General features: G+C 70.2%; 48 protein-coding genes (1 of these 48 only partly in view). 23 read left to right on the top strand and 25 right to left on the bottom strand.

Annotated features, from left to right (window positions below; genetic code table 11):
* A protein-coding gene (locus LR394_RS25430; protein WP_231446616.1) for an ABC transporter substrate-binding protein crosses the window boundary here: on the bottom strand, positions 1-1,145 show its 5' portion. Its footprint begins 163 nt before the window's first position; 1,145 of the gene's 1,308 nt are visible here — the first part of the coding sequence; it begins with the start codon at positions 1,143-1,145; its stop codon lies off the left edge, out of view.
* A 263-nt stretch (positions 1,146-1,408) separates the two neighbouring features.
* Between LR394_RS25430 and LR394_RS43200 the strand changes: the two genes are divergently transcribed.
* Entirely contained in the window at positions 1,409-2,290 is an 882-nt protein-coding gene (locus LR394_RS43200) for a D-Ala-D-Ala carboxypeptidase family metallohydrolase (RefSeq protein WP_231446614.1), read from the top strand.
* A gap of 129 nt (positions 2,291-2,419) precedes the next feature.
* The gene (locus tag LR394_RS42015; RefSeq protein ID WP_269329737.1) at positions 2,420-2,545 is read left to right on the top strand and encodes a hypothetical protein; all 126 of its coding nucleotides are present in this window, start codon (positions 2,420-2,422) and stop codon (positions 2,543-2,545) included.
* Between the two features lie 217 nt (positions 2,546-2,762).
* Here LR394_RS42015 and LR394_RS25420 read toward each other — a convergent pair whose 3' ends face one another.
* The 8 genes from LR394_RS25420 to LR394_RS25385 all read right to left on the bottom strand — a co-directional run bounded on the left by LR394_RS25420 (position 2,763) and on the right by LR394_RS25385 (position 11,457).
* Complete coding sequence (locus tag LR394_RS25420; RefSeq protein WP_231446612.1) at positions 2,763-3,989, bottom strand: M4 family metallopeptidase; 1,227 nt, start codon at positions 3,987-3,989, stop codon at positions 2,763-2,765.
* 16 nt (positions 3,990-4,005) lie between these two features.
* A complete protein-coding gene (locus tag LR394_RS25415) occupies positions 4,006-4,323 on the bottom strand; it encodes a protealysin inhibitor emfourin (protein WP_231446609.1) in 318 nt (105 codons plus the stop codon).
* A 140-nt stretch (positions 4,324-4,463) separates the two neighbouring features.
* On the bottom strand, positions 4,464-4,643 hold the full coding sequence (locus tag LR394_RS25410) for a hypothetical protein (RefSeq protein WP_231446607.1): 180 nt from the start codon (positions 4,641-4,643) through the stop codon (positions 4,464-4,466).
* Between the two features lie 265 nt (positions 4,644-4,908).
* Positions 4,909-6,249: a YihY/virulence factor BrkB family protein gene (locus LR394_RS25405; protein WP_231446605.1), complete on the bottom strand. Its 1,341-nt coding sequence runs from the start codon at positions 6,247-6,249 to the stop codon at positions 4,909-4,911.
* A gap of 109 nt (positions 6,250-6,358) precedes the next feature.
* Entirely contained in the window at positions 6,359-7,204 is an 846-nt protein-coding gene (locus LR394_RS25400) for a tetratricopeptide repeat protein (RefSeq protein ID WP_231446603.1), read from the bottom strand.
* A 443-nt stretch (positions 7,205-7,647) separates the two neighbouring features.
* The gene (locus LR394_RS25395) at positions 7,648-8,145 is read right to left on the bottom strand and encodes an excalibur calcium-binding domain-containing protein (protein WP_231446600.1); all 498 of its coding nucleotides are present in this window, start codon (positions 8,143-8,145) and stop codon (positions 7,648-7,650) included.
* Between the two features lie 700 nt (positions 8,146-8,845).
* The gene (gene rsgA, locus LR394_RS25390) at positions 8,846-9,880 is read right to left on the bottom strand and encodes a ribosome small subunit-dependent GTPase A (RefSeq protein WP_231446598.1); all 1,035 of its coding nucleotides are present in this window, start codon (positions 9,878-9,880) and stop codon (positions 8,846-8,848) included.
* 323 nt (positions 9,881-10,203) lie between these two features.
* Entirely contained in the window at positions 10,204-11,457 is a 1,254-nt protein-coding gene (locus tag LR394_RS25385; RefSeq protein ID WP_231446596.1) for a YihY/virulence factor BrkB family protein, read from the bottom strand.
* A 165-nt stretch (positions 11,458-11,622) separates the two neighbouring features.
* Between LR394_RS25385 and LR394_RS25380 the strand changes: the two genes are divergently transcribed.
* The 3 genes from LR394_RS25380 (at position 11,623) to treY (ending at position 18,229) form a co-directional block, all read left to right on the top strand.
* On the top strand, positions 11,623-13,296 hold the full coding sequence (locus LR394_RS25380; RefSeq protein ID WP_231446594.1) for an acyl-CoA dehydrogenase family protein: 1,674 nt from the start codon (positions 11,623-11,625) through the stop codon (positions 13,294-13,296).
* Positions 13,297-13,504: 208 nt separating this feature from the next.
* Complete coding sequence (gene glgX / locus LR394_RS25375) at positions 13,505-15,796, top strand: glycogen debranching protein GlgX (RefSeq protein WP_231446592.1); 2,292 nt, start codon at positions 13,505-13,507, stop codon at positions 15,794-15,796.
* Between the two features lie 6 nt (positions 15,797-15,802).
* Entirely contained in the window at positions 15,803-18,229 is a 2,427-nt protein-coding gene (gene treY, locus LR394_RS25370; RefSeq protein ID WP_231446590.1) for a malto-oligosyltrehalose synthase, read from the top strand.
* On the opposite strand, the gene LR394_RS25365 is transcribed toward treY, so the two are convergent.
* Together LR394_RS25365 and LR394_RS25360 are read right to left on the bottom strand one after the other, a co-directional pair.
* Complete coding sequence (locus LR394_RS25365; RefSeq protein ID WP_231446587.1) at positions 18,206-19,114, bottom strand: PPK2 family polyphosphate kinase; 909 nt, start codon at positions 19,112-19,114, stop codon at positions 18,206-18,208. The genes treY and LR394_RS25365 overlap by 24 nt on opposite strands.
* A gap of 26 nt (positions 19,115-19,140) precedes the next feature.
* Positions 19,141-19,902 carry an SDR family NAD(P)-dependent oxidoreductase gene (locus LR394_RS25360; RefSeq protein WP_231446585.1) on the bottom strand — a complete coding sequence of 254 codons (762 nt, stop codon included), beginning with the start codon at positions 19,900-19,902 and terminating at the stop codon, positions 19,141-19,143.
* 63 nt (positions 19,903-19,965) lie between these two features.
* Between LR394_RS25360 and treZ the strand changes: the two genes are divergently transcribed.
* Positions 19,966-21,738 carry a malto-oligosyltrehalose trehalohydrolase gene (gene treZ, locus LR394_RS25355; protein ID WP_231446583.1) on the top strand — a complete coding sequence of 591 codons (1,773 nt, stop codon included), beginning with the start codon at positions 19,966-19,968 and terminating at the stop codon, positions 21,736-21,738.
* Positions 21,739-21,744: 6 nt separating this feature from the next.
* Here treZ and LR394_RS25350 read toward each other — a convergent pair whose 3' ends face one another.
* The 5 genes from LR394_RS25350 to LR394_RS25330 are packed head-to-tail and all read right to left on the bottom strand — an operon-like array spanning position 21,745 to position 26,405.
* A complete protein-coding gene (locus tag LR394_RS25350) occupies positions 21,745-22,563 on the bottom strand; it encodes a class II fructose-bisphosphate aldolase (protein WP_231446581.1) in 819 nt (272 codons plus the stop codon).
* The gene (locus LR394_RS25345) at positions 22,560-23,513 is read right to left on the bottom strand and encodes a 1-phosphofructokinase family hexose kinase (protein ID WP_231446579.1); all 954 of its coding nucleotides are present in this window, start codon (positions 23,511-23,513) and stop codon (positions 22,560-22,562) included. The genes LR394_RS25350 and LR394_RS25345 overlap by 4 nt, the downstream gene beginning before the upstream one ends.
* Positions 23,501-24,622, bottom strand: a complete 1,122-nt coding sequence (locus LR394_RS25340; RefSeq protein ID WP_231446576.1) for an N-acetylglucosamine-6-phosphate deacetylase — start codon at positions 24,620-24,622, stop codon at positions 23,501-23,503. Before LR394_RS25340 ends, LR394_RS25345 begins: the two co-directional genes overlap by 13 nt.
* Positions 24,619-25,506, bottom strand: a complete 888-nt coding sequence (locus LR394_RS25335) for an ROK family protein (RefSeq protein ID WP_231446574.1) — start codon at positions 25,504-25,506, stop codon at positions 24,619-24,621. Before LR394_RS25335 ends, LR394_RS25340 begins: the two co-directional genes overlap by 4 nt.
* A gap of 20 nt (positions 25,507-25,526) precedes the next feature.
* Entirely contained in the window at positions 25,527-26,405 is an 879-nt protein-coding gene (locus LR394_RS25330; protein WP_231446572.1) for an SIS domain-containing protein, read from the bottom strand.
* A gap of 140 nt (positions 26,406-26,545) precedes the next feature.
* On the opposite strand from LR394_RS25330, the gene LR394_RS25325 reads away from it, so the two are divergent.
* From LR394_RS25325 to LR394_RS25305, 5 genes are all read left to right on the top strand, one after another.
* Positions 26,546-27,334 carry a DeoR/GlpR family DNA-binding transcription regulator gene (locus tag LR394_RS25325; RefSeq protein WP_231446570.1) on the top strand — a complete coding sequence of 263 codons (789 nt, stop codon included), beginning with the start codon at positions 26,546-26,548 and terminating at the stop codon, positions 27,332-27,334.
* Positions 27,335-27,757: 423 nt separating this feature from the next.
* The gene (locus tag LR394_RS25320; protein ID WP_231446569.1) at positions 27,758-28,966 is read left to right on the top strand and encodes a Gfo/Idh/MocA family protein; all 1,209 of its coding nucleotides are present in this window, start codon (positions 27,758-27,760) and stop codon (positions 28,964-28,966) included.
* A 44-nt stretch (positions 28,967-29,010) separates the two neighbouring features.
* Positions 29,011-30,252 (top strand): ABC transporter substrate-binding protein, encoded by a 1,242-nt coding sequence (locus LR394_RS25315; protein ID WP_231446567.1) that lies wholly within the window; start codon positions 29,011-29,013, stop codon positions 30,250-30,252.
* Between the two features lie 8 nt (positions 30,253-30,260).
* Positions 30,261-31,193 carry a carbohydrate ABC transporter permease gene (locus LR394_RS43195; protein ID WP_231446565.1) on the top strand — a complete coding sequence of 311 codons (933 nt, stop codon included), beginning with the start codon at positions 30,261-30,263 and terminating at the stop codon, positions 31,191-31,193.
* Positions 31,186-32,016, top strand: a complete 831-nt coding sequence (locus tag LR394_RS25305) for a carbohydrate ABC transporter permease (RefSeq protein ID WP_231446563.1) — start codon at positions 31,186-31,188, stop codon at positions 32,014-32,016. Before LR394_RS43195 ends, LR394_RS25305 begins: the two co-directional genes overlap by 8 nt.
* Here the strand turns inward: LR394_RS25305 and LR394_RS25300 are convergent.
* Together LR394_RS25300 and LR394_RS25295 are read right to left on the bottom strand one after the other, a co-directional pair.
* Complete coding sequence (locus tag LR394_RS25300) at positions 31,905-34,091, bottom strand: TerD family protein (RefSeq protein ID WP_231446561.1); 2,187 nt, start codon at positions 34,089-34,091, stop codon at positions 31,905-31,907. The genes LR394_RS25305 and LR394_RS25300 overlap by 112 nt on opposite strands.
* Positions 34,092-34,263: 172 nt before the next feature.
* Positions 34,264-37,146: a glycoside hydrolase family 2 TIM barrel-domain containing protein gene (locus tag LR394_RS25295; RefSeq protein WP_231446559.1), complete on the bottom strand. Its 2,883-nt coding sequence runs from the start codon at positions 37,144-37,146 to the stop codon at positions 34,264-34,266.
* A 90-nt stretch (positions 37,147-37,236) separates the two neighbouring features.
* On the opposite strand from LR394_RS25295, the gene LR394_RS25290 reads away from it, so the two are divergent.
* Entirely contained in the window at positions 37,237-37,680 is a 444-nt protein-coding gene (locus LR394_RS25290) for a SufE family protein (RefSeq protein ID WP_231446558.1), read from the top strand.
* A complete protein-coding gene (locus LR394_RS25285) occupies positions 37,677-38,450 on the top strand; it encodes a dihydrofolate reductase family protein (protein WP_231446557.1) in 774 nt (257 codons plus the stop codon). Before LR394_RS25290 ends, LR394_RS25285 begins: the two co-directional genes overlap by 4 nt.
* Positions 38,451-38,501: 51 nt before the next feature.
* On the opposite strand, the gene LR394_RS25280 is transcribed toward LR394_RS25285, so the two are convergent.
* On the bottom strand, positions 38,502-39,788 hold the full coding sequence (locus tag LR394_RS25280) for an alpha/beta hydrolase (RefSeq protein ID WP_231446556.1): 1,287 nt from the start codon (positions 39,786-39,788) through the stop codon (positions 38,502-38,504).
* Between the two features lie 110 nt (positions 39,789-39,898).
* On the opposite strand from LR394_RS25280, the gene LR394_RS25275 reads away from it, so the two are divergent.
* Positions 39,899-40,381: a hypothetical protein gene (locus LR394_RS25275; protein WP_231446555.1), complete on the top strand. Its 483-nt coding sequence runs from the start codon at positions 39,899-39,901 to the stop codon at positions 40,379-40,381.
* 59 nt (positions 40,382-40,440) lie between these two features.
* Here the strand turns inward: LR394_RS25275 and LR394_RS25270 are convergent, their stop codons facing one another.
* A complete protein-coding gene (locus LR394_RS25270) occupies positions 40,441-41,157 on the bottom strand; it encodes a hypothetical protein (RefSeq protein WP_231446553.1) in 717 nt (238 codons plus the stop codon).
* Positions 41,158-41,291: 134 nt separating this feature from the next.
* On the opposite strand from LR394_RS25270, the gene msrB reads away from it, so the two are divergent.
* Both msrB and LR394_RS25260 read left to right on the top strand, forming a co-directional pair.
* On the top strand, positions 41,292-41,720 hold the full coding sequence (gene msrB, locus LR394_RS25265; protein ID WP_231446551.1) for a peptide-methionine (R)-S-oxide reductase MsrB: 429 nt from the start codon (positions 41,292-41,294) through the stop codon (positions 41,718-41,720).
* A 13-nt stretch (positions 41,721-41,733) separates the two neighbouring features.
* Positions 41,734-42,216, top strand: a complete 483-nt coding sequence (locus LR394_RS25260) for a GNAT family N-acetyltransferase (protein WP_407937122.1) — start codon at positions 41,734-41,736, stop codon at positions 42,214-42,216.
* Here LR394_RS25260 and hemQ read toward each other — a convergent pair.
* A complete protein-coding gene (gene hemQ, locus LR394_RS25255; protein WP_231446547.1) occupies positions 42,200-42,907 on the bottom strand; it encodes a hydrogen peroxide-dependent heme synthase in 708 nt (235 codons plus the stop codon). The genes LR394_RS25260 and hemQ overlap by 17 nt on opposite strands.
* A gap of 61 nt (positions 42,908-42,968) precedes the next feature.
* Positions 42,969-44,423, bottom strand: coding sequence for a protoporphyrinogen oxidase (gene hemG / locus LR394_RS25250; protein ID WP_231446545.1), 1,455 nt, complete (start codon positions 44,421-44,423; stop codon positions 42,969-42,971).
* Positions 44,424-44,650: 227 nt separating this feature from the next.
* Here hemG and LR394_RS25245 point away from each other — a divergent pair, with 227 nt between their 5' ends.
* Positions 44,651-45,559 carry a DUF4349 domain-containing protein gene (locus LR394_RS25245; protein WP_231446543.1) on the top strand — a complete coding sequence of 303 codons (909 nt, stop codon included), beginning with the start codon at positions 44,651-44,653 and terminating at the stop codon, positions 45,557-45,559.
* A 1-nt stretch (position 45,560) separates the two neighbouring features.
* Here LR394_RS25245 and hemE read toward each other — a convergent pair whose 3' ends face one another.
* On the bottom strand, positions 45,561-46,637 hold the full coding sequence (gene hemE / locus LR394_RS25240; protein ID WP_231446541.1) for a uroporphyrinogen decarboxylase: 1,077 nt from the start codon (positions 46,635-46,637) through the stop codon (positions 45,561-45,563).
* Between the two features lie 164 nt (positions 46,638-46,801).
* On the opposite strand from hemE, the gene LR394_RS25235 reads away from it, so the two are divergent.
* From LR394_RS25235 to LR394_RS25210, 6 genes are all read left to right on the top strand, one after another.
* A complete protein-coding gene (locus LR394_RS25235; RefSeq protein ID WP_231446736.1) occupies positions 46,802-47,368 on the top strand; it encodes a DUF3000 domain-containing protein in 567 nt (188 codons plus the stop codon).
* 140 nt (positions 47,369-47,508) lie between these two features.
* Complete coding sequence (locus LR394_RS43190; RefSeq protein WP_231446539.1) at positions 47,509-48,108, top strand: response regulator transcription factor; 600 nt, start codon at positions 47,509-47,511, stop codon at positions 48,106-48,108.
* Positions 48,109-48,508: 400 nt separating this feature from the next.
* Positions 48,509-49,738 (top strand): HRDC domain-containing protein, encoded by a 1,230-nt coding sequence (locus LR394_RS25225; protein ID WP_407937126.1) that lies wholly within the window; start codon positions 48,509-48,511, stop codon positions 49,736-49,738.
* Positions 49,739-50,510: 772 nt separating this feature from the next.
* Positions 50,511-51,728 carry a thiolase family protein gene (locus LR394_RS25220; RefSeq protein ID WP_231446535.1) on the top strand — a complete coding sequence of 406 codons (1,218 nt, stop codon included), beginning with the start codon at positions 50,511-50,513 and terminating at the stop codon, positions 51,726-51,728.
* Positions 51,725-53,836 carry a 3-hydroxyacyl-CoA dehydrogenase NAD-binding domain-containing protein gene (locus LR394_RS25215; RefSeq protein WP_231446533.1) on the top strand — a complete coding sequence of 704 codons (2,112 nt, stop codon included), beginning with the start codon at positions 51,725-51,727 and terminating at the stop codon, positions 53,834-53,836. The genes LR394_RS25220 and LR394_RS25215 overlap by 4 nt, the downstream gene beginning before the upstream one ends.
* A gap of 180 nt (positions 53,837-54,016) precedes the next feature.
* The gene (locus tag LR394_RS25210; protein WP_231446530.1) at positions 54,017-54,781 is read left to right on the top strand and encodes a hypothetical protein; all 765 of its coding nucleotides are present in this window, start codon (positions 54,017-54,019) and stop codon (positions 54,779-54,781) included.
* Positions 54,782-54,903: 122 nt separating this feature from the next.
* Here the strand turns inward: LR394_RS25210 and dxs are convergent, their stop codons facing one another.
* Together dxs and LR394_RS25200 are read right to left on the bottom strand one after the other, a co-directional pair.
* Complete coding sequence (dxs, locus tag LR394_RS25205) at positions 54,904-56,811, bottom strand: 1-deoxy-D-xylulose-5-phosphate synthase (RefSeq protein WP_231446528.1); 1,908 nt, start codon at positions 56,809-56,811, stop codon at positions 54,904-54,906.
* A gap of 381 nt (positions 56,812-57,192) precedes the next feature.
* Positions 57,193-57,561, bottom strand: coding sequence for a hypothetical protein (locus LR394_RS25200; protein WP_231446526.1), 369 nt, complete (start codon positions 57,559-57,561; stop codon positions 57,193-57,195).
* Positions 57,562-57,671: the final 110 nt, after the last annotated feature.

The raw sequence follows: 57,671 nt of genomic DNA, 5'->3' as shown, positions 1-57,671 counted from the left end.
CTCAACTCGTCCGGGGTGTGGCCTTCCTTGATGACGCCCTGGCGGGAAAGCACTTCCAGGTTTGCGGTGGCTACGGTGTCGAAGAAGAACGGGTCGTCGCTGTCGGTGTAGAAGTCGCCGGCTTCGTCGAAATTGCGCAGCGAATAGATGTTGTCGAACGTGCCGGCCAGCTCCTTGGCGGTGATCTCGGTGCCGGTGTACGAGTTCAGGTACTCCACGAACCGGCCTGCGGTCTCCTCCGGATCGGTCTGCAGGTCGTCGATCAGCCGGTAGATCACGCTGGTGAAGCGCAGAAGCGTCTCGAAGTTCTGCTCTGCGTACTCGGTGGTGGTGACCAGGCCGGAGTAGGTGAAACGCAGCGGCACGGTGTCTTGCGAGGGCAGGTTGTCGATCACCTGGCGCAGGTCGACCAGGGGCTCCCAGCCGTTCTGCTGCAACTGCACCACGAACCCGGCCGAGGACGGGGACAGGAAGTCGGCCTGGCCGGCGAACCCGGCCTTGACGATGTCGGGGTTGGCCAGGAACTCGACCTTCACGTCCTGGTCCAGGTCCAGCCCGGCGGCCTCGGCCACGGTGTTGCGGAACAGTGGGCTGCCACCGTCCACGCAGATCAGCTTCTGGCCCTTGAGCTGGGCCATCACCGCGGTCAGGGCGGTCTTGAAGTCGTTGCCCGCGGCCATCTCCTGGGCGACGGTGCGGTACTTACCCTTCGGCGCGACGATCCGGTAGACGTAGGACACGTCGCTCACCGCGAAGCCGACCACGTTCTTCACGGTGTCGATCTGGTTGGCGATCGTGGGTACGTAGCCTCCGCCGAGCTCGACCTGGCCGTTGACCAGGGGCGTCAGGTTACTCAGGAGGTCCTGCTGGGCGCCGTAGGGCTCGGGGGTGATGGTGATGCCGACGGCCTTGTAGTAGCCGATGTCGATCCCGGCCACGCCGAGCAGTTCGTCGCCCCAGGGCGGGAATGACGCCTTCAGATTGATCTCGGGGATCGTGGTGCCCGGCTCGGCCAGGTCGGCCGCGGCGGTGAAGGCCGCGCCCTGGCCGCGGGAGGAAGAGGGAGCCTGCGCACACCCGGTCAGCACAGCTGCGGCACTCGCCGTCACCGCGGTGAACAGCGTGCGACGGGTGATGAGGTCCAAGGCTCGGTCCTTCTTCGGTGTTGACGTGTCTTGCTGGGGGTGTCTTGCTGGGCCAACTACAGCATCGGTCGGCGGGGGCCGTCGATGTGTGCGTCCGACAACGACGGGCTGACGATCTTGTCGGTGCCGCGGTGAGGCGTTTCACACGAATTGCGGGATACCGCGCTGACACAGAGTGATTCGAAATACTCACAGTGCTTTCACGGCTAACAAACGCGTTGCATACGTTGCACCCGCAACCACCGTCTCGTTGGATGTACGGCGTGACCCCCGAAGAAGCCACGACCCTGACCGACGACACATCCCAGATCGGCCTCGACGACGGCCCCATCGGCGAGGAGAGCCCGGACGACAACGACAGAAATCCCTTTTCGCCGCGTTCCGACGTCTCCGGTGACCCGCTGGACCTGGAACGAGGCCTGCCGGAGGACGCTCCGATCTACAAGGGCGCCTTCCGGGGCGAGGACGACGACTACCTGCCGCTGTCGACCGTGCGCGAGGCCACCGCGGCCCGCAACGTCGCCACCGTGGCAAGCAGCTCGGTCAATGCGGCGTCGCTGAGCGTGAACGAGGTGACCAAGCGGCTGCGCGCGATCGGCTTCCGGATCCGCAGCACCGGCGAGCGGGAGCAGGCGATCCGCGCGTTCAAGACCGGCTGGTTCAAGCTCGGCCCCTCGCTGATGGACGGCACGGTGGCCAACAGCATCCTGGGCCCGAAGGCCAGCGCGGCGATCGACCTGGCCTACGAGCGGGACAAGGACGGCCTGAGCACGATGTCGCCGCACTTCTCGTTCGTGGAGACGCGGTGCAAGTGCGGTGGCAACTTCACCGACTGCCGGCGGATCTGGCCCACGCGGCAGTCGGTGATCGCGGCCGAGGCGCTGCGGACCGCGTACTTCCCGCGCGGGCTGACGCCGGTGTCGTGGTGCCGGTGCACCGGGCACAACCGGAACGTGGGCGGGGCTTCCTCCTCACGGCACCTGAAGGGCGATGCGCTGGACATTCCGCACACCGTGTCGCTGCGCCGGGTCAAGGCGCTGGACATCTACACGGGGGTGGGGATCAACCGCGGCGACGGCAACGTGCAGCATGTGGACCTGCGTCCGGGCTCGGCGGCGGCACCGACGGTCTGGTACTACGCCTGACCTGGCTTTTACTACGCCTGACCTGGCTTTCACCCGGGTCACCTCGCACGCTCCCCACAGCGTGCACCGCACTACCCCGCACGCTCCCCACAGCGCGCAGCGCACCGCTCCCCGCACGCTTCCCACAGCGTGCACAGCACCACCCCGCGCGCCCCTCACGGCGTGCACAGCACCACCCCGCGCGCCCCTCACAGCGCGCACCGCACCACCCCGCACGCTCCCCACAGCGCGCACCGCACCACCCCGCGCGCCTGACCGCGCGGGTCTGCACCACCCGACGAAGTCCCGCCCCTGGGACACGCACCGGGCCGGGGACCGACCTCCCCGGCCCGTCCGGCGTCTTCACCGGTTCAGCGCTATGTGGCTCGCTTCACGCTGCCCAGTTCGCTGCTGCCCCAGCTGTACGCGTCCCAGTCCGCCGCCGCCTCCAGCTGTACGCGTCCCAGTTCTGCGCGTCCCAGTTCTGCGCGTCTCAGTTCTGCGCCGCTTTCGTTTCTCCTTCGATTCCGGTCACGTCTACGGTCTTGTCCCCGGTCACGTCGATGACCTGGTCTTCGGTGAGGTCCCCGGTCTGCGGCGTGGTCGCTTCCTCGGTCTCCCCGGCAGCTTCTCCGACCGCGAGTTCTACGCCCACCTCGGTCCAGGCGCCGGCCACGATGTCCCGGCCTTCCACCCCGAACAGTTCTTCGGCCCGGGCCACGCTGATCGTGGCGAACTCGGTGAACGTGGCCGTGGTGGTCAGCTCCGGGCTGGACAGGGTGGCGAACCAGACGCGGCCGGCCTTCTCCCACGCGTAGCCGCCGAAGCCGATGGCGGCCAGGTAGAAGGCGCGGTTGGGGATGCCGGAGTTGACGTGCACCCCGCCGTTGTCCTCCTGCATCTCCTGGTAGTCGGCCATCGAGGCGGGTTGCGGGTCCTTGCCCAGGTTGGGATCGTCGTAGGCGGTGCCCGGCTCCTTCATCGAGCGCAGCGCCACTCCCTGCACCGCACTGGCCAGCAGCCCGGCGCCGATCAGCCAGTCCGCCTCCTCGGCGGTGATCTGCGGTTCGGCCGCGTGCTGCTTGACCAGGCTGCCGAAGACGTCGGCCAGCGACTCGTTGAGCGCGCCCGCCTGGTCCTGGTACTCCAGGTCGCGCACGGCCCCGATGACGCCGTGCGCCAGTTCGTGCCCGATCACGTCGATCGCGACGGTGAAGCGGTTGAACAGGGTGCCGTCGCCGTCGCCGAACACCATCTGCTCGCCGTTCCAGAAGGCGTTGTCGTAGTCGCGGCCGTAGTGCACCGTGGCATCGAGCGGCAGGCCGTTGGCGTCGATCGAGTTGCGCTGGAAGATCTCCCACCAGAACCGGAAGGTGGCGCCGAGCCCGTCGTAGGCCTCGGTGACGGCCACGTCGTCCACCGGGGCCTCGCCCTCGCGCAGTACCTCGTCGCCGGGCAGGGTGCGGCGATTGCCGGCGTCGAAAATGGTTCGGTTGGGCGTGGTGTCGGCCGCCTCCGCGGCGGTGCCGATCCGGGCCAGCGGCTGCGCCACCCGGGCGCCCCGCAACTGCCGGTCGATGCCCAGGTCGACCAGAGCGGCCTCGCGCAGCTCCTGCGGGCCGTTCTCGGCGAGGTGCTCGAGCATGTACGGCGGGAGCACGTGGTGCAGCCCCAGTTTGAGGTTCGGGTGGCCGGCGACAGGTCGTTGCGATGCGTTCATTTCGCTCCCCCTTGGCTCACGAATATGACGACAGCAGATCGATCAGGGCCTCCATCGCCGGGTCCGCGAAGGGCTCGGTGACGGCTACCGCATGACTGGTGGTTCCGTCCTTCACACTCAGGTGGTACACGAAGCGGTCACCCGCCGTGGGTGCAGACTGGGCTGACCGTGTGGCCTCGGACTGCTGCGCAAGTTCGGCGATCCGGGCCGCCCGGACCGCCGACTCGAGCTCCTCGGCCTCACTTTTGGGAAGACTAGCGGTATCCACCGACAGTTTTCGGCTGAGACCGGGAACAGCGGCGAAACCACCGCTGCGGTGCAGGGTGACGAGCATCCGGGCCCCCTTTCAGGGAACGTGCAGACGGCACAGTATGCAGGGCTGATCGGACTCGAACCCGGCGTCGAGCAGGTCCACCCAGGTGCCGTTCAGGAGGAACGGTGTGCTCACGTCCCGGTCGATCGGGCCGAAACTGATTACCACGCCGATGCCATCCGGGTGCGGATCCGGGCCGGCGCACCGTGCAGTGCAGTGAGCGTGCGCCCGGTCCAGCCACCGGCGATCTTCCAGCGCAGCGGACGCGGGGTCACCTGGAGGCCGGTGTCGTGGTCGTTCTCCGGCAGAAAGTACTCCTGGCCGTTGTGCACCAAAGGCACTGCGGTGCTCCAGCTCTCTGCTTGGCGTCGATGTGCTCGATCGTGAAGGTGAAGTTCTGCTCTCCCCTGTCGTGCAGCCAGCTGTGCCACGTCTCGGCGTCCTCCTCAGGTCTTGAGGGCAGGGTGGTCCGGGTGGGTGGAGATTCCCCGGGTCCACATGATCCCTGGGACGGCCTCCGAACGGGATGCTAATCCGGCTGCTCGTTCGGGCCGTTCGTCGCTCCAGCGGGGTGGTGCTGGTCAGCGCTGGCCACCCGCTACCGGGTCAGTCGTGCTGTGGAACGCCTGGTTCTTCGGCAGGCCTGGTCTCCGGGATGCTGGTGCCGGCCGGCCCTCTGCCGCGCCTTGATCCGAGACTCCGGCCCGCACCCAGACTCTGGTTCTGCTCCGTACCCCCGGCCGGGCCCGCGTCTGTCGCCGGACCCGTAACTGGATCTGGCCCTGAACCCGACTCGGAAACCTCGTCAGCTGTGCCTGGTTCGCCCGGGGCGGTCCGCTCGTCCTCTGCTGGATCTGGGTTCTGCTCCCCCGGAGCGCCCTGCGCCCGCAGCGCCTCCTTGGCCTGGGCCCGGGCGGTTCTCCGGCGCCGACGGGCGGTGGCGTTCTGGCCGTCGTGCTCGAAGCCGACGTCTACCCATTCGAAGTCCTTGGTGCGCTGGGCGCGAGCGTAGCTGCGGTAGGCGCGTTGGTCGGCCTCGGTGAGGTCCACGTCGTCGGTGAACGGGGTGAGCAGGGTGCGGGGATAGAGCCGGCGGACCCGCACGACGTTGGCCTCGGCGCAGATCAGCAGGGCCACGACGGCCAGGTAGATCCAGGCGATCAGGCCCAGGACGATGGCGAAGACTCCGTTGGTGGCGTCGGCCTGGCGCACCACGCTGCCCACGTAGACGGTTCCGAACTGCTGCAGCGCCTGCCAGACGAAGGCCGCGGCGAGCGCTCCGGGCAACACCTCCAGACGGGTGAGCCGGCGGGTGGTGCCCCAGCGGAACAGGAACATGAAGAAGAAGGTGATCAGCGCGATGCCGGCCAGGCCGGAGACCAGGCGCAGCACCTCGTTGAAGTTGAGCAGGTCGGCGAAGCCGTTGACGTTGGTGCCGATGCTGCCCAGGCTGCCGGTGACGATGAAGGTCAGGGCGCCGACGGCGAGCAGGAACAGGCTGCGCAGCCGGGCGGCGATCGGGTTGGGCCGCCGGTTGCGCGGGACGGCCCACATCGTGTTCAGCGCGTTCTGGGTGGCGTTGGCCACGCCGAGCGCACCGTAGATCGAGCCGACCAGGCCGATCGCCACGGCGGTGGCGCTGCCGCGCAGGCCCTGCGGGTCGCCGAGCTGGTCACCGATCACCGGGAACTGGCTCAGTGCCGAGTCGAGAATGGTGCGCTGCAGGTCGGGATTGCCCTGGAGGATGAAGCCCAGGACCGAGGCCAGCAACAGCAGCAGCGGGAACACCGACAGGAAGCCGTAGTAGGTGATCAGCGCGGCGAGGTAGCCGCCCTGGTCGTCGAAGAACTTGTAGATGACGGCCAGGGGAAAACCGACGACCGGGTGCTTCTGCTGGAAGTGGTCTACCCGGTCGTGCACCCTCTCCGCGCGTTCCCCCACCGACACCCGTCCACCACGCCCCTTCCGATGGGCGCGTGACTCGCCCGCTGCCAGCCGCTGCCAGGACTACCAGCATGCCGGTACGCAGCAACGACGGCACCCTGAAGGTCAGGCGCTATTCCATCTCCATGTGCTTTCGGGCCAGTTCGTCCCCCGCCTCGACCGCGGCCAGCAGCAGGGTCATGCCCTCGGCCTCGCGGTCGGTGGCGCGCAGCAGCAGGGCCAGGTTCAGCCGGCAGTTGGCGTCGCCCAGGCTCAGGCCCATCCGGTAGGCCGCCTCGGCCGCCTCGCAGTTGTCGGCCACCTCGTAGAGCAGGTTGCCCATCGGCAAGAAGCACTCGACCTCCAGCGCCTCGGTGCCTTCTCGCAGTACCGCCAGCGCCTCGGCGGCGCGGCCCTGCTCCAGGTACATCTCGGCCAGCGGCGGACGGGTCGGCGGGTACAGGCTGAGGGCCCGGCTCAGCAGCCCTTCGGCCTCGCGCGCCCGCTCCTCCTCCCACAGCCGCACCCCGAGTACCCCGGCGGCCAGGTCGCTGCCGCGCTCGACCGCTGCGCGCAGCAACTCGAACGACTCGATCCGGTGCCCGCGGTCGCTCAGGATCCAGCTGGCGCCGATCGCCCCCTTGGCGTCGCCCTCGGCCCAGGCCTGCTGGTAGGCCTCCAGCGCGGCATCGGCCCGGCCCATGTCCTCCAGAGCGCGGCCCAGCCCGTAGGCCGCCCCCTCCTCGCCCGCAGCCAGGGCCGCCGCGAACGCCTCGGCCGCGTCCGACCGGCGGCCGAGCTGCATGTAGGTGTTGCCCAGGTTCAGCTGGGCCGCACCGTCACCGGCCAGCGCCGCAGCACCGAACAGGCGCAGCGCCTCACGGATGTGACCTCGGCCGGCGGCCGCGCACCCGGCCCGCACGAGGGCGTCGGGTTCGACGGGATCACCGCATTCGCTGGTACTGGTGGACTGCGTCATCGGACTCCTTCGTTTCTTCGTCACCCTGGTCGGCCGGGCCTGGGCAAAAGCCAAACGTGACTCCGGACACGCTCCGGCGGAACGGCATTCACCGTGCCCGGAGCGCCCGAACCGGTCAGACGGCACACATCCACATCTAGCGGGACCTCCCCGGCACAACCGTTCTGCCTGCCCTCACCCATCTCCTGACCACCGCGGAGCAGGAGGCGACCTGCGCCATAGCACGCACTATGTCCCCCTGTCTTGCAGCGCTTTTCACCGAGCACCGATCCCGGCACCACTGATACTAGGCGCCCGTGGCGACAATCTCGCCCCCGGAAGCGAAATCTGTGGATAACTGCTGGCGCGTATCGGCCCGCGCTCGGCGTGTCGGCAAATCATCGACAGGACAAGCTAACTCGACACCGAGCAATGCAAGCATAACGATTCGCCCATGTCTGGTTTCAGCGCTCGCAGGCGATGCCGTCCCGGTCCTCGTCCAGATCCTGGTTGGCCCCGTAAAGCGCCGTGCTGCGCCCGAAGTCCTTGACCGGCAGCAGATTCGGATTCGCGGCCGGGCCGGGGCCGCCCGGCGGGACGAGCCGGGCAGGAACGCCGAACGAGCGCAAGAACGGCGGAACTGCGGTTTCCTGCCGGACATCTCGGTACGGCCCGGGCCGGTCGACGGCCATCGGCAGGCCGATTCCATGCGGATAAGCAGAAGTCAATGTGGCACAGCTCTCAAACTGCGGCGCCGTCGTCCCGGTCGTGGCCGCCACCGGCGGCCCCTCGGCCACTTCCGGCGTCCGGGTCCCCTCGGCCAGTGGTTCAGGTACGGAACCCATTGTCCGGTAACCCATATCGGCCGGATGCTCACGGTCCGACCCGGCAACGAGTGCAGCATTGGACATTCGCGGCAGCCAAATCACCGAGACCACCGACAAGGCGATCACGCCGGCCACGCAGAGCAGAACCGGCCAGATACGTCGCGTCGGGGGCGTAGGGACCCAGAGCTGCCACCCCGGCGGAACGGGCCCCCAGTCAGGATCCGGCTCCCAGTCGGCCGACGGCATCCACCCCCGCGGCGGACGCGGCCAGTGCGGCGGCGGATTGAAACTCCATCCCTCGAGCAACCTGGCCCCCTTGTGCGTGTTCAGAGGCCGGAATCTCTACAACCTCACCAGCCACGCTAGATATCAAGGACCTCAGGGCGAATACCCCGGCCAGGGAACGAACCTTTCTCCCGGTGGCAGGGTGGCCGGGAAGACGATGACGAGATGGACATAGCCGGACGGTCAAGGCTTGGGCCGGCCGCCTACCCGACTCCGACTCCGGCTTCCGCTTCCGCTTCCGCTTCCGGGCGAGCGCGAGAGCCGATGATCGGGAAGACAAAAGACGCTATGACGTGTTTTTGTCTTCCCGATCATGGCTGTGGGGTGGGTGCGCCCGGCTTGGGAGATGGTGCGGGTTGTCCGGGCGACAGGACTGTCGGGGTGGCGTGAGTGGGTGGTGGCAAGGTCAGGGCGGGGACAGCGGGGGATGTTCTGCGGCGGCGAAAGGGAACCTCGTGGCCTGCTTACATCGTGTACACCTGGTACCTGATGTACTCGATGTACGCATCGCAGGGGGCGCCCGACCCGCTCGGGCAAGCCGTCCAGGCTTTCACCAGCGGCCGCGGTCCGGGGGCTTCTGGTACTGGCGGCGCAGAGCTTTGTGCATCACCTTGCGCTTGCGGAGTTCCTCGTGGCGCAGCCGGGCGTCTCGGCGCACCTCTTGGCGGAAGCCCTCGGCCACCAGGGCCCGGTAGGACTCGAAGCGCTCCAGGGTCAGCTCGCCGCTCTGGATCGCCCCGATCACCGCGCAGCCCGGTTCCACCGAGTGGCCGCAGTCGCCGAACCGGCAGCTCTCGGCCAGTGCGGTGATGTCGGCGAAGGTCTCGTCCAGTCCCGCCGCGGTGTTCACCCCGACGCTACGCAGGCCCGGGCCGTCGATCACGTAGCCGCCGGCCACCGGATGCAGCTCGCGGGTGACCGTGGTGTGGCGTCCCTTGCCGTCCTGGCGCAGGGCGTTGACGCGCATCAGGTTGTCGCCGGACAGGGCGTTCACCAGGCTGGACTTGCCTGCGCCGGACGGGCCGAGGAGGGCCACGGTACGCCCGCCGGCGAACAGGGCGCGGATCTGCTCGATGCCCTCGCCGTCGGCGGAGGACACGGCGTGCACCGGGCAGGCGTTCAGGGTCTGCAGTTCGGTCGCGATCCGCTGTGCCTCGGGCTCGAGGTCGGCCTTGGTCAGGATCACCACCGGCTGGGCACCACTGGCCCAGGCCAGGGCCAGCAGCCGGGCGATGCGGTTGTGGTTGGGCTCCGGCAGCAGGCCCTCGACCACCGCGACCACGTCGACGTTGGCCGCGAGCACCTGGCGGCGGGTGGTACCGGCGGCGTCGGCCCGGGTGAGCAGCGTGCTGCGGGGGCAGACCGCCTCCACGGTGATCCGCTCGTCCGGCCACCAGCGCAATTGCACCCGGTCGCCGGTGGTGGGGGCGGCATCGGGGTCGTCGTGGACGGCCGCCAGCAGGCTGCCTCCCCAGCTGGCCCGCACGGTGCCGGAAGGCACCGACGGGTCGCCGACGTCCGTTGCTGGTTCGTTCTCGCCGGGCCCCAGGTCGACCGTGGCGATGCCTCGATCGACTCGGACCACGACTCCCTTGACGGGGTTGGGGCATGCTGAAGTCACGGTGGTACCTCTCGGAAATGAGGTGCCCTTCCGGCCGTCGGCGGTGTGCGACGGGTCAGGCGGGCGCGGGAGGAGCGAACGGAGGGGTGCTCGCGCGCAGTTGCGCGGGACGTCCGTCCCTGACGGGTGTGGACATCTCGACCTCCTCCCATACGCCGAGAAGGCGCATCGCTACGACTCCCGCGCCACGACCGGGGTGCCCGGAAGTGGCTCGGGATGCTTACCGGGACGTTTCCCGGCGCGTTTCCAAGGTAGGTAATCCCCGCCGTGCTGTCGCCTGATTTTCCTCAGGGGGCGTCGGGCGGCGGCAGAGGAGCCGGATAGCGGGGGTCAGGTTCGTCGGCAGAGTGGTCGACAGAGGCAGAACCAGCAACAGCAGAACCAGCAACGGACGATCGGCTCGCCTGGATCGTCGGATTCGGCTTGGTCTCCGGTTCCGGCAGCGGTTCCTGGGTACTGACCGGATGGGCGAACGGCGGACGCGGGGCGAGCGGGGTCAGCGTCTCGGGTTGCTCGTCCGTCTTGGCCGGCTTCCCGGAGGAAGCGGGCAGTCCGGCCACCGCGGCCTCGTGCCGCTCGCGCACCCGGGCCCGGGCCTCCACCCGCGCCGGGGTGGGCCAGCGCTCGTCGATGGCCGCGTTCAGTGCCGCCCCGATCAGCACCGCGATGGCCAGGAAGTACAGCCAGATCAGCACCACGATCGGGGTGGCCAGCGGACCGTAGATCGAGGTGCCGCCGACCGACTCGTTCAGCGCCCAGCGCAGCACGAAGCTGGTCAGCACCCAGATGGTCAGGGCCAGCACGGCCCCCGGCACGTCCCGGTACCAGCGCGAGCGGATCGGCGTGGACAGGTGGTAGAGCCCGGCGATCCCGGCCACCGTGGCGAACGAGACCACCGGCCAGTACACCCAGTCCGAACCGCCGATGTCGCCCAGGGTGTCCCAGCCCGCGCCGTACAGCACCCGCGACAGCCAGCCCGGCCCGATCAGGACCAGCGGGATCACCACGATCCCGACGATCAGGGCCAGGCAGTACAGCGAGAACGACAGCACCCGGGTGCGCACGATGCCGCGCAGGCCACCCAGGCCGTACATGATCGAGACGGTGTCCAGGTACACGTTCAGCACCCGGGAGCCGGACCACAGCGACAGCACGAAGCCGATCGAGACGATGTCCGCCCGCCCGGCCCCGACCACCTGGTCGAAGGTGGGCAGGATGACCGAGCTGACGCTCTCGGCGGTCAGGAAGGTCAAGGTCAGCTCGCGCAGCCGGCCGCGCAGGTCGGCGACCGCCTCGGCGCCCATCAGGTCACCCACGAAGCCGATGCTGCCGACCAGGCCGAGGACCAGCGGGGGCAGCGAGAGCAGGGCGAAGAAGCCGACCTCGGCGGCCAGGCCGGTGACCCGGTAGCGCAGGCAGATCCGGGTGGTCTCGGTGGTCAGCCACCACAGCAGGGTCAGGACCCGGCCGAGCAGCCCCCAGGCCGCTACCGGCGGGACCGCTGGGTTACTGGCGCCCGCTTCACTGACCACGCCGGTCACCGTACCTACCTTTCCGTCCCATCTCGTAACCCGTGGCCGCCCCGTGACCAGGGCCGTGACCAGCGCCACGGCCTGAGAACGGGCTGAGCGACACGACGCGCCGTTGAGGTGCCCTTGTTACCGGCTTGTCGGTGTACCGGGGTGTCGGTCGGTACGGTGACGTTCGTGGCCGAATCCGACGACGCACTGAATCTGGTGCCCGCGCCGGCCGACCGCGATGTCTTCTCCGAGGACCAGGTGCTGGTCGAGGCGGTCGAGCGGCACGAGGGCAAGGCCCATCTGGCCAAGCTGCGCGACCTGGGCCGCCTGGCCGGGGCACCGCGCTCGCTGGGCTGGGCCGAGTCGGTGGACCGCTATCCGCCGGCGCTGCGCACGCACGACCCGCACGGGCGCCGGGTGGACGAGGTGGAGTACCACCCGGCCTGGCACCGGCTGATGCAGTCCGGGGTCCGGGCCGGGCTGACCGCCGCGGCCTGGGACGCCTCCGCCCCGATGGCCGCGCACACCGGCCGGGCCGCCGCGATGATCGTCTGGTCGCAGGTCGAGGGCGGGCACCTGTCCTCGCTGAGCACCAGCTACGCCGCCGTCCCCTCGCTGCGCACCGACCCGGAACTGGACGCGATCTGGCGCCCCCGGCTGGCCGCCCGTTCCTACGACTCGGCCTTCCGGGCCCCCGGCGAGAAGCTGGGCTGCCTGGCCGGGCTGGCAGTCACCGAACGGCAGGGCGGTTCCGACCCGAAGGCCGGCACCACCGTGGCCACCCCGATCCCCGAGCTGAACGGCAACGGCCCGGTCGAGGGTGAGCACATCTACCGGCTGACCGGGCAGAAGTGGTTCGTCTCCTCGCCGATGAGCGACGTGTTCCTGGTCCTGGCCACCGCCGACAAGGGCCTGACCGCCTTCGTGGTGCCCCGGGTGCTGGCCGACGGCAGCCGCAACACCTGGCGGCTGCTGCGGCTGAAGAACGCCGTGGGCACCCGCTCCAACCTGCCCGCCGAGGTGGAACTGGACGGCACCTGGGCCGCCCGCCTGGGTGAGGAGGGCAAGGGGATGCGGGCGCTGACCGGCATGCTCACCGCCACCCGGCTGGACGCGGTGCTGCGCTCGGCCGGGCAGATGCGCCAGGCGGTGGCCCGGGCGGTGCACCACTGCCGGCACCGCGAGACGTTCGGCTCGGCGCTGACCGACAAGCCGCTGATGCAGAACGTGCTGGCCGACCTGGCGCTGGAGAGCGAGGCGGCCACGGTTCTGGCGATGCGCCTGGCCGCGGCGGTGGACGCGGGTGAGACCGAGCTGCTGCGGGCGGCCGTGCCGGTGGCCAAGTTCTGGGTCTGCAAGCGGGCGACCGGGGTGGTGGCCGAGGCGCTGGAGTGCCTGGGCGGCAACGGCTACGTCGAGGAGCACGGCCTGGCCCGGGTGTTCCGGGACTCGCTGGTCGGGCCGCTGTGGGAGGGCCCGGGCAACATCAGCGCGCTGGACGTGCTGCGGGCGATGGCGATGCAGCCGCGCTCGATGGAGGTGCTGCTGGCCGAGATCGACCGCGGCCGCGGCTGCGACCCCCGGCTGGACCGGGCGATGGACGAGGTGGCGGGCTTCCTGATGGCGGCCTCCCGCGAGGCCCGGCGGGACCCGGCCGCGGTGGAGGCCGGCGCCCGCTGGATGGTCGAGCGCCTGGGCGTGGTGCTGCAGGCCTCGCTGCTGGTACGCAGCGCTCCTGAACCGGTGGCGTCCACCTTCCTCACCACCCGGGTGGCCGGCAGCGGCGGCACCCTCTACGGAACGCTGCCGGTCAGCCGCAAGTCGACCCGGATGATCGTGGAACGCTCACTGCCCGGATAGGCACCGCGACCGACCGTCGTCCGCCGGCCGCCTCTGCCACTCTGGTGGGGTGGGCAAAACCCCTCCTTCCGGGTCGTACCGGCGCGTCGGAGTGCCCTGACCCGGCGGGATCAGCTGCGAGCCGCAAGAATGCACGTGTTTCCGGCGCGGCCCGCAGCAGCGGACCCGCCCCAGCAGGCGCAGTTCGATTTTCGGAGTCGGGAAGTACATGGAGATCTGGCCAGGCCATCCGTACCCGCTGGGCGCCACCTACGACGGCGCGGGCACCAACTTCGCGGTGTTCAGCGAGGTCGCCGACCAGGTGGAGCTCTGCCTGATCGCCGACGACGGCACCGAGTCGCGGGTCGAGCTCGGCGAGGTGGACGGCTTCGTCTGGCACGGCTACCTGCCCAGCGTCGGCCCCGGCCAGCGCTACGGCTACCGGGTGCACGGCCCGTACGACGTCAAGGCCGGGCACCGCTGCAATCCGGCCAAGCTGCTGCTCGACCCGTACGCCAAGGCGATCGACGGCCAGATCGACGGCGACGAGTCGCTGTTCTCCTACCGGTTCGACGAGGCCGACGCCTTCAACCAGGACGACAGCCTGGGCCACACCATGCTCTCGGTGGTGGTGAACCCGTACTTCGACTGGGGCAGCGACCGGCCGCCGCGCCGCGAGTACCACGAGACGGTGTTCTACGAGGCCCACGTCAAGGGCCTGACCATGACCCACCCGGGGGTGCCCGAGGACATCCGCGGCACCTACGCGGCGATCGCGCACCCGGCGATCATCGACCACCTGGTCGAGCTGGGGGTGACCGCGCTCGAGCTGATGCCGGTGCACCAGTTCGTCAACGACACCACGCTGACCGCCAAGGGCCTGTCCAACTACTGGGGCTACAACACCATCGGCTTCTTCGCCCCGCAGAACACCTACTCCGCCAGCGGCTCGCGCGGCCAGCAGGTGCAGGAGTTCAAGATGATGGTGAAGGCGCTGCACGAGGCCGGGATCGAGGTGATCCTGGACGTGGTCTACAACCACACCGCCGAGGGCAACCACCTGGGCCCGACCATCGCCTTCCGCGGCCTGGACAACAACGCCTACTACCGGCTGGTGGACGAGGACCGCTCGCACTACTACGACACCACCGGCACCGGCAACAGCCTGCTGATGCGCAGCCCGCACGTGCTGCAGCTGATCATGGACTCGCTGCGCTACTGGGTGCTGGACATGCACGTGGACGGCTTCCGCTTCGACCTGGCGGCCACCCTGGCCCGGCAGTTCCACGAGGTGGACCGGCTCAGCGCGTTCTTCGACATCGTCCAGCAGGACCCGGTGATCTCGCAGACCAAGCTGATCGCCGAGCCCTGGGACCTGGGCGACGGTGGGTACCAGGTGGGCAACTTCCCGCCGCTGTGGACCGAGTGGAACGGCAAGTACCGGGACACCGTGCGCGACTTCTGGCGCAGCGAGCCCTCCACCCTGGGCGAGTTCGCCTCCCGCCTGACCGGTTCCTCCGACCTGTACCAGGACGACGGCCGGCACCCGATGGCGAGCATCAACTTCGTGGTCGCGCACGACGGTTTCACGTTGCGGGACCTGGTCTCCTACAACGAGAAGCACAACGAGGCCAACGGCGAGGGCGGGGCCGACGGCGAGAGCCACAACCGGTCCTGGAACTGCGGGGTCGAGGGCGAGACCAACGACGAGAACATCCTGGCGCTGCGGGCCCGTCAGCAGCGCAACTTCATCCTCACGATGATGCTCTCGCAGGGCGTGCCGATGCTGGCCCACGGCGACGAGTTCGGCCGTACCCAGAACGGCAACAACAACGTCTACTGCCAGGACAACGAGCTGGCCTGGATCGACTGGAAGATGGCGGGCCCGGACAACGACCTGCACGCCTTCACCCGGCGCGCGGTCAAGCTGCGGCACGAGCACCCGGTGTTCCGGCGCCGCCGGTTCTTCAAGGGCGGGGCCTCGCGCGGTGGGCAGAGCGAGGTCGGCGACATCGCCTGGTTCACCCCGGCCGGGCAGCCGATGGCCGACGACGACTGGCACCAGAGCTACGCCCGCGCGGTGGCGGTGTTCCTGAACGGCGAGCGGATCATGGCCCCGGACAAGCGCGGCCGCAAGATCATCGACGACTCGTTCCTGATCTTCTTCAACGCGCACTACGAAGACCTTCAGTTCGCCGTGCCGCCGGCCGAGTACGGTGAATGGTGGACGGTTCTGCTGGACACGGCGGTGGACGACGTGACCCACGAGGACGGCGGAGACGCCTACTCCCCCGGGGAACTCGTGCACGTGGTGGCCCGCTCGGTGGTGGTGCTCAAACGGCCCACGATCGACGAGAACACGCCGCCCTCGCAGATGGCGGCCCGGGGCCGCTCCGGCAGCGGGCCGGGCACCGTGCAGGCCAGCAGCGAGGCGACCGCAGGGTTCGGCAAGCCGATCGAGATGGTGCCGCGGGCGGCGCCCCGGCTGACCCCGACCCCCGCTCCTCGAGTCGGAAGGTAAACGCGCTTGAGCACCCCGGTTTCGACCTATCGCTTCCAGGTACGGGATTCGTTCGGATTTGCGGACGTGGGTGCGCGGGCCGCGTACCTCTCGCGCCTCGGGATCACCCACGCCTACCTGTCCCCGATCCTGCGGGCCACGCCCGGATCGGGGCACGGGTACGACGTGGTGGCGCACGACGAGCTGTCAGCGGACGCCGGTGGCCGGCCGGGCTTCGACGCGATGGTCGCGTCGTTGCGGGAGTCGGGGCTGTGCGCGATCGCCGACGTGGTGCCCAACCACATGGCCATCCCCACCCCGGAACGGCTGAACGCGCAGTACTGGTCGCTGCTGCAGCACGGGCCCGAGTCGGAGTACGCGGCCTGGTTCGACGTGAACTGGGCACCCGGGCAGATCATCGTGCCGGTGCTCGGCGACCGGCTGCCGAAGGTGCTCGAGGCCGGTGAGATCTGGGCCGACGGCAGCGTGCTGCGCTACTACGGGCACGAGTTCCCGGTCCGGCCCGGCACCGAGAACCTGCCGCTGCCGGAGCTTCTGGACGCCCAGTGGTACCGCCTGGCGTTCTGGCGCACCTCCGACGAGGAGCTGAACTACCGCCGGTTCTTCGACGTGACCACGCTGATCGCGGTGCGGGTGGAGAACCGGCCGGTCTTCGACGCCACCCACGCCCTGATCGGCGAACTGGTCAAGAACGGCTCGCTGAGCGGGCTGCGGATCGACCACCCGGACGGTCTGGCCGACCCCCGGGGCTACCTGCGCGACCTCGCCGAGGCCACGGACGGCGCCTGGGTGGTGGTGGAGAAGATCCTCGAGGGCGAGGAGACCCTGCCGCCGGACTGGCCGTGTGCGGGCACCACCGGGTATGACGCGCTGAACCGGATCGGCGGGCTGTTCGTGGACCCGGCCGGAGCGGCGCCGCTGGAGGCCCTGCACCGCGAGTTCACCGGGGACGAGCGGACGCTGGACGAGGTGGTCGAGGTGTCGAAGCGGCGGATCATCGACACCAGCCTGAACACCGAGGTCCGGCGGCTGACCGACCTGCTCGAGGAGATCTGCGACGCCGACCCGGCCCTGGCCGACTTCACCCGGCGCGGGCTGCACAACTCGGTGGTCGAGCTGCTGGTGGCGATGGACCGGTACCGGGCCTACGTGGTGCCGGGCGAGGCTGCCCCGGGCGAAGCCGTCGAGACGGTGGAACGGGCCTACCGGGCTGCCGCGGACCGGCTGGCACCGGAGCTACGGCCCACCCTGGATCTGGTGAAGAGCCTGCTGCTGGACGGGGTTGCGGCCGGCCAGGACCCGCTGCGGGGCGAGCTGGTGATCCGCTTCCAGCAGACCTGCGGGCCGGTGATGGCCAAGGGGATCGAGGACACCACGTTCTACCGCTACCACCGGCTGATCTCGCTCAACGAGGTGGGCGGCGAGCCGGGGCATTTCGGGGTCCCGGCGGACGAGTTCCACGCTTTCGCCGCCCGGCTGGCACACGACTGGCCGGGCACCATGACCACGCTGTCCACCCACGACACGAAGCGCTCGGAGGACACCCGGGCCCGGTTGGCCCCGATCGCCGAGATTCCCGCGGAGTGGGCCACCCACGTCCGTCATTGGCACGAACTGGCCACGAAACACCGCTCCCCCAACGGCTACCCCGACCCGTCCACCGAATATCTTTTCTGGCAGACGCTTCTGGGCACCTTGGGCGCGCACGGCGCCCCGGGCTCGGACCGGATCGTGGACTACCTGTCGAAGGCCACCCGCGAGGCCAAGCAGCACACCTCGTGGACCAGCCCCGACACCGCGTTCGACGAGGCGGTGGAGAAGTTCGCCCGCGCCGTTCTGGAGGATCGCGAGATCCTGGACAGCGTGCAGAGTTTCAGCCGGCGGATCGAACCGGGGGCCCGGGCCACGATCCTGGGCCAGAAGCTGGTGCAGCTGACCATGCCGGGGGTGCCGGACGTCTACCAGGGCACCGAGATCGTCGATCTCTCCCTGGTCGACCCGGACAACCGGCGGCCGGTCGACTACGCCTATCGCGAGGGACTGCTGCACGCCGTCGAGTCGAACTCGGTCGCTCAGCTGCCGCACCACGAACAGCTGGACGCCGAAAAGCTTCTCGTCACCCGGGCCGCCCTGCGGCTACGGCGGGATCACCCGGACTGGTTCACCGGCGGCGGCTACTCGCCCGTGCCCACCTCGTCCACGCACGCCGTGGCCTTCGGCCGGGGTCCCGCAGACCAGGTCAAGGCCGTCACCGTGGCCACCCGGCAGCCGCTGACCCTGGAGGAGCACGGCTGGGGTTCGTCGGTGGTCGTGCTGCCCGTCGGCCAGTGGACGAATCTGCTCACCGGGCAGACGCTCAGCGGGGGCCCGGTCGAACTGGCCACCCTGCTGGACGCCTACCCGGTGGCGCTACTGGCCCTGGGCGGCGAGTAGGGCCTTCAGCCGGACCCGCTCGGCCTCGACGTCGAACGTGGCGGCCGGCCAGACCGGGTCCAGCTTGGTCAGCACATCGATCAGCAGGCTCTGAACGGCCCACCGGGCGTACCACTTCCGGTCGGCCGGGACCACGTACCAGGGCGCGCCGCCCGCCGAGCAGCGGGTGAGCGCGGCCTGGTACGCCTCCTGGTACTGCGCCCAGTAGGCGTGCTCGTCCAGGTCGGCCACGCTGTACTTCCAGTACTTGTCCGGCCGGTAGAGCCGCTTCTCCAGCCGGCGCAGCTGTTCGGCCGGGGAGATGTGCAGCATCACCTTCACGATCGCGGTGCCCTGGGCGGCCAGCTCGGCCTCGAACTCGTTGATCGCCTGGTAGCGCGGCTCCCACTCGGCCTGCGGGACCAGGTCGTGCACCCGGACGATCAGCACGTCCTCGTAGTGCGAACGGTCGAACACACCGATCAGGCCCGGGCCGGGCACCCGGGGCCGGACCCGCCAGAGGAAGTCGTGGGCCAGTTCCTCGGCGGTGGGCGCCTTGAACGCGGTGTGCTGCACGCCCTGCGGGTCGACGGCGCCGACCACGTGGCGCACGATGCCGCCCTTGCCCGAGGTGTCCATGCCCTGGATGACCAGCAGGACCCGGCCGTTGCTGCTGCCGCTGAACCCGGCCGCGAACAGCCGCTCCTGCAGCTCGGACAGCTGCGCCGCGCCCAGGGCGAGTGCCACCTCACCGTCGGCCCGGCCACCGGAGAAACCCGGCGTGGCCGAGGAATCCACCCTGGAGAGATCGAACTTCTTGCCGACGCGCAGCAACTCGGCCAGCTGCCGAGGGGTGGCCGAGGGACTCTCGTGCGCACCGACGTCCTTACGCTTGTTCTTGGCCATCGAAAACCCTTTCGTCAGGGGCGGGATCAGGGGCGCGAACGGCTGCCCAGCCGGGCCGCGACGAACCGGGTCAGGCTGCGGGGAACCAGCCGTGAGGCGGTCACCACCGCCTTGTACCTGAGGCTGGGGATCGAGACAACGACATCTCGCTGAAGATCCTTGAGCGATGAGTCGACCACGAAGTCGGCGTCCAGCCAGAGCAGCTCGGGGGCCCAGGCCATGTCCATACCCGCGCGGGCATGGAACTCGGTGTGGGTGTAGCCGGGGCACAGCGCCTGCACCCGCACGCCCGTTCCCCGCAGCCCGTTCGCCAGACCCTCGCTCAGCGCTGCTACCCAGGACTTACTGGCGGTGTAGGTAGAACCGCGCCCGGGGGTCAGACCGGCGACGCTGGCAACGTTGATCACGCCGCCCGCTCCGCGCTGCTTCATGCCGGGCAGCACCGCATGGGTCAGCTCCATCACCGCCGTCACGTTCAGCTCCAGCTGCCGGTGCAGCTTCTCGAACGGCGTGGCCCAGAAGTCACCCTGCCCGCCGATGCCCGCGTTGTTGACCAGCAGATGCACCGGGCGCTGCTCGTCCTGCAGACGTTCCACCACCGGCCGGCGCTGCTGCGGATCGGACAGGTCGGCGACGATCACCTCGGCATCCCCCAGTTCCTGGGCCAGGGCGTTCAGGCGCTCGGCGTCCCGGGCCACCAGTACGAGGTGGTAACCGTCCTTGGCCAGACGACGCGCGAATGCGGCGCCGATACCGGCGGTCGGGCCGGTGACGAGTGCGGTGGGCATGGGCCCCACGGTATCGGCCTCTTTGGGAAGGCCATGGGGACGAAATTCTGACAGGCTTGCCCCGTGCACGAGTTCACCGTCTGGGCGCCGGCCGCCTCCCGCGTCATGTTGCACCTTCCCTCCCTGGATCGGCGCGAGCCGATGCGCCCGGTGGCAGACCCTGCCCTGGGGCAGGAGGCCACCCCCGAAACCGCAGGCCTGTGGCGGGTCCAGGTACCCGAAGCGGGGCACGGCACCGACTACGCGTACGCGCTGGACGGTGGCGAGCCCCGGCCCGATCCGCGCAGCGCCTGGCAGCCGGAGGGGGTACACAAACCCAGCCGGGTGTTCGACGCTTCGTTGCACCAATGGGGTGATGGTGCCTGGGCCGGGCTGGATGCCCGCGGGGCGGTGTTCTACGAGCTGCACATCGGCACCTTCACCCCGGAGGGCACGCTCGACTCCGCGATCGGCCGGCTGGACCACTTGGTGGAACTTGGCGTCGAGATCGTCGAGCTCCTGCCGGTGGCCGAGTTCTCCGGAGAGCGCGGCTGGGGGTACGACGGAGTCGGCCTGTACGCCGTGCACCACGCCTACGGAGGCCCGGCAGCCCTGCAGCGCTTCGTTGATGCGGCGCACCAGAAGGGCCTCGGGGTATGCCTGGACGCCGTCTACAACCACCTCGGCCCCGACGGTAACTACCTGCGCGAGTTCGGGCCGTACTTCACCGACACGCACACCACTCCCTGGGGCGATGCGGTCAACCTGGACGCCGACGGAGCCCTGGCGGTGCGCGCCTGGATCGTGGACAACGCGCTGCGCTGGTTCCGTGACTTCCATGTGGACTGCCTGCGGCTGGACGCCGTGCACGCCCTGGTCGACTCCTCGCCCCGGCACATCCTGGCCGAGCTGTCCGACCGGGTCGCTGCGCTTTCGGACGATCTGGGACGTCCGCTGGGCCTGTTCGCCGAGAGCGACCTGAACGATCCGGCCATGGTGGAACCGGTCGCGCGCGGCGGGCGCGGGATGACCGGCCAGTGGGACGACGACGTGCACCACGCCGTCCACAGCTTCGTCACCGGCGAGACCCAGGGCTATTACTGCGATTTCGGGACGTCGGCGGTGCTGGCCCGGGTGCTCAAGGAGGCCTTCCGGCACGCCGGGGACTACTCCACCTTCCGCGGGCAGCACTGGGGCAAGCCGATTTCGGCCGACAAGCACCGCGGGCACCAGTTCGTCGTGGCCACCCAGAACCACGACCAGGTGGGCAACCGCGCCACCGGCGACCGGCCCAGTGCCACGGTCTCCCCCGGGCGGCTGGCGGGATCGGCCGCACTGGTGCTGACCAGCGTCTACACCCCGATGTTGTTCATGGGCGAGGAGTGGGGCGCGTCCACGCCCTGGCAGTTCTTCACCTCGTTCGAGAGCCCGGAGCTGGCCGAGGCGGTGCGCAAGGGCCGCCGGGCCGAGTTCGGCTCGCACGGCTGGGCGCCCGAGGAAGTGCCCGATCCGCAGGCGCTCTCGACCTTCGAGGCGTCCAAGCTGAACTGGTCGGAGCTGTCCGGGCCGGTCAACTCCGGCCTGCTGCGCTGGTACCGGGACCTGATCGAGCTGCGCCGCACCTCGCCCGACCTGCTGGAGGACCTGTTCGACTCGGTGTCGGTCAGCTATGGGGACGCCTGGATCGCGATGCAGCGCGGCTCGTTCACCACGGTGCTGAACATCGGTAGCGAGGCGGCGGCCATCCCCGTGGCGGCCGGGTCACGAGCCCGGCTCACCTGGGGAGATGTTGCGGTCGACGAACTGGGGACGGTTGTGCTCCAGCCGGATGCGGTGGCCGTCCTTCAGGTCTCCTAGGGGTTTTCAGGGGCGGGCGAGCAGGAGCAGCAGGCGCTCCACCTCGTCCGCCACGGCGATCCGGCCCGGCACGATGTACTTGCGCGGGTCCACCACGCGCTCGTCGGCCGCCAGTTTCTCCCGGATCGCCCGGGTGAACAGGCCGTTGAGGTGGGTGGAGATGTTCACCTTGACCAGGCCGGCCCGCACCGCGTCGGCCAGTTGCTCGTCCGAGACCCCGGACGAGCCGTGCAGCACCAGCGGGACCGGCACGTTCTGGGCCAGGGCGGCCAGCAGCTCCAGGTCGAGCAGGGCGGTGCGCTCGGTCATCGCGTGCGAGCTGCCCACCGCCACGGCCAGGCTGTCCACGCCGGTGGCCTGCACGAACGCCTGGGCGTCGGCCGGGTCGGTGCGTACCCCGGGGGCGTGCACCCCGTCCTTGCCGCCGACCTCACCCAGCTCGGCCTCGATCGGGACGCCCTCGGCGTGGCAGAACTCGGCCATCGCGGCGGTACGGCGCACGTTGACCTCGTAGTCGTCGGACGAGGCGTCGAACATGACGCTGTGCACGCCCAGCCGGACCGCCTGCTGCACCAGTTCCTCGTCCTCCGCGTGGTCCAGGTGCACCACGGTGGGGACCTGGGCGTTGCGGGCCACGGCCAGGGTGCCGGCCAGGATCGGCTCCAGCGAGCCGTGGTACTGCACGCAGTTCTGGCTGATCTGCAGGATCACCGGCAGGCCGGCCGCCTCGGCCCCGGCCACGATCGCCTCGGCGTGCTCCAGCAGGATCACGTTGAAGGCCCCGATGCCGTGGCCGTTCTCCTTGGCCTGCTGCAGCACGTTCATGACAGTTCCTCCTCGAAAGCACGGACGTCGGCCGGGTCGACCTCGCCCGCTCCGGGCTGCTTGACGGCCGCGGCCCCGAGGGCGGCGGCGAGCTTCAGGGCGTTGCGCAGATCGTCGCCCCGGGCCCAGGCCAGGGCGAATCCTGCGGTGGCGGCGTCGCCGGCCCCGGTGGGGTTACCGCTGACGCCACGGACCGCCGGCTGACTGACGACCCTGCCCTCGGCAAAGGCTACTAGGCCGCCGGCACCTTGGGAGACGACAACTGTCGTGGCACCGAGTTGCTGCAGGTGGGTGACGGCGGCGTGGAGTTCCGGGGCGATGCCGACCGGCCCGTCCGAACTACTCACCAGCGGCAGCCTGTTATCATTCGTGGCCTGAATTGCCTCTTGGGCGTTGGGTTTCAGGACGTCAGCACCAGCTCGGGCCGCGGCCAGCAGCGCCTCCCCCGACGTGTCCACCAGAACTTTTGCCCCCACCGCACGCACCGCTCGCACCAGATGCTCCAGCCACTGCGGGTCCAGGCCGGGCGGGAGCGAACCGGAGATCACCACCGCACAACCCGGTTCGCACTCCCGGACCGTGGCCTCGATCAACCGGCCGCCCTCGTCCTGCGTCAAGGCCGGGCCGGGCTCGTTGAACAGGGTGGGGTGCCCGACCGGGTCGACCACGGCCACCGTACTGCGTGTCTCCCCCGCGATCGGGACGATGGAGGCCGAGATGCCCTCCGCGTCCATCATCGACGAAACCCATTGCCCCGAAGCACCACCCAACGGGAGCACCGCGACCGCCGGCTCACCGAGCGTACGTAGCACACGCACGACGTTGAGCCCCTTGCCGCCGGGCCTCCTGGACACGTCCGAAACTCTTACGGTCGAACCGTTCTCGTAGACCGGGACCCGGTAGGTGACGTCCGTCGCCGGGTTCGGGGTGACGACGATCAGGCGAGCCATGTGCCCCGCCTGGCCACCCGCGCGATCTCGGCCACCCCGTCCGGGAAGCGCAGTTCGATCAGGTCGGCCGGGTTGCCGGGCTGGAGCGAGTGCCCCTGCAGGCCGAACACATTCGCTGCGGTGGCGCTGGAGACCGCCACCACCTCGGGCACCGGCATGGCCCGGTTGAGCAGCCGCAGGGCCGCCGTCATCAGCTCAGTCGTGCTTCCGGCCAGCGAGTTTCCCTCGACCAGGGTGGCCACACCGTTGGCCACCACCACTTCGGAGCCGGCCAGATCGTAGGTGCCGTCGCCCAGGCCGGTGGCCGACATCGCGTCGGAGACCAGGACCATGCGCCCGGCCGCCGCCCGGCGGGCCACGTCGATGACCTCGTTGCTCACGTGCTCGCCGTCGGCGATCAGCTCCACGGTGATGCGGGCGTCGCTCAGTGAGACGCCGACCGTGCCCGCCCGACGGTGGTGCATCGGAGCCATGCCGTTGAACAGGTGGGTGGTCACCCGGGCGCCGTGATCGATGGCCCGGCTGACCGTTTCGGTGTCTGCGTCGGTGTGACCGACGGCCACCACCACACCCGAGGCGACCAGCTCGTCCATTGCTTCGAAGGCTCCTGGCAGTTCCGGAGCAATGGTGACCATGCGAATGCCGCCCTCACCGGCTGCGAGCAGATCGGCCACATCGGCGCGGTTGGGCTCGCGGAGCAGGTCGGGATTGTGCGCTCCGCGGCGGGCTTGGGACAGCCAGGGGCCTTCCAGATGGATGCCGGCCAGTCGTCCTTCGCGGACCAGGGGGGCGAGTTCTTTTACCCTGGAACGGGTGTCGCTGAGGGTGCCGGTGGCCAGCGAGGCGATGAGCGTGGTGCTACCGGCTGCATGATGGTGGTCGAGCGCGGGTTGCGGGTCGACGCCCGGAGTGGCCAGATCGATGCCGACGGCGCCGTGGACGTGGGTGTCGACGGCGCCGGGGATGACCACGTCAAGGGTTTCGGATGCCGGTGAAGGTGCTTCTCCGGAGCCACGTTCCAGCACTACGCCGTTCTCGATCCGAAGCCAGGCCGGGCCGTCCTGGCTGGTCGCGTCGACCAGGCGGCGAATCGCGATGACGCCGTTCATGCGCGCTGCTCCAGACCGAGCAGGGCTGCTCCGACGGCCGCGGCTGCGTCTCCATGGGCGGCGGGCATCAGTTCGGGCGTGCGTAGGCCAGGCAATCTGCGCTCCAGTTCTTCGCCCAGTGGGACGATCAGTTGCCGGCCCGCCAGCGCGAGTCCGCCACCGATGACGATGACGGTGGGGGCCACGGTGACGGACAGTCCGGCGAGGCCGTCGGCCAGGACGGTGATGGTTTCGTTCCAGACCTGCTGCGACACAGCACTTCCCCGGGCCGCGGCCGAAGCGACCTCCCGGGCGCTGGCTACGCCGGCCCGCAGCGCCGTGGCCCGGGCCGAGGCAACTTCCTCCAGACGCTGGCCCTGGAACTCGCCGTGAGTGATCAGCAACTGGCCGATCTCACCGGCGTAGCCCCCGGCGACCAGCGGCTTGCCGTCGATCAGCACGGCGGCCGCGACACCGGTGCCGACCGGGACGAAGGCCACCACTCCGGCACGGCCCGCCGCCGCGCCGGTGCGGGCCTCGGCCACGCCTCCGGCGCGTACGTCGTGCGACAACGCGACCTCGGTACCGAGCCGTTTGGTCAACTCCTCAAGCATCGGGACGTCCCGCCAGCCCAGGTTGACCGAGTACACGGCCATGCCGCTGTCCTCGTCCACCACGCCGGGCAGAGCCACGCCGACCGGCAGCTGACGATCCTGGGTGAGCGCGTCCCGGACCTGGGCAACCGTCTCGACCACGCCCTCGCCCGTCGGATCCGGGCTGGGCGTGGGCAACCGATGGGCCGCCAGGAGCGACCCGTCGCTGCTCAGCAGCACCCCCTTGACCGAGGTGCCGCCCACGTCGATCCCGACCGCCTGGGCGCCTGCACTCATCGTCGCGGCATTCATGCTCCTGATCGTTCCACCTCTCAGCCGAGGATGACCGAGCGGGTGAGCGATCGAGGACGGTCGGGGTCCAGATCCCGGGCTTTGGCCAGGCCGATCGCGAACCTCTGGGCCACCACCAGGGCGGCCTGCGGGTCCAGGTCGTGCTGCACCAAGGTCGCCCCGGTGGCGGCCACGTCCTCGGTCAGGCCTTCCGGAGCCGGGCCGAACGACCAGACCAGGCGGCCGGGCTGGGCGATCGCGATCGGGCCGTGCCGGTAGTCCATCGCCGGGTACGACTCCGCCCAGAACTGGGCCGCCTCACGGGTCTTCAGTGCCGCCTCACTGGCCAGGCCCACCGTCCAGCCGCGGCCGAGGAAGGTGACCTGGCCGGCGCCGAGCAGGTCCTCGATCGGCACCTCCAGGGCCCGGCGGCCGTGCTCGACCAGGGCGTCCAGGTCGGGCCTGCTGGTCAGCGAGCTGCGCAGCAGGGTCAGGGCACTGGTCGCGAACCGGGTCTGCACCACCGACTTCTCGTCCGCGAAGCCCATCCCGACGACCGCGTCGGCGTGCTGCGCGGCGGGAGCGTCGGGGACCGCGGTGATCAGGGTGCTGGGTGCGCTCAGCCCGCTCAGCAACTCGATGATCTCGGTGGTGGTGCCGGATCGCGAGATCGCCACGACCCGGTCGTAGTCCCGGCCGCTGGGGTACTCCGAGCCGGCGAAGGCATCCGTCAGCCCGTCGCCCGCGCTCTCCCGCAGAGCCGCGTAGCTCGCGGCGATGAACCAGCTGGTGCCACAGCCCACGACCGCCACCCGCTCGCCGCGCGCGGGCAGATCGGTGCTCACGGTGGCCGCCAGCTCGCCGGCCAGACGCCAGACGTCGGGCTGGGAGGAGATCTCGGCATCGACGAAAGTGGTCATGTCTCATCCCAAGGGGGTCGGGGTCCGCTTCGATCTCAGACTAGTTCTGATCGATATTCAGGCATACGATCAGAATTGACCACAGCGAGTCAACCCCCAAGGCCTTCACGTGAGAGCATGGGGCAGGTGGATGGAGAGAGATGACGGCCCAGCAGCGGCTCAACAAGGTGCTCGAGTTCGTCACCGAACGCGGGAACGTCTCGATCGCCGACGTCGCCGAGGCCCTGGACGTCTCCCCCGCCACCGTGCGGCGCGACCTGAATCTACTCGCCCAGCAACGCCTTCTGACCCGCACCCACGGTGGGGCCTCGGCACTGGGCTCGGGGTACGAGCTGCCGCTGCAGTACAAGCTGGTGCGCCAGGCCGACGGCAAGGCGGCGATCGCCAAGGCCGTGGCCGGGCTGGTCTCCCCCGGCGATTCGGTGGGGCTGAACGGGGGCACCACCACCAGTGAGGTGGCGCGCGTGCTCGGCTCCAGCGAACGGCTGCTGGCGCGCGGGTCCACGCCGGGCATCACCATCGTCACCAACGCGCTGAACATCGCCTACGAACTGAGCGTCCGTGAGCACGTGAAGATCGTGGTCACCGGCGGAGTGCCGCGCTCGCAGTCCTACGAGCTGGTCGGGCCCCTGGTCGCGGCCACGCTGCGGGAGTTCAGCCTGGATCTGGCCGTGCTCGGCGTGGACGGCCTGACCGGCCGGTTCGGTGCCACCACCATCCATGAGGGCGAGGCCGAGGTCAGCCGGCAGATCGCCACGGTGGCCCGGCGGGTGGTGGTGGCCGCCGACTCCACCAAGCTCGGCCGGACCACCTTCGCCCGGATCTGCCCCCTTGAGCAGATCGACACCCTGGTCACCGACCTGCCTCCGGCTGCGGACGTGGGTGCTGCACTGGAGGCTGCCGGCGTCGAGGTCATCGTCGCCCCCTGAGTTGCGTGGGCGGGTGGATGGATGTCGCACCTGGCGGCCCGTTGTCGCAGATTTGGGCGCTGAAGAGGCTCATTTCTGCGACTGAGCGCCGCCAAGTGCGACAAGCTCCCGCCAAGTGCGACCAACGGCCGCGCGGTGCGACAAGCTCGATGGCCGCACGACAGGGCGCCGGCACCGCTCAACCGGCCTAGGGCGCCGGCACCGCTCAGCAGGCCTAGGGTGCCGGAGCGCCAGCCGCGCGGCCCATGAAGTCGCACCGCCTGCGCCCCTTTCGTACCGTTCGCGCCCTCCTGTGTTGCTTCCACGTTACTTCTGGCGATCCGGCACCGGCACACCCCTAGGCGGGCTCGGATTAGACCGCTACTGTCTATTCACGCTCATTCGGAGCCTGGATTAGTCAAAATCGATCAGGAGCCGCGCAGGATGATCACTTCGGGTCTGTCGGTAGCGGTGGTGGGTTGCGGCGCTCGCTCGGTGATCGGGCTTCACGTGGCTGAGGTCCGGCCGGGAGCACGGGTCACGGCGGTGGTCGACACCGAGCCGGAGGGCCGGCGGCGCGGGGCGGAGATCTTTGCCGGTGCTCAGGTGTTCGAGAGCGTCGCGCAGTTGGTCGCGGCGGGCGGGGTGGATGCCGCGATCGTGAGCACGCCGGACCATGCGCACGCCGACATCGCGGTCGAGTTGCTGCGCAACGGTATTGCCGTGTACCTCGAAAAGCCTCTGGCCACAACGCTGGAAGATGCGGACCGGGTGCTGCACGCGGCGGCGGAGACCGGGACCAAGCTCTACGTGGGGCACAACTTCCGGCATTCGGGGGTGGTCCGGGCGCTGCGTGGGGTGGTGGAGCGCGGCGAGATCGGCGAGGTGAAGGCCGTTTGGGTGCGGCACTTCGTCGGCAACGGCGGTGACTACTACTTCAAGGACTGGCACGCCGAACGGGCCAAGACCGGAACCCTGCTGCTGCAGAAGGCCAGTCACGACATCGACGTGGTGCACCACCTGGCCGGTGGCTACACCCGGCAGGTGGTCGGGATGGGCGGGCTGGTTCTGTTCGGCGGCATCCAGGACCGTCACGAGCGCCCGGGCCAGACCATGCCGGACTGGTTCTCGATGGACAACTGGCCACCCGGCAGCCACACCGGGCTGAATCCGGTGGTCGACGTCGAGGACGTTTCGATGATGCTGATGCAGCTCGGCAACGGGGTTTTCGCCAGCTACCAGCAGTGTCACTTCACCCCGGACTACTGGCGCAACTACACGGTGATCGGGACCGAGGGCCGGGTGGAGAACTTCGGCGACACCGCCGGTGGGGTGGTGCGGGTCTGGAACCGCCGCCATCTGTGGCAGGCCGAGGGCGACGCCGAGTACCCGATCGAAGGGGTGAGCGAGGGTCACGAGGACGCCGACCGGCTGACCATGGCCGAGTTCCTGGAACACGTGGTCTCCGGCGCCCCCACCCTGGTTTCACCCGTTGCCGCCCGTGAGGCGGTGGCCGCCGGTGCGCTGGCGGCCGAGTCCCTGCGCAACAACTCAGTCCCGCATCTGGTACCCGAACTGCCCACGAACGTCCTCCATCACTTCCGATCCGGCGCGGGCAACGAAGCCCCCGCCACCGAAAGGGCCGAGCAATGAACAACTTCTCCCGTCGCAGTCTGCTCCTGGGAACCCTCGGTGCCATGACCGCCCTCGCCGCCTGCGGGGGTGGGAGCGACAGCTCGGCCGAGGGTTCCGAGTACACCGAGCCGGCCGCGGACCTGAAGGCGCAGCTGACCTACAGCGTCTGGGACCAGACGCAGGTGGCCGCGCTGGAACAGAACATCGCCGCGTTCAACGAGAAGTACCCGGGGATCGAGGTGGCGATCAGCGTCACCCCGTTCGCGCAGTACTGGACCAAGCTGCAGACCCAGGCCACCAGCGACACGCTGCCCGACCTGTTCTGGATGAACGGCCCGAACTTCCAGCTCTACGCCGCGAACCAGAAGATCGACCCGATCACCGGCCCGGTCGAGGCCGGCGCGATCACGCCGGCGAACTATCCCGCGGCGCTGACCTCGCTGTACAGCCTGGACGGGGTGCAGTTCGGGGTGCCGAAGGACATGGACACGATCGGCGTCTGGGTGAACAAGGCAGTGTTCGAGCAGGCCGGGGTGGACGTGCCGGGCGAGGACTGGACCTGGGACGAGTTCCAGAGCGTGGCCCAGCAGATCTCGCAGAAGCTGCAGAGCCAGGGCATCTACGGCGGGGCCGGTGGGATGGACGGCCAGACCACCTACTACAACACGATCTTCGAGGCCGGCGGCGAGGTGATCGCCGACGGCAAGTCCGGCTACCACAGCCCGCAGGGCCAGGAGGGCATCGGGTTCTGGGCCGATCTGATCGCCTCGGGCGGCTCCCCCAGCATCGCCCAGCTCACCGACACCACCGCCGACCAGTGGTTCACCTCCGGCAAGCTGGGCATGTACTGGGGCGGCAGCTGGTTCCGGGCCGCGCTGGCCGGCACCGACATCGAGAGCGACATCGTGGTCCTGCCGTTGCCGAAGGGCACTCAGCAGGCCACCGTGATCCACGGCGTGGCCAACATGGTGGCCGCGAACTCGGCGAACAAGCAGGCCGCGCACGCGTTGCAGGCCTTCCTGGCCGGAGAGCAGGCGCAGCAGCAGCTCGGTGAGGCGGGCTCGGTGATCCCGGCCTACACCGGCACCCAGACCGCCTTCGCCGAGTCGATGCCCGAGGCCAACCTCCAGGTGTTCCTGGACGCGGTGGAGTACGCCAAACCGCTTCCGGTCAGCGCCAACACCACCGCCTGGAACGAGCTGGAGGTCAAGTACCTGCCCGACGCCTTCTCCGGGACCAAGCCGGTCGCGGAGGTCACCCAGGAGCTGGCCACGCAGATGGACGCGGCTCTCACCAAGGAGTGAGCACTCAGGTGACCACCACGACGCAACCGGTGCGGGCGCCGTCCTCGGACAAACCGAAGAAGCCGCGCCGCGACGGATTCTGGCCCTGGCTGTTCGTCGCGCCGCTGGGCATCGGGATCGCGGTGTTCTACCTGTGGCCGATCGTCCAGACCGCCTGGTTCTCGCTGACCGAGTTCGGGGTGTTCGGCGGCACCACGTTCACCGGGCTGAGCAACTACCAGGAGCTGTTCAGCAACGGCGATCTGTACAAGGCGATCGGCAACACCCTGCTCTACACCGCGATCGTCCTGCTGAACGTGCCGATCGCGGTGGTGGTGGCCAGCCTGCTGAACACCCCCGGCCTGCGCGGGGCCTCGGTGTACCGGGTGCTGTACTTCCTGCCCTACGTGGCGATGCCGACCGCGGTGGCGATGGTCTGGCGGATCATCTTCAACGGCGACTTCGGTGTGCTGAACCGGGTGCTGGGCTGGTTCGGCATCGACGGGCCGTACTGGATCAGCACCCCGGGCGCGGCGATCGTTGCGGTGTCGGTGGTGGGACTCTGGTCGAGCATCGGCTTTTCGGTGATCGTGCTGGGCGCCGGGCTGAAGCAGATCCCGCCGGAACTGTACGAGGCGGCCGAACTGGACGGGGCCTCCCGCTGGCGGCAGTTCCGCTCGATCACCGTGCCGCTGCTGACCCCGAGCATCGCGTTCTTGTCGGTGGTGACCGTGATCGCCGGGTTCCAGCTGTTCGACATGCTGTACGCGGTGCTCGGCACGACGAACATGAACGCCACCGTGTTCGACAGCATGTCTCTGGTCTACCTGTTCTACCAGGCCGGTTTCGTGACCAACGACAAGGGCCTGGCGGCCGCGGTGGCGATGGTGGTGCTGGTCCTGGTGGCGGTGGCCACCGCGATCCAGTTCCGGCTGCAGAAGAAGTGGGTGCACGTTGACTAGAGCAAAAGGCCCACGGCGGAACAACATCGGCGTTCACCTCGCGCTCAGCCTGGGCGCCGTGGTGATGATGTTCCCGTTCGCCTGGCAGATCCTGATGAGCCTGTCGACGAACGCCGAGGTGCAGTCGGTGACGCCGCACCTGTGGCCGGAAACGCTGCGCTGGGAGAACTACGCCGAGGTGTTCCGCCAGCTGCCGTTCCTGGACCAGCTGGGCAACAGCCTGTTCATCACGGTGGTCCGGGTGCTCGCCCAGATCGCGTTCTGCACACTGGCCGGATACGCGTTCGCCCGCATGCAGTTCCGGGGCAAGGCACTGGTGCTGGCCGCGGTGCTGTCGATCCTGATGGTGCCCTCCCAGGTGTACCTGCTGCCGCAGTACGAGATCATCCAGGATCTGGGGCTTCTCGGCTCGGTGGGTGGTCTGGTGCTGCCCGGGCTGTTCAGCGCGTTCGGCACGTTCCTGATGCGGACCGCCTTCCTGGCGCTGCCGGCCGAGCTGGAGGAGGCCGCCCGGCTGGACGGGGCGAACCCGTTCCAGGTGTTCTGGCACGTGATGCTGCCGCTGATCCGGCCCAGCATCAGCGTTCTCGCGATCACCGCCACTCTCTGGTCGTGGAACGAGCTGCTCTGGCCGCTGGTGGTCACCACCGAGAGCAGCAGCATGCCGCTCTCGGCCGGTCTGGCCACGCTGATCAACGACCGCACGGTGAACTATCCGGTGGTGCTGGCGGCGAGTCTGCTGGCCACCGCGCCGGTGCTGATCCTGTTCATCGTGCTGCAGCGCCGGGTGATCGACGGGCTGGCGACCTCGGGGATGAAATAGCGGACGTCGGTGCTCCCGTTCAGAGCAGTTCGGCCAGAAGGGTTTCGGGCGAGCGGACGTCGTAGCTGCACTTCTCGTCCAGCCCGAAGGTCAGGTCGGCGGCGGCCCGGTCGGCAACCACCTCGGCACCCCGGGCGGTGGTCACGAACCTGACCACCTCGGCGACCGAGGCCCGGGTGCCGGCCCGGCGCAGGAGACTGCGCACCAGCTCGGCGGTGGCGACCTCGGTGCCCTCGACCTGCCGGTGGTAGCCGCGACCAGCCCAGCACCGCCTCCGGCAGCTGGGCGAAGGACGGGCCGCTGAAGCGGTAGACGGCCGGTACCAGGTAGCGCCAGCTCGGCTGGGCCCGGGCGTGCTCGAGCCGGATGTCGATGAACTCCTGGGCGCCCTCGGGGGCGTCGGTCAGATCGCCGGAGTGGGTCAGCGGACCGTCGGTCAGGTTGGTCCAGGAGACCTGGGAGACCAGGTTCAGCTTCTCGTCCAGAGCGAGCAGCGAGAGATCCAGGTCGGACTCATGGTCGCCGGGTTGCCGCCAGTGCACGAACATCCGCAGGACCGGGGCCTGCCCCAGGGCCAGCCGGGAGCCGCGCTCGATCTGGGCCAGCCCTGGGGCGGTGGAGCGCAGCTGGGTGGGCAGCAGCACCCACTCGAGGGCAGGGTCGATCCAGACCTTCTCTCCGGCCGCCGGGCGGGCCGGATCCTGCTGGGCATTATCCCGTAGCCGGTCCTCGAGCAGGGCGAGCGCCCGGTTGCGCAGGTCTTCCGGCAGGGCCAGGTGCCCGGCCGGGCCGGGGATCGGCAGGGCCGCACCGCTCTTGGTGAACGCCAGCTGAGGGTAGACGGCACCATTGTTCCGGATCTGACCGTAGGCCGCCCACAGCACCTTGGAAGGCACCTGGACTCCGCCCAGAGCCTGCAGAACTTCTTCGGTCTGGCCGATCGCGGTCGCGGTGTGCAGCAACTGGCGCAGCCGGCGCACCAGCAGAGCCGGGGCCTCGCCGGCGAGAGTGCGCGCGGCCTGGGCCACTTCGCCGGTCTGGATCAGGACCTCGGTGCGGGAGAGCAGGCTGCTGCGGTCGCGCCGGTCGGCCCGCAGCCGGGCGAACACTTCCTGCACGCGCGGTGCCTCGAACTCGGACAAGTGCAGACCACGAGCCACGGCCAGCCACAGACGGCGCCGGCGGAAGACGTCCGGCAGCCGGGGTGATGCTTCCAGGGCTGCGACGACCGCGCGGCGCTGGGCCCGGGTGAGCTTGGGGTAGGTGATCTTCTCGGTCAGCGTGACGTCGGATCCGGTGAGCTCGGCGAACAGCCGCAGCAGATCGTCCGGTGTGACCTCCAGATCCGGCAGAGCAGCCGGATCGGCCTGGAAGATGCGGCGCAGCAACAGGACCCGGGTCTCCAGGAAGCGGACCTCGTGAAAGCCGGGCAGGTCTTCGCCGAGTACGGCGGACTGCAGCACCAGGTCGAGCGCGGCGTCCAGGTCGGCCCGCACGTCGCTGCGCAGGGAGGTGGGCGAGTCCAGGCCCGCACGGACGAACTGCTGCAGCCGGGCTCGCAGTTCCGGCTCGTCGACCAGGGTGACCGGGATGAGCTGCTGCAGGTCGTCACCGGGGAGGGTGAGCTGGAACTCCCGGTCCCGCCGAGCCTTCGGCACGTCCTGTGGCACCGAGGAGGCCGGCCACCAGCCGATCGCGGAGAAGTCACGGCAAGCGCGCAGATCCTCGGCGGTGCACTCGTCCGGAGCCCGTTCTTGCGCGATCACGGCCAGACGGACCTGGGCCAGGGCGAAACGCAACTCTGCCAGGTCGAAGTCGGGCAGCCGATCGGGAAATCCCGGGAACAGCGGCGCGTAGTCGCCCTTCTGGCCACGCTCGTCGCGGGACCAGCCGGCCCACCGGGCGGCCTGAGCGGCGCAGCCGACGGTGAGTGCCCCGGGATTGGCGAGCGCCAGCCCGGCCTCACGCAGCTCCAGGGTTGTAGCGGCGCCGAGTTCGGCGGTGGGTGAACCGGTCTCGGTAGCGGGCCGCAGCAGCACCCGGCACCGCCGGAAGGCGATCTGCTCGATGGACACGGGTGATTCCCCTCGGCGCGGGACAAAGACAGACGTGGGCCGGCCCCAGGGACCGGCCCACGCAGGTGAGGAAAGTGCCAGGACGTAGCCGACAGAAGTTCGAGACGAAGGATGTCCCGGCTAGGCCTCACGCCTTAAGGTGCCAGGCCACGCAGCGGCCTGGCAACCCGATTTAACCCTGAATGTGCTCCAGCAGCAGAGTCACCCGGCCCGGCCGGGCGGCCAGACGGTAGCGCGGCAGCACGCCCTCACCGCAGGCCGCGGTGCCGACGCCGGACTGGAACAGGTCGATCGACACGTGGGTACGGCCGTCCGCCTGCAGCAGGTGCTGGTGCGTGGTGCTGGCCAGAGTCTTGCGGCTGTACGGCGAGACCGTCACCGCAACTTCCTCGGCGCCACCGGAAGTGCCACCCGGCAGAACCGTGACCGCGAGCGTCCCCTGTTCGGTACCGATCGACGCCCTGCGCACCCCCGCGCGGGCACCGCTCTCCTGCGGCAGCACGAACGGGGTGAGCAGCTCGTCGGCATCGGCGTGGTGGTCGCCCCAGTACGGGCCGGCCGCGATGTCAGGGTAGGACGGGCCCGGGCCGAGGCCCCGCCAGTCCATGCCCTGCGGAGCGCCCTCGAGCACGAGATCCACGCCCAGTCGCGCCCATTCGACCGGCCAGACACCGTCCGGGGTGAGGCCGATCTCGACCGTGACCGCCGTGTCGCTCACCCGGCGCCAGGTGTACTCGGCGTCGACCGCGCACTCGCGTCCGGGCGGAGCAGTGCGGGTACGCACAACCAAGGCGCCGTCCCGCTCCTCGGCCGAAACCACGCGGGTGCGCAGCCGGTCCAGGCCGAGCTCTTCCCACCGGGCCGCATACGGCGGCTCCTTGATCTCGTCCCAGCCCGGGCGACGGTCGTTGTCGGTCGGCACCCGCCAGAGGCTGACCACCGGGCCGTCCAGCTTCAGGCCGCCGAGCTGCTGCAGCCGCAGGCTGACCGCGTCGAACGCCTCGCGCTGCGGCACCGAGGTTTCCAGCGGGACCTCGGCCGGGTTCAGCCAGGCCCGCTGACCGCGGGCGATCACGTGGCCCTCGGCCGCCCACTCAGGCCGGTCCAGGTGAACCGCTTCCACCGTGATGATCTCGGCGTCCTGCTCGGGCAGCGGCACCTCGACGGTCTCCCACGGGGCCACGGTGTCCAGCTTGAGCTCACCGTCGGCCGCCTGCTTGCCGTCCGACTCGGCCCGCCAGACGAGGCGCAGGTGACTCAGGTCGCGGTGGTCGTGCCGGTTCTGGATGCGAATACCCGTGTCGCTCACGTCGATCCGCACCGGCGCGTACCAGTGGGCCAGCGCGGTCAGGCCCGGGCGCACCTTGCGGTCGGCGCTGACCAGACCGTCGATCACGAAGTTGCCGTCGTGCGTCTCTTCTTCGAAGTCGCCGCCGTACAGGTAGCCCGTGCCGTCCTCGGTCCGGATCCCGTGCTCGATCCATTCCCAGACGAAACCGCCGGCCAGGCGCGGGTACCGGTCGAACAGGTCCTGGTACTCGCCCAGGCCGCCCGGGCTGTTACCCATCGCGTGCGCGTACTCGCACTGGATGAACGGCAGCTCGCGGCGGTGCATCTCGGCCGCGGTGGCGCTGAACGGGGCCGGCGTGAGCACCTCCTCGCCGATCTGCCGGGTCTCCTCGAACGAGGCGTACATCCGGGAGTACACGTCGACGTACGTGCTGCTCCAGTCGCCTTCGTAGTGGATCAGCCGGGACGGGTCGAAGGCCCGGGTCCAGGCGGCCATCGCCTCGAGGTTCTCGCCGGTGCCGGCCTCGTTGCCCAGCGACCACATGATGATGCTGGCGTGGTTCTTGTCCCGGTTCACCGTGCGGTGCATCCGGTCCAGGTAGGCCTCGCGCCAGGCCGGGTCGGCGCTGGGGTTGTGCTTCCAGTCCAGGTCGACGAAGCCGTGGGTCTCCAGGTCGCACTCCAGCACGACGTAGAAGCCCATCTCGTCGGCCAGGCGCAGCAGCTCGTGGTGCGAGGGGTAGTGCGAGGTACGGATCGCGTTGACGTTGTGCTGCTTCATCAGGACCAGGTCCTGGCGCAGCCGCTCGGCCGAGAACACCCGGCCCTGGTCGGGGTCGTGCTCGTGCCGGTTGACCCCGCGGATCTGGATCGGCGCGCCGTTGACCAGCAGCACCGAGTCCTTCACCTCGACCCGGCGGAAGCCCAGCTGCAGCTCGACCGTCTCGGTCTCGGTCTGCAGGGTGGCCGCGTACAGGCGCGGGGTCTCGGCGGTCCAGGGCTCGACCTGACCGGCGCCGATCACCCCTCCCCCGGTGACCTCCACGTCGATCTCCAGCTCGGGCACCCGGAACCGGCCGGAAGCCTCACCGTTGAACTCCACGGTGAGGTCGATCGTGCCGGTGCCGTCGGCCGCCTCGAAGTCGGTGACCGCGAAGACGTCCCAGATCCCGCGCTCCGGCACCGCGACCAGGTCGACGTCCCGGAAGATGCCGGGCAGCCACCACATGTCCTGGTCTTCCAGGTAGCTGGCGTCGGAGAACTGGGCCACCCGGACGGCGAGTACGTTGCCGGCGGCGCGCAGCGTGCCGGTGACGTCGAACTCGTGGGTGAGCCGGCTGCCCCGGGTCTCGCCCAGCAGCCGGCCGTTCAGCCGGACCTCGGCGGCCGACTCGATGCCGTCGAAGCGCAGCACGGCGTTGTCCAGGAACTCCGGCTCGGCGTCGAAGACCAGCCGGTAGTCACCGATCGGGTTCTCGGCCGGCGGGTGCGGCGGGTCGATCGGGAAGGGGAAACGGGTGTTGGTGTAGGCGGGCTTTCCGTGTCCCTCGAGCACCCAGTGGGCGGGCACCGGGATGGTGGTCCACTGCTCGCCCGTGGCCCAGCCGGCGTCGTCTGTGTCCCACCCGTCGTCCGGCGCGGCGGCCAGGCCGGGAGAGACCCGGAACTGCCAGGTGCCGTTCAGGCTGCGGCGAGGTGCGGAGGAGACGAGGCGGGCGCGGGGAGAGCGGGACCCGGCGCCGGGCCCCTTCCGGGCGATGTTCATGACGGCAGGTTCTCAGAGGAACGTGACGTCCACGACGGCCGGGTCGGCCATTAGTGCTACTTCGGCACGGGACGTGACAGGATCGGACCCGTGGCAGACACCCTTCCGGCGGCCTTCGCCGAGATCGTCGACGACTTCAACGCGCTCGCCGTGAAGAACCGGCTGGAGCTCCTGCTGGAGTTCAGCCGTGAGCTGCCCGCCCTGCCGGAGAAGTACTCGGGCGACCACGACGCGATGGAAGCGGTCACCGAGTGCCAGTCACCGGTGTTCGTCAAGGTCGAGACCGGCGCCACCCTGGCCGATCCGGCCCAGATCTACTTCGACGCCCCGGCCGAGGCCCCGACCACCCGCGGCTTCGCCGGCATCCTGGCGGCCGGGCTGGAGGGGCTGAGCGGCCAGGAGATCCTGGACGTGCCCAACGACGTGCCGCAGCGCCTGGGCCTGTCCGACGCGGTCAGCCCGCTGCGGCTGCGGGGTATGGCCGGGATGCTGGCGCGGATCAAGCGCCAGGTGCACGAGGGCACCGCTTCGTGACGGTGCTGCAGCTCCTGCTGCCGGGCCGGGCCGAGGTGGGCAACCTGACCACCGATCCGGAGCCCACCGTGCAGGCTCTGGCCGACCTGTACGCCTACCCCGAGCCGGTGCCGGCCCGCGGCTGGGTGCGGGCCAACATGGTCAGCAGCCTGGACGGTTCCGCGGCCGGGCCGGACGGGCTCTCCGGCGCGCTGGGCGGGGCGGTGGACAAGGCCACGTTCAAGGTTCTGCGTGGGCTCTGCGACGTGATCCTGGTCGGCGCGGGCACCGTGCGGGCCGAGGGGTACGGCGTTCCGCCCGCCGATCCGGCCTTCGCCGAGCACCGCCGCAGCCGGGGTCAGCGCCCGGCGCCGGTCCTGGCGGTGGTCACCCGCAGCGGTGATGTGCCCAGCGAGGTGCTGGACGGCTCCACATTCGTGATCACCACCGCCCAGGCGGATCTGGGCCGGCTGCGCGCGCTGGCCGGGCCGGACCAGGTGATCGTGGCGGGTGAGGACGACGTGGACGTGGACGACGCCGTGCGGGTGCTCGCCGGGCGGGGTCACCGGCGGGTCCTGCTGGAGGGCGGGCCCTCCTTGCTGGGCCACGCGCTGGCCGCCCGCCGGATGGACGAGTTGTGCCTGACCTGGGCTCCCACGTTGCTCGCGGGTGGTGGCCCGCGGATCGCGCTGGGCCCGGACGTGCAGGTGACGGCCCGGCCGGCCCATCTGATCGCGGCCGAGGACGTGCTCCTGGGGCGCTGGCTGGTTCAGACCGTCCCCAACCACTGAGAACTTGAGACGTTGTACGCACCGTGCGCACAACGTCTCAAGTTGGGTGTCTCACAGACGGAGCAGGAACCGCGCGACCGCGGACTCCCAGGTGTTCTGGTCCACATTCCATTCCTTGCAGTGCCGCGCGCCCTCGACCGACACGTAGGTGACCAGGTCGGGCCGCGCCTCGGCGAACTTCTCGGACGGGGTGGAGGGCACGAACTCGTCGTCCTTGCTGTGGATCAGCAGGATCGGGTGACGCACCTCGGCGGCCCGGGAGACCCAGTCCAGCCGGTCCAGGTCGACCGGGGCCTCGGTCCCGGCCAGCCGCCAGGCCGAGCGGTGCGAGAGCACGCTCTGCCCGAGCCGGCCCACCGCCGGTGGGAGCTTGTTCACCCGTGCCTGGTGAGCCAGCGTGTCGCGCCAGTCCATCACCGGGGCGTCCAGCACCAGCCCCTTGACCCGGTCCGCGGTCCAGGAGCGGGCGACGGTCTGCATCACGATCGCCCCGCCCATCGACCAGCCGAACAGCACCACCTCTTCGGCGCCGTGCTCGGCCGCGTAGACGATCGCGGCCTCCACGTCCCGCCACTCGGTGTCGCCCAGGTGGTAGCGGGCGAGCGGGCCGACCGGGGGCACCGGCAGGCCGAAGGTGCTGCGGTAGCCCGCGACCAGTGAGGTGAAGCCCAGGCGGTGCAGTACCGGGAGGGCGCGCAGGCATTCCTCACGGGTGGCGCCGCGGCCGTGCACCAGGATCGCCCAGGGCCCACCGGTGGGCGCCGACCCGCTCTTGAGCTTGGTGCTGCTCTGGGTACTGCCGGCCGCGCTGCGCACCGAGGCGCCAGCGGCGTGCTCCTCGACATTCAACTCGGCGCCGGGCACCAGCCAGCCGTGGAGCGTGGAGTCGCCCTCGATGGTGACGTCGCTGAACGGCAGGCCCAGCGCGGTGAACGGGTCGCCGGCGTAGTAGTACTGGTTCAGCCGGGCCTTGCCGGGTTTCAGCCGGCCCGAGTCCACTCCCAGCAGCGGCCGCCGGACGGTACCGGCCACCGTGTCGTACGAGGTGACGTCGCCCACCCGGGCGTGCGTGCGGCCACCGTCCTGCCAGAGGCCGTAGCGGCCCGGCATGGTGGTCTCGTCGTCGGCCCGCAGCGTGACCACCTCACCCTTGACCGCGACCACCTCGACGGTCTCCGGCCGGTTGGCGTCGGGCGTGACCACCCGCCGGGCGAAGACCGTGGCCGCGGTGGCGGCCGCGACCCCGGCCGCGATGGCCGACGAGGCGCCCGCGACCGCGGCGGCCACCGCCAGCCGGCGCACGCCGTCCGGCACCTGCTGCCCACCCAGGCGGCTCATCGAGCTCCTCCAGCAGTCTCCGTAACGCTCATGCCCCCAATTCTGCCGACCGAACCGGTCCCCAGCGACGCCGGGGAGCCGGGAAGTCGCCGGGCTACTAGGCTGATCTTGTGACTCCGACGCCATCGATCCTGGTCCTGACCGAAGTCGCGCTGAGCGAGGAAGACGCCGTTCGGCTCACCTCGGTCCACGCCGAGAACCACCCTTCGTACCATCTGCTGGTCCCCGCCGACGTGGAGCGCAACCTGCTCGCCGACGTGCTCGACCACCTGAGCCTGTTCCAGCTGCGCGAGGCCCTGGAGGCGGTGCGCGGCGAGGACGAGCCCAGCCGGACCGAGGCCGCCGACGCGCTGGCCCGTTCGCTGGCCGCGTTCAGCACGGCCGGGTTCACCGCCACCGGCGAGGTGGTCGAGGGCGACCCGGTGAACGGGCTGGACAAGCAGGTGGCCACCCGCAGCGCCGACGAGGTGATCGTGGTGACCCGCCCGCACGCGGTGGAGGACACCTTCCACACCGACTGGGCCTCCCGGGCCCGCGAGGCGCTGGGCGTGCCGGTGCTGCACGTCTACGCGGGCAGCAGCTTCCTCGGCTGAGGATCAGGCATTAAGAAACCCCCCGGTGCTCACCGGGGGGTTTCTTTGCGCCGGGCGTGCTAGCGGCGCTGCGGGATCAGGGTCCAGCCGAGCGCGAAGAGCACGAACGCCGACAGCATCGACAGGTTGCTCAGGTTCGCCGGGGCATCGTCGATCCGCAGCGTGGCCAGGCCCAGCCAGATGGCCAGAACGATGACCAGGGCAGGCATTCCGGCCGAGCCCGGGTCGGTGCGGAAGGCCGCCATCTGGGTGGCCCAGGGCCGCGGGCGCACCGTGGTGCGGGCGTGCGCGGGGTCGGTGTCGTCCACCACCTCGACCACCTCGACCTCGGTCTCGCGGGGCAGCCCGCGCAGGATCAGCTGGATCCCCTGGGCGACCATGATCAGGGCGGCGATCAGGGCCGGGATCCGCAGCATCATCCCGGCGCCGTCGGCCTGCTGGTCGGCCATGCCCAGCAGGATCCCGAGCACGAGAACGGCTGCGCCGAAACCGATCCGGCCGGGTGAGGAGATCGTCGCCGTCCGGGTGGCGGGCACTGGTTCCCGGCTCACCGGCTCGTCCCGGTAGGCCGGCTCCCGGTACGCCGGATCGCGGTACTCGGGCGCCGGCGGGGCGGCGCCAGCGGTGCCCGCACCTCCGGCCACCGCTGAGGAAGCAGTCTCCTCGTGCAGCGGCTGCTCGACCGGTGGCCCCTTGACCGGCTGCTGCAGCGAGTCTCTCATCGGCCGGTCGGTGGGGGCATCGATCGGCCTGCGCGAACCTGTTTCGCTGGTCATGGTGTCAACTCCCCGATGCGGTGAGCGCGTTTCACTCTCCGGCCAACGTACGGCCGAACGGGTGAGCCCGACACTCGAGAGTGCCCCTCGTAGGCTGAGGGAACTACCGGGCACGCGACCTTGTTGAGGCGGACATGGCAACCAACAGCACCAACCGGATCTACCCGCTGCAGCTCACCAACGACGAGTGGCGCACCAAGCTGACCGCCGAGGAGTACCACGTGCTGCGCGAGGCGGGCACCGAGCGCCCGTTCACCGGTGAGTACACCGACGACCACACCGAAGGGGTGTACAACTGCCGGGCCTGCGGCGTGGAACTGTTCCGCAGCACCGAGAAGTTCGACAGCCACTGCGGGTGGCCGTCGTTCTTCGCCCCCGCCGCCGAGGGCAAGGTGGAGTACATCGAGGACGTCTCGCTGGGGATGAAGCGGGTCGAGGTGCGCTGTGCCAACTGCGGCTCGCACCTGGGCCACGTGTTCGAGGGCGAGGGCTACGCCACCCCGACCGACCAGCGCTACTGCATCAACTCGATCAGCATCCGCCGCGAGCCGCTTGCGGGGTAACTGGTCAAAGGGCATGCCCGGGTGCCAGCATCCGGGCGTGACTCTGCATCGCGCCGCCTGGGCCGACATCGACTCCGCCACCCTGTACGCCCTGATGAAGCTGCGGGTGGACGTGTTCGTGGTGGAGCAGGAGTGCCCCTACCCTGAGCTCGACGGCCGCGACCTGGAGCCCGGCACCGAGCACCTGTGGTCCGCCGACGAGGCCGGGCCCACCGCCTACCTGCGGGTGCTGGACGACCCGGACGGCCGGCTGCGGATCGGCCGGGTCTGCACCCGCGCCGACGCCCGGGGCCGGTCGCTGGCCGGGAAGCTGATGACCGCGGTGGTGGCAGGCCTGGAGCCCGGGCGGGAGGCCGTGCTCGACGCCCAGGCTCATCTGACCGGGTGGTACGCCCGGTACGGGTTCACCGCCGGCGGGCCGGAGTACCTCGAGGACGGCATCCCGCACGTCCCGATGAACCGGCCCGCCGATCAGAGCGTCACGGCAGGGCGGTGATCAGGTCGCGCACGGCGACCCGGGGGCCGGTGAAGAACGGGACCTCTTCGCGCACGTGCCGGCGGGCCTCGGTGGCCCGGAAGTCGCGCATCAGGTCGACGATCCGGTGCAGGTCGTCGGCCTCGAAGGAGAGCAGCCACTCGTAGTCGCCCAGGGCGAACGCGGAGACCGTGTTGGCCCGCACGTCGGCGTAGCCGCGGGCCGCCTTGCCGTGGTCGATCAGCAGGTCGCGGCGCTCCTGCTCGGGCAGGATGTACCAGTCGTAGCTGCGCACGAACGGGTACAGGCAGATGTACTTGAGCGGCGCCTCGCCGGCCATGAAGGCGGGCACGTGGCCGCGGTTGAACTCGGCCGGGCGGTGGATGCCGACGTTCGACCAGACCCCGCGCAGGTGCCGGCCGAAGCCGGTGCGCAGCAGGTCCTTGTAGGCGGCCTGGAGCTGGTCGACAGTGTCGGCGTGCCACCACACCAGCACGTCGGCGTCGGCCCGCATGCCGGCCAGGTCGTAGATGCCGCGCAGCTCGACGCCGCGGCCGGGCAGGCCGGCCACGAAGGTCTCGAACTCCTCGGCCAGGCCGTCGCGGTCGTCCGGCAGCCGGCTCGCGGCGAACACCGAGTACATCGTGTACTTGATCGTGCTGTTGATCGCGTCCGCGTCGGGCGCGTGATGTCCGGTTTCAGTCTGGCTCATTCTTCGATTCTCTCGTATCCGGATCGCGGTGCGGCGGTCAGGGGTGGGGGTGTCGGACCGCTCAGGCGCTGACGCGCAGGCTGACGTCCAGGTCGTGGGCGGCCCGGGCGGCGGCGGCGATGCAGGCGGGAATCCCGACCCCGTCGAACACCGCCCCGCAGACCGCCAGGCCGGGAACCCCGGCCACAGCCTCGCGGATCCGGTGCACCCGGTCCAGGTGACCCACCTCGTACTGCGGAAGTGCGCCGCCCCAGCGCACCACCTGGGTCTCGGCCGGGCGCACGTCCCGCCCGATCAGCTCGCGCAACTCGGCCAGGGCCAGTTCGGTGAGGTCGGCGTCGTCCCGTTGCAGGGTGCTCTCCTCCCGGGCCCGGCCCAGCGACAGCCGCACGATCAGGTTGTCCTCCGGCTTCTCGTCGCTGACCCAGCGCCACTTGTTCGAGGAGAACGTGGCCGCCTTGATCTGCCGCTTCTCGATCGGCGGGATCAGCAGGCCGGTGCCGGTCAGGCCCTCCAGCTGGGCCCGGGGTACGGCCGCGGCGATCACCGCCACGCTGGCTGTCTCGATCCCGGCGAGTTTCTGCGCTGCCTGGGGCACTTCGGCGGACAGGAGGCGCGCGGCCGGGGCGGCGGGGACTGCGAGCACCACGCCGTCGGCCTCGATGTACTCCGGGCCGTTCGCCGGGCCGGTGGTCAGGCGCCAGCCGTTGGCGGTTCTCGCCAGACCCCGCACCGTTACGCCGGTACGGATCTCGCCCCCCGCCTCTTCCAGCTTCTCGGCCAGCACCAGGGGCAGCCGCCCCACTCCCCCGCGCAGTCCGGCGAACACCGGTCTCGCCGGGGCTGAGGGGGGTGGTTGCGTTCCTTCAAGCAGAGGACGTCCGGCCCGGGCTCGCTGCCACAGTTGCGGAATGGTGGCCTGCAGGGACAACCGGTCGGCGTTGCCCGCGTAAACGCCGCCCAGCAACGGCTCAACCAGACGGTCGACCACGGCGCGGCCCATCCGGAACGTCACCCAGGAGGCTACGTCGATGTCTTCGGTCAGGCGCAGGGCCTCGGTGGTGCGCTCCTGCCCGGCCCGGGCCACCTCGTCCAGGTCCAGGATCCCGGCCAGCGCGGACAACCGGGTGCGGTCTACGGGGACGCCCATCACCGTGCCGGGCGGAAGCGGGTAGAGCTTGTCGCGGGAGAGCACCGACGCCGAGGCCGCGCGCGGATGCACCACGTCCTCATCCAGCCCGAGCTCGCTGAACAACTCCACCGCCTCGGGGCGGCGGGCGAGCACCGATTCGGCGCCCAGATCGACCGTGACGTCGCCGACGTTGCCTACCCGCAGCTTGCCGCCGACCAAGGGGGAGGACTCCAGTACCAGGACCTCGGCGGACGGGCCGTGCTTCTGGGTGAGCCGCCAGGCGGCGACCAGACCGGAGATGCCACCCCCGACCACCACGAAACGACGCGGACGCGCCGTCCGGTCCCGCACGTCTACCATTTCGCCCTTAATGCCGTCAGCCACGACGACACCTTCCTCTCCTCATGCTGCCGATCCTGCCCGATCCCCCGGGGATGGTGGCCAGGGCCGAACGACCCCGGATCGGGATGCCTACTGGGTTCCCAGGACATTCAGGAGCGGATTCCGTTACCGGATCATGACCTTCGGGTCGCAACCCGCACGTCCACCCGCCCGTCGAACCCGCGGACGACTTCGCTGACGAAGATCCAACGGACTGGGGAGGGGTCGGCATGACCACACACAAGACGTTACGTGGCGGGGTGATCGCGCTCGCAGTGGGCCTGGTGTTCGCGATCGGTGGGTGCGGCGGTGCGGGGGCCTCGGACTCGGGCGGTTCGGAGGCCTCCGAAGACTCGGGAACCGCGGCTTCGGCGGAACTCAGCTCGGACGGCTCGGAGCAGGCTTCTGCCTCCGACTCCGCCGATCAGGCCGGGCGCAAGATCGACGTGGCCGAGGTGAGCCCGTCCCAGCAGATCCGCACGGCCCAGGTCACGCTGGAGGTCAAGGCGATCGGCGAGGGCTCGGCCCGGGTACGGGGCATCGCGGCCGGCGTGGGTGGGCTGGTGCAGGACGAGAACAGCACCTTCGAGGACCCGGACTCCGACGGGGGCAGCTCGGTGATCACGCTGCGGGTGCCGGTGGAGAAGCTGGACCCGGCGATCGAGCAGCTGGACGACGTGGGCCGGCGCCTGGACCTGCGCACCAGCAGCAAGGACGTGACCACCAGCATCGCCGACCTGGACAGCCGGGTGCGCAGCCAGGAGACCTCGGTGGAGCGAATGCGGGTGCTGCTGGCCGAGGCGGACTCGGTCAAGGACGTGATCGCGATCGAGTCCGAGCTCAGCACCCGGGAGGCGAACCTGGAGTCGCTGCAGGCCCAGGCCGCCGCGGTGAAGGACAAGGCCGCGCTCTCGACCCTGGTGGTCACGCTGCAACTGGCCTCGGCCGAGCCCGTCGCCGACGACGACTCCGGGTTCCTGGCCGGCCTGGGCGCGGGCTGGGACGCCCTGAAAGCCGGCACGGTCGCCGTGCTCACGGTGGTCGGGGTGCTGCTGCCGATCGGCCTGGCGCTGGCGGTGATCCTGGTACCGGCGTGGTTCGTCTACCGGCGCCTGCGCCCGGCCGCTACCAGCTCGTGACTCAGCTCTTCCCGGCGTGCACGGTGTCGACCACGAACTTGAGCTGATCGGGGTCGGCCTCCGGGGGCACTCCGTGGCCGAGGTTGAAGATGTGCCCCGGCGCTTTCGAACCGGCCTCGAGAGTCTGCCGGACCCGCTCGCCGAGCACCTCGCGGGAGGCGAAAAGCGTGGCCGGATCCAGGTTTCCCTGCACGGCGTAGTCACCGCCCAGCCGTTCGGTGGCTACGTCGAGGGGCACCCGGAAGTCGACGCCGACCACGTCGGCACCGGCCTCGCCCATGGCCGGCAGCAGTTCGCCGGTCTGCACGCCGAAGTGGATGCGGGGCACCGAAGGATCGAGGTCACGGACCGCCTGAAGTACTGCCGCAGAGGACGGCTGGACGTGGGTTCGGTAGTCGGCCAGCGGCAGGGCGCCCACCCAGGAGTCGAACAGCTGCACGGCACTGGCGCCGGCGGCCACCTGGACCCGCAGGAAGCCGGCGGAGATCTGGGCCAGCCGGTCCAGCAGGGCCCGCCACAGCTGCGGGTCGGTGTACATCAGCGCCTTGGTCTTGGTCAGGTCACGACTGGGGCCGCCCTCGACCAGGTACGAGGCCAGGGTGAAAGGAGCACCGGCGAAACCGATCAGCGGGGTGCCCCCGAGCTCGGCGGTGAGCAGGCCGACCGAGGTGGCGATGTCCTCGATCATGCCCGGCTCCAGCTCGGGGATCCGGTCCAGGTCGGCGTGGGTGCGGAACGGCTCGGCGATCACCGGGCCGACCCCTGGCCTGATGTCGAGGTCGACCCCGACCGCCTTCAGCGGGACCACGATGTCGGAGAAGAAGATGGCCGCGTCCACCCCGTAGCGACGCACCGGCTGCAGGGTGATCTCGGTGACCAGCTCGGGCCGGCGGCAGCTGTCCAGCATGGCGATGCCCGCGCGCACCTTCTTGTACTCCGGCAGCGAGCGGCCGGCCTGGCGCATGAACCAGACCGGAGTGTGCGCGGGGCTGCGCCGGCGGGCCGCGGCGAGCAGCGGTGCATCGGCGAGACGAGGGTCACGGGCGGCTACGGACAGGGCGGCGAACTCGGTGGACACGTCCCGATCCTCTCAGGTGGTGGGCTCCGCACCGCACATCTGTGCTCGGCGGGAAAGGTCGTTGGTCACACCGTGTACGCGAAATGGGTGCCCTCGGCCCCAGGATTGGGCGCGTCGTCCCCGATAGTGGCGATCCGTCACCGTACGCTGCGAACGTGGCTGCCATGAGGATGTCCGACGATGCCCCCGAGGGTTTCCTCGAAGTGGTCTCGCGGCTGCGCGAGGCCCGGCTGCGGCCGGAGGTGATCCTCGAGGAGGTGCCGGCTCCGCAGCGGATCGCGCCGTTCGCGCTGGCGCTGTCGGCGGACGTGGTGTCGGAGGACGACGAGGACCTGGCGACGGGCCGGTTCGTGCTGCTGCACGACCCGTCGGCCCCGGAACCGTGGGAGGGCACCTACCGCGTGGTGAGCTTCATCCGCGCGGCGCTGGAGAACGACCTGGCCACCGATCCGCTGATGGGACAGGTGGGCTGGGCCTGGCTGCAGGAGTCGCTCTCGGCGGCCGGTGCTGATCACGTTGCCTCCGGGGGGACGATCACCCGGGTGGTGTCCGAGTCCTTCGGTGAGCTGTCCGGCAACGCCCCGACGGTGGACATCGAGTTGCGGGCTTCCTGGACCCCGGTCAACGACGCGGTGATCCACCTGAGCGCCTGGTCGGAACTGCTGTGCACGGTCGGCGGGCTCCCACCGGTGGCGCCCGGGGTGACCGCGCTGCCACGCAAGCGCCGCTGACCGGCCACGGTTCGCCTGGTCGGGCGTCTGTCCACCACCCGCACGTGTGATCTCAAGTCGGCACTTCGTGGTGCCGACCCTCTTGGGGTGCAACCAACCCGGCTGCGACCCGGCCGGGACGACATCCCTTGGAGGCTGAGGTGACCACACTCGTGGAGCGAACAGGAGTTGCGGTGCCACGGCCGGGCCGCTTCGCCGCGATGGTCGTGGTCAACAGCCCCGCCGTGCGGGAGACCGTTGCGCACACGCTGCGGGCCATGGGCGCCCGGCACGTACTGGAGATCAACACGGTGGCCGAGGCCCGGCAGCGGGCCGCGGCCGGGATCGCTGACCTGGTGGTGGCCGAGGCCGGCCTGCCCGACGGTTCCGGTATCGCCCTGGTCCGCGAACTGCGCCAGGCCGGCTGGCAGCGCGGCATGGTGGTGGCCACCAGCGACGACCCGTACAGCGTGCGGGCAGCCGTGGGCGCCGGGATCCGCTGCTACGTGGTCTCGGCCGCCGGCACCGGGATGCCCCGGCCCTCGGCCGATCGCGGTGAGGGGGTGGACTCGCTGTCCGCCCGGGAGATCCAGGTGCTGCAGCTGGTCGCCGAGGGCAAGTCGAACAAGGACATCGGGGTGGCGCTGGGTCTGTCCGCGCTGACCGTGAAGAGCCACCTGGCCCGGATCGCGCGCAAGCTGGGCACCGGGGACCGGGCCGAGATGGTGGCCACCTCGCTGCGCTCCGGTGTGATCGCCTGAGGCATCCGGCCGGCTTCTGGCCGGCTTGATCGCGGCTTGATCGCGACTTGGCCGGTGGCTTGATTGCTGCACCGGGATCGGGTCATATGGGGACGGCAAGGTCGGGTGGATGACTGGACGAGGCGGGTCACGCCTTGGCATCGGCCCGGCGCTGTCCCGGACACAGACGCCGATCGGTGGCAGTCTGACAACGGCCGGTCCGTGCCCGGGCCGGTTCAGGACGCCCTGGTCCGCAGTCAGCAGCTCCCGAGTCGCATCGCACACTGCAACGTCACACAGCAGAACAAGCGACACCGGCAGGCGGCAGGCTACGGTGGGGTTTGTGTCGATTGACGAAGGGAGGAGCGATTCATTGACCCCGGAGAGCGCCCCGGCAGCCGGAAGCCCCGACGGCGAGCACGTGCTGGAGCGGCTTGACGCGCCGAGAGACGGTGTACCCCCGGTGGTCAGCGACGTCGCCGCCCTCCAGCAGGTCATCGATTCCTTCGCCGCCGGCAGCGGCCCGGTCGCGGTCGATGCCGAGCGGGCCTCCGGCCATCGCTACGGCCAGCGCGCCTTCCTGGTGCAGCTGCGCCGCGAGGGGGCCGGTACTGCGCTGATCGACCCGGTGGCCCTGCCCGACCTGAGCGGCCTGAACGCGGTCATCGCCGACGTGGAATGGGTGCTGCACGCCGCCTCGCAGGACCTGCCCTGCCTGTCCGAGGTGGGCCTGCGCCCCAGCCTGATCTTCGACACCGAACTCGGGGCCCGGCTGGCCGGATACCCCCGGGTGGGCCTGGCCGCGATGGTCGAGGAACTGCTCGGCCTGAGCCTGGCCAAGGAACACTCGGCCGTCGACTGGAGCACCCGCCCGCTGCCCGAGCCCTGGCTGCGCTACGCCGCGCTGGATGTGGAAGTGCTGGTCGACCTGCGCGACGCGGTCTCGGCCGAGTTGTCCCGTCAGGGCAAACTGGACTGGGCCCTGGAAGAGTTCGCCGCTGTCGCCGCCACTCCCCCGCCGGCTCCCCGTGTTGACCCCTGGCGCCGTACCTCGGGCATGCACCGGGTCCGCGATCGCCGCCGTCTGGCCGCGGTCCGCGAGCTCTGGCAGACCCGCGACGCCATCGCCCGGCAGCGCGATCTCTCCCCCGGCCGGGTACTGGGCGACGCCGCGATCATCGAGGCTGCCCTGGCCATGCCCACCGCCCTCAGCGCGCTGATCGCCCTGCCCGCGTTCAACGGCCGGGGCGCCCGCCGCTACGCCCGGCAGTGGACCGAGGCCGTGGCGAAGGCCCGCGCCCTGTCCGACGCCGACCTGCCCCCTCAGCATCTGCCCAGCGAGGGCCCGCCCCCGCCCCGGGTCTGGGCCGAACGTGACGCCGCAGCGGCCGCCCGCCTGGCGGCCTCGCGTGCGGCCATGAGCGAACTGGCCGGCCAGCTCGGCATGCCGGTGGAGAACCTGATCTCCCCCGACACCGTGCGCCGCCTCTCCTGGACGCCGCCCGCCGAGATCAACCGCGAGACGGTGCAGGCCCGGCTGGAAACCGCGGGCACGCGCCCCTGGCAGATCGCCCTGATAGCCGAAACGCTCGCCGAGACGCTGCAGACCCCCGCGCCCGACCCCAACGCGAACAAGGCCAACCCCAACTGAGGGGCCCCACGCGGGCTTTCTCACCACCGGTTCTGCCTCATCTGACCGCCGATAGCTGCGCCCGGCCATCGCTGGCCACGCCTCACCACGCGCTGGCATTTCGCGCCCCGCGGCCGGTTGTCGCACCTGGCAGCTGGTTGTCGCACCTGGAGGCCGCACCCCGCGGTCGGTTGTCGCACTTGGCGGCCGTAAGTTGCATCCGCAAGGCCTGTTATCGCCAAACTCTGCGACAATCGGCCGCCAAGTGCGACCAGCAGCCGCCAAGTGCGACATGCGCTACCACCCAAGCCGACTAGCGGCACCCCACCCCCGCACCGCCAGAGCCACACCCGGTTGCCGCACCTGGCGGTCGGTTGTCACACCTGGCGGTCGCACCCCGCGGTCGGTTGTCGCACTTGGCGGCCGTAAGTTGCATCCGCAAGGCCTGCTATCGCCAAACTCTGCGACAATCGGCCGCCAAGTGCGACCAGCAGCCGCCAGGTGCGACATGCACCGCCACCCAAGCCGGCCGGCAACCCCCAGCCCTGCCCTGCCAGCGCCACCCCACGCCCGACGCCCGGCACCCCGCACCCCGCACCCCGCACCGAACTGGACTTGCGGGCGTGAGATGCGCCACCCGTCCCCCATTGGCGCCCAGCACAGGTAGCGTGGCCCTTATCACCACAGGTAACGACCAGGTTTCGCGCCCGGCGTTACTCGCGAGTAGCATTCAGGTGACTACGCCAACGGTGGCGGCAGCTCCATCGGCCGCCCGAAGCAACGGGGAGGTCGCGTGCCCGGCACTTCGAGGGATGTCGTCTTTGTCGACGGCGTCCGGACCCCTTTCGGCAAGGCCGGTGAGAAGGGGATCTACGCCCAGACCCGCGCCGACGACCTGGTCGTACGGTGCATCCGGGAGCTGCTCAGACGGCATCCCGAGCTACCCCCGGAAAAAGTGGACGAGGTGGCGATCGCGGCCACCACGCAGACCGGCGATCAGGGGATGACGATCGGCCGGACCGCGGCGCTGCTGGCCGGGCTGCCCAAGAGCGTTCCCGGCTACGCCATCGACCGGATGTGCGCCGGCGCCATGACCGCAGTCACCACCACGGCCTCGGGCATCGCCTTCGGCGCCTACGACGTGGTGATCGCCGGTGGTGTGGAGCACATGGGGCATCACCCGATGGGCGAGGGGATGGACCCGAACCCGCGCTTCATCTCGGAGAAGATCGTCGATCCGGCCGCGCTGGTGATGGGTGAGACCGCGGAGAACCTGCACGACCGGTTCCCGCACCTGACCAAGGAACGGGCCGACGCCTACGCGGTGGCCAGCCAGGCCAAGGTGCAGGCGGCGTACCAGGCCGGGCGGATCCAGAAGGACCTGGTGCCGATGGCCACCCGCAGCGCCGAACAGGGCTGGGGCCTGGCCACCAAGGACGAGCCGCCGCGCCCGGGAACGACTCTCGAGGGCGTGGCCGCGCTGAAGACGCCGTTCCGGCCGCACGGGCGGATCACCGCCGGTAACGCCGCCGGGCTGAACGACGGCGCCACCGCCTGCCTGCTGGCCGACGCCGGGACCGCGGCCGAGCTGGGCCTGCCGGTCCGGATGCGGCTGGTGGCCTACGGTTTCAAGGGGGTCGAGCCGGAGGTGATGGGCTACGGCCCGGTCCCGGCCACCGAGAAGGCGCTGCAGTCGGCCGGTCTGAGCATCGACGACATCGGGCTGTTCGAGATCAACGAGGCCTTCGCGATCCAGGTGCTCTCGTTCCTGGACTTCTACGGCATCAAGGACGATGACCCGCGGGTCAACCCGGACGGCGGGGCGATCGCGCTCGGGCACCCGCTGGCCTCCTCCGGGGTGCGGCTGATGACCCAGCTGGCAAGGCATTTCGAGGAGCACCCGGAGGTCCGCTACGGGCTCACCACGATGTGCATCGGGCTCGGCATGGGTGGTTCGGTGATCTGGGAGAACCCGCACCACAGCGACTACGGCAAGGGGGCCGACGCGTGAGCAGTATCCGTGAGCAGGCCGAGGCGGGCCAGCCCGACGAGGTGGTCACCCGGGCGCTCTCCCGCGACATCGAGCTGCCTGGTGAGGCCGGCACCCTGGTGCTGATCACCCTGGACAACGGCCTGGACCACACCCGGCCCAGCACCTTCGGCCTGCGCGGGCTGCGCAGCCTGGAAGAAGCCCTGGACACCGCGGCCGCCCGGAAGGACATTGTCGCGGTCGCGATCACCGGCAAGCCGTTCTTCCTGGCCGCGGGCGCTGACCTGAACCTGCTCAAGGGCCAGACCAGCCGCGAGCAGGCGCTGATGGTCGGCAAGCTCGGCCACGACGTGTTCCGCAAGCTCGGTGAGCTCCCGGTACCCAGCTTCGCCTTCGTCAACGGCGCCGCGCTCGGCGGCGGCCTGGAGGTGGCGCTGCACTGCACCTACCGCACCATCTCGGGCGCGGTACCGGCGCTCGCCCTGCCGGAGTGCTTCCTCGGCCTGATCCCCGGCTGGGGCGGGACGTACCTGCTGCCCAACCTGATCGGCCCGGCCGCCGCGTTCGAGCTGATCATCAAGAACCCGCTGAGCAACAACCGGATGCTGAACGGCCCGAAGGCGTTCGAGCGGGGCATCGCCGACGCGATCTTCGAGCCGGCCGACTTCCTGGAGCAGTCGTTGTTCTGGGCCTCGGCCGTGGTGCGCGGTGAGATCGCGGTGCAGCGGCCGGCGCCGGACCGGTCCGAGGAGACCTGGAACGCAGCGGTGGCCGAGGCCAGGGCGTTCGCCGACTCCAAGATCGGGGGTGCGGCCCCGGCCCCGTACCGGGCGATCGAGCTGGTGGCCTCGGCCCGGACCGCCTCGCGGGACGAGGCTTTCGCGGCCGAGGACGAGGCGCTGGCCGACATGGCCGGCAGCCAGGAGCTGCGGGCCGGGCTGTACGCCTTCGACCTGGTGAACAAGCGGGCCAAGCGCCCGGCCGGAGCCCCGGACAAGTCACTGGCCCGCAAGGTCGGCTCGGTCGGGGTGGTCGGGGCCGGGCTGATGGCCGGTCAGCTCGCGCTGCTGTTCGTGCGGCGGCTGAAGGTCCCGGTCACGCTCACCGACCTGGACCAGGACCGGGTGGACAAGGGCGTGCGCTACGTCCACGACGAGATCGACAAGTTGCTGCTCAAGGGCCGGATCAGCGCCGACGCGGGCAACCGGCTGAAGGCGCTGGTGCGGGGCAGCACCGACAAGGCGGTCTTCGCCGACGCCGACGTGGTGATCGAGGCGGTGTTCGAGGACCTGGCGGTGAAGAAGCAGGTCTTCGCCGAGCTCGAGGCGGTGGTGCCGGAGAGCTGCATCCTGCTGACCAACACCTCCTCGCTGTCGGTCACCCAGATGGCCGCCGACCTCAAGCATCCCGAGCGGGTGGCCGGGTTCCACTTCTTCAACCCGGTGGCGGTCCTGCCGCTGGTCGAGGTGGTCCGGGCGCAGCAGACCGACGAGGCCACCCTGGCTACCGTCTTCCAGCTCGGCAAGGCCCTGAAGAAGACCTGCGTGCTGGCCGCGGACGCCCCCGCGTTCGTGGTGAACCGGCTGCTCACCCGGGTGATGGGCGAGGTGGTCACGACCGTCGACGAGGGCAGCGACCTGCACGTGGCCGACGACGCGCTGGGCCCCCTGGGCCTGCCGATGTCGCCGTTCCTGCTGCTGAACCTGGTCGGCCCGGCGATCGCCCTGCACGTGGCCGAGACCCTGCACGCCGCCTACCCGGACCGGTTCGCGGTCTCGGAGAACCTGGGCCGGCTGGTGGCCGCGGGCAAGCCGGCGATCTGGTCGTACGACGAGGCCGGCAAGCCCTTCGTGGACGCCGACACGGCCGCGCTGTTCCAGGTCGGGGACAAGGTCTCGAGCAGTGAGGAGATCCGCGAGCGCACCCTGACCGCGCTCACCCAGGAGATCGGGCTGATGCTCGAGGAGGGTGTGGTCCAGGCCCCGCAGGACATCGACCTGTGCATGATCATGGGCGCGGGCTGGCCGTTCCATCTCGGCGGCATCACCCCGTACCTGGATCGCGAGGGGTACAGCGAGCGCGTCCTGGGTAAGCGATTCCTGCCGCCTGGAGAGTCCACGCTCCCCTGACGGTAAGTAATAAGTCGGCGCTGCCAGTGAGAGTGCACCCGTCGTCCGGGTACTGAGCGTTCACGATTGGGCCTCAGACCCCCGGTTCCGGACGTCGGGTGCACTCTCCGCGTTTACGGTGGGCGCATGCCCGACGGGACCGGAAGCGGCGAAACTGCCCTGCGTCGTTGTGTTCTTGCTGTGAGCGTTCTGCACGACATCGACGTGGTGCCATCCGAGCAAGGGGTACTGGTACCCGACGCCGACGGCGCCTTGGTCGCCTGGGCGGACATCCGTCAGGTGGTGGGGACGGCGGACCCCGAGGGGGCGACCGCCCGCCACCGGGTGACGATCTTGCTGCGGCTGCACCGGATGATCAGCGAGCTCGGCGACGAGGCGATCACCTGTTTCCGCGAGGCGCTGCGGCTGATCGCTCTGCCGCCCGGTCACGTGGACAACCTCGGCGCGGACTGGGTGATCCAGCGGCTGCCAGGGGGCGCGCTGGAGCTGGGGTACGGCGTTTACGGGCTCCTGGACGAGCCGGACCGTTGCGTACCTCTACCTCCATCCGTTGCGGCGCGAGTAGCTGTGCGCGGGCACGAGTCCTGGGCCGCGATGCGTGAATACACCGAGCGCATGGGCGCATTGGCGGCCGCACGGCTGAACCGGGACGGACGCGAGGGGGTGATCCGGCCGGTCGGGGGCTGCGATGTCCTCTCCCTGCTGACTTCTCGCACGCTGCGTAAGCATCTGGCCGAGGGGGACGGGGTTGGGATGCGCGCCGTGGCTTCTCCCACCCGTCAGCGCGCCTGGTACGACCTCCGGCACATCGACCCCGGATTTGTGCAGACGGCCTGGCATCTCACCGACGAGGCGGATCGCGGTCTGGAGATCCCGCTTCTGGTGACGGTGGACGAGGTTGCCGTCCCCCGGCAGAGCGCGCAGCGGGGTAAGGGCACTTCTTAAGAGCACAATACGAAACGGGTGTGGTCACCTTCTCGGTGACTACACCCGTTTTTCGTGTGGTTGGCTCCTACCGCACTGGCGCGGTGGGCACCTGGGGGCGCACTCCGTCCCCCATTGTTGTTCTAGGCGCGGGGAACGTCTTCCAGGGCGAATTCCGCCTGGCGGGAGAAGTGCTCGACGACCTCGCGGGAGACTTCCTGCGCGGTGAGCCCGATCTGCTCCAGGACCTGGGCGCGGCTGGCGTGGTCGAGGAACTGCTGCGGGATTCCGAAGCCGCGCACCGCGGTCGGGACCCGCAACGCGGACAGCGTGGCCGCGACGTGGGTGGCGACCCCGCCGGCCACCCCGCCGTCCTCCACCACCACGACCAGCTGGTGCCGGGCAGCCAGCTCGGGAAGGGCCTCGTTGACCGGCAGCACCCAGCGCGGGTCGACCACGGTGACCCCGATGCCCTGCTGGTTCAGCCCCTCGGCGACGGCCAGGCCCAGCCCGGTCATCGAGCCGACCGCCACCACCAGCACGTCCTCGCTGCCCTCGCGATGCACCACGTCCATGCCGTTGACCTGCTCGACGGCCGGCACCTCGGCCGCCACCTGGCCCTTCTGGAAGCGCAGCACGGTCGGGCCGTCCTCCACCGCGACCGCCTCGCGCAGCAGCTCGCGCAGCCGCACCGCGTCGCGCGGGGCGGCGATCCGGATGCCGGGCACCAGGCCGAGCAGCGACAGGTCCCACATGCCGTTGTGGCTGGCGCCGTCGTCACCGGTGACCCCGGCCCGGTCCAGGACGAAGGTGACGCCCTCGCGGTGCAGCGCCACGTCCATCAGGACCTGGTCGAAGGCCCGGTTGATGAAGGTGGCGTAGACCGCGACCACCGGATGCAGGCCGCCGTGGGCCATCCCGGCCGCGCTGGTCACCGCGTGCTGCTCGGCGATCCCGACGTCGAACACCCGGTCCGGGTAGCGCTCGGCGAAGCGGTGCAGGCCGACCGGGATCAGCATGGCCGCGGTGATCCCGACCACGTCGGGCCGCTCGTCGGCGATCCGGACGATCTCCTCGGCGAAGACGCTGGTCCACTTCTGGCCGCCGCTGCCCGAGGACACGGCCTTGCCGGTCTCCGGGTCGATCACGCCGATCGCGTGGAACTGGTCGGCCTGGTCGTTGCGGGCCGGCGCGTAGCCGCGGCCCTTCTCGGTGATCGCGTGCACGATCACCGGCCCGCCGAACGACTTGGCCCGGCCCAGGGCGAACTCCATCGCCTCCAGGTCGTGCCCGTCGACCGGGCCCACGTACTTGATCCCCAGGTCCTCGAACAGGCCCTGCGGGGCGACGATGTCCTTGATCCCCTTCTTCATCCCGTGCAGGGTGCCGTAGGCCAGCCGGCCCGGCGTGCCCCCGCGCTGCAGCACCGACTTGCCCAGGTCGAGGGCCTTCTCGTAGCTGTTCAGGGTGCGCAGGGTGGCCAGCCGCTCGGACAGGCCGCCGATCGTGGGGGCGTAGGAACGCTCGTTGTCGTTCACCACGATGACCAGGTTGCGCTCCTGGCCGACCGCGATGTTGTTGATCGCCTCCCAGGTCATCCCGCCGGTCAGCGCGCCGTCGCCGACGACCGCCACCACGTGCCGGTCGCCCCGGCCGGTCAGCTGGTTGGCCTTGGCCAGGCCGTCGGCCCAGGACAGCGAGGAGGAGGCGTGGCTGCTCTCGACGATGTCGTGCTCGGACTCGGCCCGGGAGGGGTAGCCGGACAGGCCGCCCTGCTGCTTCAGCGCGGTGAAGTCCTGCCGGCCGGTGAGCAGCTTGTGCACGTAGCACTGGTGGCCGGTGTCGAAGACGATCTGGTCGTGCGGGGACTGGAACACCCGGTGCACGGCCATGGTCAGCTCGACCACCCCGAGGTTGGGGCCGAGGTGACCGCCGGTGCGCGAGACCTCCCGGACCAGGAACTCCCGGATCTGCTGCGCCAGGTCGCTCAGCTGCGCCGCGTCGAGCAGTCGAAGGTCGTCCGGGCCATGGATGTCCGTCAGCGCCACCATCGACTACGCATCTCCCTAGCTGCCGTGAAAAATCCCGTGGACGGGCCGATCCGCCGCGGGCGGGAACCGTCGTCCGAACCACGATTCTAGGGTCGCCGCCGCAGGCCGCGCTCCGAACCCGGCCCGTAATGGATTAGATCCTCGAATCTTTCGTAATTCGAGCAGATCACCAGTGAACGGTACTCGACGCAAAGTAATCGGCGAAAGCCTTACGTCGGCGTAATCCACCCCCTTCTCCCTCCCCCTCTCCCTCCCCTCTCCCTCCCCCTCCCCTTCTCACCGGCCCTGGTCGCATTCACCAGCCCTGGTCGCAGTAGTCGCAGCTTTTTGGTGCAACTACTGCGACCACGGCTGGTGAACCTGGGGGGGTGGGGGTGGGGGTCAGAGGCGGGGGATGTGGCGTTCGCCGCGGAGGGCGCGGGCGACGAGTTCCACGCCCCGGTGAGCAGCCATCAGACGAGCCTGCTCGTGCTCGACCGCCTGGATCATCTCCTCCAGGGCGGGCGGGGGCAGATCGCGGCTGAGGTCGGTGCGGATCCGGCCGAGGCCCTTGGCCAGCGCCTGCCGCTGGGCCCCGACGTGCTGGTAGGCGAGCCAGGCCAGCCCCAGGGCCTGCCTGCGCAGCACCGGGTAGGCCCGGAAGTCGGGCGGGCAGAGGTCGAGGAGCCAGGCCGAGGCGGACTGCTCCCACTCGGGGGCGCCGGGCGGCCGCACGGCGTCGGGCCAGCCGGGTGGCAGGGGTTCACTCACTTCAGCAGACAATCACGAAGCCGGCCGCCGGGCTGTGACCGGGCGGTCGCGCAGCGGGTCGTGACGCCCGTCTCATCCCGGTAGTGCCACGCTTTTCGTCTAGAGTTCCG

Source organism: Kineosporia babensis (assembly GCF_021129305.1).
In the GTDB taxonomy this organism is placed as follows: Bacteria; Actinomycetota; Actinomycetes; order Actinomycetales; family Kineosporiaceae; genus Kineosporia; species Kineosporia babensis.
The sequence above is the reverse complement of the archived record's forward strand: the minus strand, read 5'-3'. Positions and strand labels throughout refer to the sequence as shown.

Coding starts and splice junctions, on each gene's coding strand:
- LR394_RS25315 (WP_231446567.1), top strand. CDS start 29,011: ATGACCGCCCTCGCCGCCTGCGGGGGTGGGAGCGACAGCTCGGCCGAG.
- glgX (WP_231446592.1), top strand. CDS start 13,505: ATGGAGATCTGGCCAGGCCATCCGTACCCGCTGGGCGCCACCTACGAC.
- LR394_RS25330 (WP_231446572.1), bottom strand. CDS start 26,405: ATGACCACTTTCGTCGATGCCGAGATCTCCTCCCAGCCCGACGTCTGG.
- LR394_RS25335 (WP_231446574.1), bottom strand. CDS start 25,506: ATGAATGCCGCGACGATGAGTGCAGGCGCCCAGGCGGTCGGGATCGAC.
- LR394_RS25270 (WP_231446553.1), bottom strand. CDS start 41,157: ATGACCAGCGAAACAGGTTCGCGCAGGCCGATCGATGCCCCCACCGAC.
- LR394_RS25325 (WP_231446570.1), top strand. CDS start 26,546: ATGACGGCCCAGCAGCGGCTCAACAAGGTGCTCGAGTTCGTCACCGAA.
- LR394_RS25420 (WP_231446612.1), bottom strand. CDS start 3,989: ATGAACGCATCGCAACGACCTGTCGCCGGCCACCCGAACCTCAAACTG.
- LR394_RS25260 (WP_407937122.1), top strand. CDS start 41,734: ATGCCCGGGTGCCAGCATCCGGGCGTGACTCTGCATCGCGCCGCCTGG.
- LR394_RS25400 (WP_231446603.1), bottom strand. CDS start 7,204: ATGACGCAGTCCACCAGTACCAGCGAATGCGGTGATCCCGTCGAACCC.
- LR394_RS25295 (WP_231446559.1), bottom strand. CDS start 37,146: ATGAACATCGCCCGGAAGGGGCCCGGCGCCGGGTCCCGCTCTCCCCGC.
- LR394_RS25320 (WP_231446569.1), top strand. CDS start 27,758: ATGATCACTTCGGGTCTGTCGGTAGCGGTGGTGGGTTGCGGCGCTCGC.
- LR394_RS25340 (WP_231446576.1), bottom strand. CDS start 24,622: ATGAACGGCGTCATCGCGATTCGCCGCCTGGTCGACGCGACCAGCCAG.
- LR394_RS25360 (WP_231446585.1), bottom strand. CDS start 19,902: ATGCCCACCGCACTCGTCACCGGCCCGACCGCCGGTATCGGCGCCGCA.
- LR394_RS25365 (WP_231446587.1), bottom strand. CDS start 19,114: ATGGCCAAGAACAAGCGTAAGGACGTCGGTGCGCACGAGAGTCCCTCG.
- LR394_RS25235 (WP_231446736.1), top strand. CDS start 46,802: ATGAGGATGTCCGACGATGCCCCCGAGGGTTTCCTCGAAGTGGTCTCG.
- LR394_RS25415 (WP_231446609.1), bottom strand. CDS start 4,323: ATGCTCGTCACCCTGCACCGCAGCGGTGGTTTCGCCGCTGTTCCCGGT.
- LR394_RS25280 (WP_231446556.1), bottom strand. CDS start 39,788: ATGAGCCGCCTGGGTGGGCAGCAGGTGCCGGACGGCGTGCGCCGGCTG.
- LR394_RS25350 (WP_231446581.1), bottom strand. CDS start 22,563: ATGAACGTGCTGCAGCAGGCCAAGGAGAACGGCCACGGCATCGGGGCC.
- hemQ (WP_231446547.1), bottom strand. CDS start 42,907: ATGAGCCAGACTGAAACCGGACATCACGCGCCCGACGCGGACGCGATC.
- LR394_RS25245 (WP_231446543.1), top strand. CDS start 44,651: ATGACCACACACAAGACGTTACGTGGCGGGGTGATCGCGCTCGCAGTG.
- dxs (WP_231446528.1), bottom strand. CDS start 56,811: ATGGTGGCGCTGACGGACATCCATGGCCCGGACGACCTTCGACTGCTC.
- msrB (WP_231446551.1), top strand. CDS start 41,292: ATGGCAACCAACAGCACCAACCGGATCTACCCGCTGCAGCTCACCAAC.
- LR394_RS25345 (WP_231446579.1), bottom strand. CDS start 23,513: ATGGCTCGCCTGATCGTCGTCACCCCGAACCCGGCGACGGACGTCACC.